Raw genomic sequence first — 55,676 nt, 5'->3', positions numbered from 1 at the left:
CAAGAAAATCTGTCACGGACGGTGTACCAGCGGTCAAACTGCCGGTTTTATCGAAGGCGACTGCTTTTACTTGTCCAAGTGATTCCAGATGGACCCCGCCTTTGACTAGAATCCCATTTCGCGCGCCTTTGGAAATAGCGGATAAGGTCGCCGGCATGACTGATGCTACAAGAGCGCATGGGGAGGCGACAACAAGCAGAATCATTGCTCGGTAAAATGATTCGGTGAAAGACCAGGTCGTAAAGATTGGAGGAACTAGGAATAAAAGCAATACTAGCAACAGGACGATTTTGACATAAGGACCTTCGAATCGCTCGATGAAATGCTGAGCGGGTGATTTTTGTGCTTGGGCAGTTTGGACCATTGTGATGATCCGCTGGAACAATGTATCTTCTGAAGGTTTCGTGACACGAATTTCCAAGACAGCGCTGCTGTTTACGGTGCCGGCGAATACCTCATGACCTTCTGATTTTGTTACCGGTATACCTTCCCCCGTGATGGCACTTTCATCGATGCTCGTTGTTCCTTTTATGATGACGCCATCGGCTGGGATGCGATCCCCAGGCAGTACCAGTACTTGATCATTCACGCGGAGTTGATCTACAGGGACAGTTTCTTTTCCGGCAGCAGTCAATCTCGTCGCTTCATCAGGCTGAAGTGACAGTAATGCGTGTAATTCCCGGCTGCTTCTGTTTTCTGTGTAAGTTTCCAAAGCCCCGGAAAGGGCAAAGATGAAAATGAGCAAAGCGCCTTCCAGCCAATGACCGATGATGGCAGCTCCAATTGCAGCGAAAATCATCAGCATCTCCACATTCAGCTTCCGCTCCAGAATTGTTTCGGTAATTCCTTCTTTTGCCTTGTAGTAACCACCAATCAGATATGCGGCAATATAAAGCAAAGGGGCTGCTTCTGTGTCATGAAATAGTAAATAGGTGACGATGATGATTGCACCGCTGAATAATGCGGCAAGCAGTTCGAAATGTTTCTTCATTCGGTTAAATCCTCCAATTCATATGTAGCTTGTTTATAATTATTATAATGTAATAGTTATTTCACTATATTATAAAGCTAGTTTAAAATCAATATAAAAAAGAAATAATTTTTATTTATATGTGTAACAGTTGAAAGTGAAAAATGAAACAGTTCAGAAAAATATTGAAATAGAAGTGATTACCTGTTATCTTTTAGGATATATGAAAATATAACAAGGGGAGAGTGTGTAGTTTCATGGGGAAGAGATTAGGTATTATATGTAGTTTATTTATGATTGTGCTACTTCTGGGAGCTTGTGGAAACAGTGGGAAGGAAGATTCTGAAAGCGCTGGCAATGATAAAACATGGGAGAAGATTCAGGAGTCCGGCAAGCTTGTAGTCGGTACATCCGGTACCCTTTTTGCTGCGTCATACTATCCAGATGGCTCCGATGAACTTACAGGATATGATGTGGAAGTAATCAAGGAGATTGCAAAGCGGCTGGATTTGGAAGTGGAATTCAAGACATCTGACTTTAATAATATGCTCGCTTCCGTACAGAATGGCAGAATAGATGTAGCAGCGAATGATATCGAGATTACCGATGAAAGAAAAGAGCAATTCTCTTTCACAGAGCCATATAAGTATTCCTATACTTCCATGATCGTCCGGAAAGATGATTTGTCTGGTATTCACAGCTTGGCGGATCTAAAAGGAAAACGTGCCGGCGGGGAAGCTTCGACAAACCATAGCAAGGTTGCGGAGCAGCTCGGGGCAGAGGTGGTCACATATAGCAATGCAACTAATGATGTGTATTTGCGGGATGTCGATAATGGACGGACAGATCTTATCATTAATGACTACTATTTACAATCATTGGCTTTGCAGGCTTTTCCTGATTTCAATATCATGATCCATCCTGATTTCAAGTTCGATCAGATTGAACAAGGTGCCATTATTTCCAAAGATGCACCGGAACTTAAAAAACAAATGGACAAGGCCCTTGATGAGATGAAAGAAGACGGTACATTGTCGAAGCTTTCAGAGGAGTTCTATGGAGGTGCGGATGTTTCCCAAAAACCAGATGAAGAATTACCGACAGTGGATGAACTATTGGAACAAGAAAGCAATAAGTGAATCGATAAAGGAGAAACATCATCATGAAGAAACGATTACTGTTATTAAGCAGTTTACTGGTCGTCCTTATTTTAAGTGCTTGCGGTTCTTCTGATAATGATAGTGCCGAACAAGCGTCAGAAGATAAAGTATGGGAGGAAATTCAAGATTCCGGGAAGGTCACCGTCGGAACTTCCGGCACATTGTATCCGGCAAGTTACTATCCAGAAGGATCGGATGAAATAACTGGATACGATGTAGAAGTAGTCAAAGAAATCGCCAAACGTCTCGATTTGGACGTAGAGTTTAAGACCTCTGATTTTAATAACATGCTTGCGTCTGTTCAGAATGGACGTGTCGATATGGCTGCAAATGATATTGGTGTGACTGATGAGCGTAAGGATAAGTTTGCTTATACCAATCCGTATAAATATTCGTATACCACGATGATCGTGCGTAAAGATGACCTTTCTGGCATTCATTCTTTAAAAGATTTCAAAGGGAAAAAAGCAGGGGGTGAGGCAACAACCGGCTACAGCAAGATTGCCGAAGAACTTGGTGCCGAGGTGGTGGCATATGGCAATACGACCAATGACGTCTATTTGCGTGATGTGGACAACGGCCGTACCGATCTGATCATCAATGATTATTATCTGCAGTCGTTGGCCCTGCAAGCTTTTCCGGATTTTAATATCACAATCCACCCGGATTTCAAATTCGATGCAACAGCCAATGCTGCCATCATGCCGAAAGATGCAACGGAATTGAAGAAACAAGTCGACAAGGTTCTTGATGAGATGCAGGAAGATGGTACACTGACGAAATTGTCCGAGGAGTTCTTCGGTGGTGCGGACGTTTCCAAACAGCCGGATGAGGATATACCGACTATCGATGAAGTATTGAAACAGCAGCAGGAAGAAGAAAAATGATACCATTCGAGGCTGTGAATATCGGGAAATTCTTTGATGCAGAATTGGCATGGGAGAACCTGCCATTCATATTGGAAGGATTACCAATGACGATAGCAGTTGCTTTCGCCGGTATGGGGATAGGTCTGCTACTAGGTTTTTTCCTGGCAATCGGCCGCAGTTCCCGATTCTTTTTCCTGCGATGGCCCGCGCGTTTCTATATTTCCTTTATGCGCGGAACACCGATACTCGTGTTTTTGTTCATCCTTTATCAAGGGTTGCCGGTTGTACAAATCAGGCTGGATGCATTTACATGCGCCGTCCTGGCTTTCGGATTGAATAGTGCAGCTTATATTGCCGAGGTCAACAGAGGGGCGCTGAACAGTATTTCATATGGTCAATGGGAATCTTCCTATGCGCTCGGTCTCAATTATTGGCAAACACTGACAAGAGTAATCGTCCCGCAAGCAGCGCGGGTAGCGATGCCACCTCTGACAAATGTGTTCCTTGACTTGGTGAAGGCGACAAGTCTGGCGGCAGTTATCACTGTTCCGGAAATGTTCCAGAAAGCACAGATTGTAGCTGGCCGGACATTCGATTCGATGACGATGTATATTACAGTGGCGCTTGTATATTGGCCGCTTTGTATCATCATTTCTTATTTCCAGGAACGTCTGGAGAAGCGATTCTCCCGTTATATCAATTAAAAGAAGGGATGTGCCCGCTCGGGCGCATCCCTTTACTGCTGTTCTGCAACCACCGTACGCTTAGTGAAAACTGCATGGACGAGCAAGGTTATGAAAATACCAGCGAAAATGACTGTCATGATGAGAAAGAAACTGACATCAGGCATCTTTTCGATAAACACACCGCTAAGATAAGGTCCGCCAAGACTGCCGATACTGAAGGTGATACTGCAAAGCAGATTTCCTGTCGGCAGTAAATGCCGCGGTGTCAAATCAGTCATATAGCTTATGCCGAGCGAGAAGGTTGAACCGAGCAGCATCCCGGCGGCGAATAAACAAACGAATAAGGCGATATAATGCTGTTCTGTAAATACGGCTGCCGCAAAACACATCGTACCGAGAAGCATAACGGTCAGGAGTGTATACTTACGGCCGAATTTATCGCTGAGCATACCTAGTGGAATCTGGAACACAATACCTCCGATGGCAAAGCCGGTCAGCAATATGGACACTTCTGATACACCGATGTCCTGACGCAGCCCATATATAGGAAAACTTCCATTCAAGGAGGATTCCAAAAAGCCGTATCCAAGTGGCGGCAAAAAGGCAACCCAAGCATATTTCAGTGTCGAGCCGAAACGCTGCAGCAATCCTTGCTGCTGTACAGCTTGGTTATTCTCTTCTTCTGGGAATTCATTGCGCAGCTGAAAAAGAGTGAACCAAGCGATCAAGCAAAGTCCGCCTGATAAGATGAATGGCAGAGATTCTGAAATCTTGACAAGCGATGTCATGAGCGGACCGACAGCAAACCCAATCCCGAAGAAAAGCCCATAAATGGAGATGTTCCGTCCGCGTACTGTTTCAGGAGAAGAGGATGTAATCCAAGTCTGCGTACCGAAATGAAGCGCATTATCTCCGATTCCGATCAATAGCCGCAGGACAAACCAGAACCAAAAGGACTTCCATAGCGGGAAGGCAAGCAATGCCACAACAACGATCAGTCCGCCGGCCATGATGACCGGACGGTATCCGAATTTACGCAAGGGGGCTTCCATGAATGGAGATACAAGTAAAATTCCGATATAAATGGCAACAGCATTCAATCCATTCATCGATGAAGAAAGACCGTCCTGCTCAAATATAATGGCGATGAGCGGAAGCAGCAGCCCCTGACTGAAACCGGAAACTGCCACAATACTGACAAGAATCCAAAAACTGTATGCATTTCTCATAATGTCATTACCCCTGTATGTAAGATGATTTCCCCATCCTACTGTATAGTTTTTCCTGGAATTGGTCAATCAAGGTGGAGGGTTAAAAGCTGATCTCCTTGGGAATATAAGCTATAAAGATATAGCAAGGAGAGGTGAAGGAATTGAAGCTGACAATGAAACAGCATGGATTCCGTATCGAACTGCCCCATCAAACATTGGATATTGACGGGAATGAGCTATTTGGTATCCGACCTTATGAGCTGATGGTTTCTTCGATAGCAGGATGCAGTGCAGCTGTTTTTCGAAAAATCATCGAAAAGCAGCGGCTTGAGATAGATGATTTGGAAGTGGCAGCTGAAGTGGAACGAGATGAATTGGCTGCTAATCGCATTTCCAAAATCACATTGACGTTCATTGTACGTGGCTATCATTTGGATAGAGGGCAGCTGGAAAAGGACTTGGAGCTTGCACAAAAAAACTGTTCCATGGTGCAAACGGTGAAGGATTGCATTGAAATCGAAGAGCGATTGGACCTTGTCCATCTGAATCATTTGAATCATTATTGAGATGTATAGGATGGCTCCTGACTTCAGATACTAGAAAAAAATCTAAAAAGGCAGGGGCTTTTCTTTATGAAATTCGCTAGAATCCTCATAACAATCATGGCACTGGCTTTGCTGACTCTTCCTTTTTCCCTGGCAGGGAAAGCAGAGAAAGTGCAGAAGAAGGATACCGAAATCCCGAATCATGTTTTGAATATATCCAAAGAAAATACTTACCCGAACTCAAATAAGGATCAGATTGTTCTGGAACCAAGTGAACTTGTCAGGGAACTGACGGAGGACAGTGACATTGTCATTCAAAACCCAGAGCTGATCCGCATTCTCAATGAATCGACGCTGAAACCATCACCGCTTGCAATTGGATACCGCGGAATGATTTACATGGGGCATTGGCCGCTGGAATACCAGTCTGCCGAAACGAATATCAATTGGCAATATCAAAAAGTGAATACGAACCAACTGAGCAATGCAGGAGGCGAATCAGCAACGCAGATGAATTACGAACAGCAGGAAGAACGCTATGTAAAAGGCGGACTGACAGCTGAAATCGAAAACCCGAAAGACATCAAGCTGATGATGCTGCAGCAGGCACAGAAGAACACAAAGCTTCCGCTATCCTTCCAGACTGTCATCGGTAAAGGGACGAACAAGGAAAATGCTTATGGCGTTCCGTTGAATAAGTCCGGAATCCTGACGGCTTATGCGCCAGCAGTCAATGAAAAGGGTACGATCACTTTCGGGGAAGTCTATCTGGAACTGAAAGGCTCAAGAAAACAAATTGTAGTCAAGAATGTGACCAAGCAAGGCATTGGCGCATGGATTCCGATTCAAGACCACTTGTCCTTCACCTTCAACGTTCAATGACGAACGCCGCTGTGATATACTAAGAGCCAGATGAAGCAGTAAAGGGGTTTTATATTTGGCAGTAAGTAAAGTGGATGATTTGAAGCAGCGTCTGGCTGCATTCATGGATTATTTGGATAGTATCGAACCAGAAGAGGCTTCCTTGGATGAAATCGATGAAATGCTCCGGATGCTTGATGAAATGGAAAATAAACTGAAGTGAGATCGTGCCTGGGCACGGTCTTTTCTATTTTTTCGTCGCATAGAGGGGCGGGATTTGGCACATTCTATCGGTAAGGAGAGTGTGTCATATGCGATGGAAATCAATCATAGCCCTGTTTGTTTTGCTGTTTGTCACACCATCATTCGGAGCCGCTGAAAGTTCCGTCAGCTATGGATGGGGATTTGTAAAAAGCAAGGATGGCAGCATACCGGAAATTGGCAAATACCAGCAGCTATTGGATAAATACAACAGCTATTATCTGGATGATTCCGGAGAAAAAACAGTCTATATCACTTTTGATAACGGATATGAGCAAGGGTATACAGGAGACATCCTGGATGTATTGAAAAAGCACGATGTTCCGGCTGCGTTCTTCATCACAGGTCATTATGTTTCATCGGCGCCTGACTTGGTGAAAAGGATGGTGGAAGAAGGACATATCGTGGGCAATCATTCTTATCATCACCCGGACCTGACGAAAGTCTCCAAAGATAAGATGCAGCAGGAGCTGGAGATGCTGGAGGATGCGGTGGCAGATCTGACAGATCAGGATGAGATGCATTATTTGCGAGCCCCGCGTGGTACCTTCAGTGCCCGCTCGTTAAAATGGTCCGCAGATCTTGGTTATACGAATGTATTCTGGTCACTCGCTTATGCTGATTGGAGAACGGGTGAACAAAAAGGCTGGCAGTATGCGTATGATCAAGTGATGGCTCAGATGCATCCGGGAGCAGTAGTGCTGCTGCATTCCGTATCTGAAGATAATGCTGTGGCACTGGAGAAACTGATCGTGGAATTGAAGAAACAAGGATATTCTTTCCGTACACTGGATGACTTGGTCAAACAAGATATCCTGCCGAAGGCGATTACGCAGTTTTAAGCTGATCCGAATGAGGATCAGCTTTTTCATTTTGTTTGGATGACAGCTTTGACAATTTCCATGAAGTAGTCCCGCCACGTTTTTTCAGTTGTGTTCTTCATGCGTGTTCTCTTTCTGCAAATATTTGCGCAGCCAAGCTATTTCGGCCAGGGCTCTACTGTCGGATCTTACATCTCCCGGTTTATTGCCCTCAGCCAATACATAATGATCAAAGGGAATATCGATAAAGTCGAATATCTGCTGGAATTGCAATATCATCGGCAAACCTTTTACTCGCGGTCGATCCCCACCGACTGCAAGTACGATGGCTTCCTTTGGCTTCTTGTTCTCGAATGCCGGTTGTCTGAAAACATAGCTGAGCCGATCAAGAAGAACTTTCAGCTTGCCGGGTATGCCATACCAGTAAATCGGTGCGGAAATAACGACGATATCATGTTTTAACAGGAAATCCAAAAAGATCTGGGTGCTTTCATCGAGGGGTGCATGTACTGATTCATGGCGGAAGTCTTCAAAATCCGTCAAGGATAATTCGCTGATATCAAGTGTTTCATGCTCCATATTTTCTGTAAGGGCTTCAGCCAGTATGTTACTGTTGCTCTTGCTCTTCGTACGGCTGCTGCCAAGAATCAATCCGATAGACAAGCTATCACGCCTTTCCAATATTTATATAAAAAGTGTATACTGCACTCATGCATAGGAAAAGCTGAATTATTTGATTATTACCATCGGAAAAAGCGATTTAGGAGTGAGTGCAAATGCACATCAATCATTTAAAGACATTCACTGTAGCAGCAGACACACTTAATTTTACGAAGACAGCTCAACGGCTTGATTACGCTCAATCCAGTGTCACTGCTCAAATAAAAGCATTGGAGAAAGAATATGGCGTCGAGCTGTTTCAGCGCCTGGGAAAAAGGATTTATTTGACTGAAGCGGGAATGAAAATGCAGAGCTACGCTGAAAGGATTTTGGCTTTGCATGATGAAATGAGACAGGAATTCGATGAGGGGGTGGAGGAAAAAGGCACCATTCTGATAGGCGCCTGTGAGAGTCAATGCATTTATCGTCTGCCTGCATTGCTTCGCTTCATCCGTTCCCGATATCCACAAGTACAGGTCATCCTGAAACCTGTGCCATCCAGTAAAACTTCGGAACAGATGCTGCAAAAGGGTGAATTGGATCTAGCTTTTATCATGGAGCGGGATCGGCAGTATGACTTCCTGGAATCCGTTTCTCTATTTCTGGAGGATATCGTCCTGATAGGATCTTCGAATCATCCATTATCAGTTCAATCATCCGCTGCCTTGTCTGAAGTGATGCAGCATCCTTTAATACTGACTGAAAAAGGCTGTTCTTACAGGATGGAGTTGGAACAAGTACTGCAGGAACAGAATTTATATTTAGAAAACATCATTGAATTCGGCAGTATCGAAGCGATTAAACAATGTGTGAAGGCTGGGCTGGGTTTTTCCTATTTGCCGCTTATGACTGTACGAAATGAATTGGAATCAGGAGAATTAAGCTCAATCCGGATTGATGTCCCGATCAACCAGCCTACAACGAAACTGCTTTGGCATAAAGATAAACGTATGACGAAAGTGGTACAGGATGTCATTGACTTTTCAATAAAACATATGGGATAGGAGAGACTAATCATGTGGGAAAAACAGCTTACAGGAACACATACATACAATTATCACTATTTGATGAAAAGATGGAGTATGGATCAGTTGAATGTGGTTGATACGGAAAGTCATGTAATAAAGCTTCCGGTTGTTTTAGAGGATGGGTCCCGGCATATTGTCTTATTACGGTTCAGCGGACCTATCACAGCTCCTGCTGTAACCGTTTCTTCAGCGGACTCTTTGAGTCAAGCAGATATACTTTCCTGGGTGGAGAGCTGGCTCCAGTGGGATATCGATCTTGCAGGAGTGGCTGCGCATTTCATCGGTTCGGATCTGGAACAGCTGTTTTACGCCCATGCAGGAACCCCGATCGTAAGAGATACGGACTTGTATTACTGCTTGATGAAGACAATCATTCACCAGCAATTGAATCTGAAGTTTGCCTACACGCTGACGAATCGATTCGTGGAGGCGTTCGGAACAAAAGAGGATGACATATGGTTCTATCCGTCGCCGGAGGGCATTGCTTCCTTGGCGTATGAGGACTTGCGTAAGATGCAATTCTCACAACGTAAGGCAGAGTACGTAATTGATACAAGCCGTCTGATTGCAGAAGGGAAATTAGATCTGATGCAGCTTGTTTCTTTCTCTGATGAAGAAATCGCCGAAGAGTTGACGAAGATCCGGGGGCTTGGAAGCTGGTCGGCTCAAAACTGGATGTTGTTCGGTTTGGGGCGAGCTGATTTATTACCAGCTGCTGATATCGGGGTGCAAAATGCCTTGAAATGCTATGACAACCTCGCTGAAAAGCCGACACCAGCAGCAATTCATGAACGTGGAGAAAGGTGGTCTCCTTACCGCAGTTATGCGACTGTGACTCTTTGGAGAAGTATTGAGACCTGATACTAATATCAAGTTTTATAATTTGATAACAATTATTGCTGGGAAGTCGTGCTTCGGTCTGCTATAATAAGTCCATTAGTTAAATCAGGCAGCCATTTAGGAGGCGTTAGTATGGAAAGAAAAGATTTGATTGCACCAGAGCAATACAACATCGTTGATGAAATGGAGCGATATGTTACAGACGAAGATCGTAAAGCGCTCATTTGGATGGACGAGGCGGGTAATACGAAGGAAGTGACGTATAAGACGTTATTCCAGGACGTCAACCGCACAGGTAATGTTCTGAAACAACTGGGCTTGGTAAAAGGCGATTCCATTCTCGTGATGGTACCGCGTATCGTGGAGGCGTATCATATTTATGCGGCAGCTTTGAAGCTCGGTCTTGTAATCATCCCTAGCTCCGAAATGCTGAAGACGAAGGACTTGCAATACCGAATCGATCACGGAAGAGTGAAGAGCATCATCAGCTATCATGCCTTCACTGGACAATTCGAAGATATTGAGAATCAAGATGGCTTGATCAAACTTGCAGTCGGCGGAGCTGTCGATGGCTGGGAGGATCTCGGAGAGCTCAAAGCGACAGCCTCAGCAGAACTGGAAACAGTAGAAACCTCCAGAGAAGATATTGCATTGATGTCCTACACAAGTGGTACGACAGGCAATCCAAAAGGAGTCGTGCATACACATGGCTGGGGATATGCGCATTTACGCACAGCAGCTGAAAACTGGCTGTCTGCTTCTGAAGGTGATATCGTATGGGCGACAGCTGCACCTGGCTGGCAGAAATGGGTATGGAGTCCGTTCCTTTCTGTATTGGGAACAGGTGCTACTGGCTTCGTTTACATGGGGCGTTTCGACGCCAAAACTTACCTTTCCTTATTAGAGGATTACAAAGTAAACGTACTATGCTGTACGCCGACAGAGTATCGTCTCATGGCGAAAGTGACGGATCTTGGCAGTTATAACCTAAGTGCATTGCACAGTGCGGTATCCGCTGGTGAACCATTGAACCGGGAAGTAATCGATGTCTTCCAAAAGCATTTCAACATCATTGTACGAGACGGCTATGGACAGACGGAAAGCACGCTGCTGCTTGGTATCATGAAAGGTATGGAGCCTAGACCAGGTTCCATGGGTAAACCAACACCTGGTAACGAAGTAGTCGTAATCGATGAAGAAGGTAAGCAGGTCAAAACAGGTGAAGTCGGTGATATCGCACTGAAACTTGACAGTCCTGCCTTGTTCAAAACTTATTTCCGTGAACCTGAGCGCCGTGAACAAGCGGAAAGAAACGGATACTTTGTTACTGGCGACCAGGCTTCTGTCGATGAAGACGGCTACTTCTGGTTTGAAGGCCGCAGTGATGACATCATCATTAGTTCCGGTTATACGATCGGACCATTCGAAGTAGAGGACGCTTTGGTCAAACATCCAGCTGTAGCAGAATGCGCAGTTGTCGCAAGTCCGGATGAGATCCGCGGCAATGTCGTCAAAGCATTTGTCATCCTGCGCGAAGGTGTGGATGAAAATGATCCAAACCTTGTGAAGGAATTGCAGACACATGTGAAAAATACAACTGCACCTTACAAGTACCCGCGTAAGATTGAGTTCGTCAAAGATTTGCCGAAGACTTCCTCTGGTAAAATCAGACGGGTAGAACTGCGTAATCAAGAAAAACAAAAAGCGAAATAAAACGGAAGCATCGCCTGATAGAGGCGGTGCTTTTTTGTTCCTTCTTATTTCTATGGAGAGTAAGGATCTATTAAAAAAATTATAAAAAAGAAAACAAAACACTTGAAAGTCAAAGAAGGTCAGACTATAATGAAATCACAAGGTCAAAGATAGTCAAAGTCAAAACAAGACACTTGACCAACTAAACTAAACTAAACAAACCTATTAGGGAGGTAATTGTATTATGAAATGCCAACATTGTGGTGAACGAGAAGCTAACGTGAACTTGTTAATGCAATTCAATAACCAAAAACAACAATTACAGCTCTGCCATACTTGCTATAACGAAATGAAAAATACATCTAAGAATCCTGCAGGTTTCGCGAACAATGGCGGAACAATGGATGATTTCTTTAAGAATATCTTCGGTGGAGCGCAATCCGGCTTCCAAGCTGGTGCGAATCATCAAGCCCAAGCTGGCGGTAATGGCCGTGGACGCGGCGGATTGCTGGACTCACTTGGTAAGAACTTGACAGATGGTGCCCGTGCTGGTCTGATCGATCCAGTAATCGGCCGTGAGCAAGAAGTAAAACGTGTCATCGAGACGCTGAACCGACGCAATAAAAACAACCCTGTCTTGATCGGGGAACCTGGGGTAGGTAAAACGGCGATTGCAGAAGGACTTGCTTTGCAGATTGTCGAAGGCAATGTGCCAGTAAAACTGCAAAATAAAGAAATTTACTTGCTTGATGTCGCTTCACTAGTTGCAAATACAGGTGTTCGCGGTCAATTCGAAGAAAAGATGAAACAGCTTATCTCCGAATTGCAGCAGCGTAAGAATGTCATCTTGTTTGTGGATGAAATCCACCTGTTAGTCGGAGCAGGGACTGCAGAAGGTTCTCAAATGGATGCAGGGAATATTCTGAAACCAGCACTTGCACGCGGTGAGTTACAGCTGATAGGTGCCACTACTTTGAAAGAGTACCGTCAGATTGAAAAAGATGCTGCGCTTGAACGTCGTTTCCAGCCAGTCATGGTGAAAGAGCCGACAACAGAGCAAGCAATCGAAATCCTGAAAGGTTTGCAGGAAAAATACGAAGCATACCATCAAGTTTCCTATGCGGAGGATGCAATCAAAGCAAGCGTGAACTTGTCGCAGCGTTATATTCAAGATCGCTTCTTGCCGGATAAAGCCATCGATTTGCTCGATGAAGCTGGATCCCGTATCAATCTGCTGACAGTGACAACTGATGAAGACGCCATCCAATCTCGTCTTGCGCAGATTGCCAGTGAGAAGGAAGAAGCTGCCGGTCGTGAAGATTACGAACGAGCTGCATACCTTCGCCAAGAGGAAATCCAGCTTGAACAGAAGCTTGAAGAACCGAAGAATGAAGAAAAGGGCGAAGTGACTGTGGAAGTGATTCAGCAGATTGTCGAAGAGAAAACGGGCATTCCTGTAACGAAGATCCAATCTGAAGAGCAGAATAAGATGAAGAACTTGGCTGCCAACCTTTCCAGCAAGGTCATCGGGCAAAAGCAGGCAGTAGACCGGGTTGCCAAAGCAATCCGCCGCAGTCGAGCTGGCTTGAAATCCAAACAGCGCCCAATTGGTTCCTTCCTCTTTGTCGGCCCGACTGGGGTAGGTAAGACGGAATTGACAAAAGCGCTGGCAGAGGAAATGTTCGGCACACGTGAATCATTCATCCGTCTGGATATGAGTGAGTACATGGAACGTCATTCTGTTGCGAAACTGATCGGTTCCCCTCCAGGATATGTCGGACATGAAGAAGCTGGACAGCTTACAGAGCGTGTGCGTCGTAACCCGTATACTATCATCCTATTGGATGAGATCGAGAAAGCACACCCTGATGTACAGCATATGTTCCTGCAAATCATGGAAGATGGTCATTTGACAGACAGCCAAGGACGTAAGGTGAGCTTCAAAGATACAGTGATCATCATGACAAGTAATGCCGGTACAGGAGATAAACAAATCTCTGTCGGCTTTACAAATTCCAGCAATGAAGCTGTATCCGTCATGGAAAAGCTTGGCGCATACTTCAAACCGGAATTCCTGAACCGTTTCGATTCCATCATCAGCTTCGAGGCATTGAAAGAGGAAGACTTGGTACAAATCGTCGAGCTTATGCTGACCGATTTGACGAAGAACATGGACGAAGAAGGCTACCAGCTTGAAGTGACAGACGCAGCGAAACACTTCTTGGCTAAAAAAGGCTATGATCCTCGCTTCGGTGCCCGCCCATTGCGCCGCGTCATCCAGGATCAAGTAGAAGATAAAATCACTGATTTTATTCTTGAAGAAGAAGATGTAAGCAATATGGTAGTGGATTTGGTTGATGAACAAATTACAGTAGTAAGTAAATAAGCAGGAAAGAGACTCATGCCTTTGGCGTGAGTCTCTTTTTTTTTATGCAGTATGCTGGGTACTGCTGGTGCGGATGAAAATCCAGCTTATTATATAGCAAAGAATGGCGATTGCACATATTAATCCGAATGCTGGCAGTATAGCTAATTCCTGTATCCATGTAAGCAAATCGATCAGACGCTCGCGGCTGGCCAAAGTAACTGTTATTCCGATCAAGACGATGCCTCCCAGTATTGCTCCGCCAAGAAAACCAAACTTATAGACGACGATACCTAGTAAGAGTCCGGCAGCAAAGAAAGAAAGCAAGAGAGCAAAATCAATCGGTAAGCTATACAGGATACTTTTCAGCTCGGTGCTTGCGCCAACAGGACGTATGATGTTGATATTCGTTACATTGGCGGCCTGAAAAATAGTATTGAATAGTAATTGTACTGCAGTAAGAAAAGTGATCATGACAAAACTGATGAGCAGAATGAAAATTCCCACCGCTGTATGATAGCTTTTTCTGGTGACTCCTCTTTTAATGGCGAACGGGAGGCTTTCTTGGATTGTCCTGAAGCCAAAGATGATCATGAAGATATAGGCTGGCGCTGAAATCGTGATGTACATGACATCTGTAACAGCAGCTAGAACAGATAATATAGTGATGCTGAATAGCAGGATGGAACAGAAAATGGTAACTGTCCGTTTGCTATCGACAGTAAAGAAATAAAGCAATGCTTGTATTTGTTTCATTATGCTCGAACTCCTCTTTTTTCTGTTAAATGAACCATCATATCCTGCAGCGGTACCCCTGAAACCGTTAGATCACCGGTTAGCTGAGGTTCTTCCGTGGAAAGAAGGAATGCTTCTGCCGTTCCGGCAAAGCTTTTTTCTTTGATGACATGTTTACCGTCCGTATAGGCTTTGACCTGGGCCGCCGGACCTGAGATGCAAAAGCTCTCGGCTCTTAATTCCTCAGCACTTTTTTGGAGGAGGATGCTGCCTTTATTGAATATGATCACTTCTTCGAACAAATTGCTGACTTCATCAATCAAGTGGGTGGATAAGATGATGATTCGAGGATTGTTTTGATATTCTTCCAGCAGCACTTCATAGAAATAAACGCGGGAAGCAGCATCCAGTCCGATATAAGGTTCATCCAGCATTGTAAGAGGTGCTTTGCTTGCCAAACCGACAATGATGCCAAGGGCAGATTCCATCCCCTTGGAGAGATTTTTCACGCGGCGTCTCTTGTCTAAGTCGAATCCTTCCAAAAGGTCTGTGGCCAACTCATTATCCCAATTGGAATAGAGCATGGAAGCGATTTTGAGCACTTGCTGAACAGTAAGGTCCTTTTTGAAGTTATCTGCTTCCTTGATTAAGCAGACATTTTCTGTAACGGCTCGATTATCGAAGGGCTGCATGCCATTGACCAGCAAATTGCCGCCTGAAGGTCTGTCATAGCCAGCCAATAGCTGCATGAATGTCGTCTTACCAGCGCCGTTACGACCCAGCAGACCGTAAATTTTAGGTTCGGTAATACGAATATCAATGCCCTTCAGAGCTTTGGTTGATTTATATTCTTTCGTTAGAGCATCCGCAACAATAGTCATTTTCGTTCATCCTCTCTTAGCATACGAATTATCTCTTCTGGAGAAATACTTAGCTTATCCGCTTCTTGTTTCAGCGGAATGATATACGAATCATAAAACTGCTGCTTGCGTTTTCCTAGAAGAATTTCAGGTGCTGTTTCTGTTACAAACATACCTACGCCTCTTTTCTTGAATAATATACCTTCATCTACAAGCTGGTTGATGCCCTTTCCTGCAGTGGCGGGGTTTATTTTATAATGCTGGGCAAATTCGTTTGTAGAGGGTACTCTTTCGCCGATTTGGATGGAGCCGTTCAGAATGGCATCTTCCAGCTGTTCTTTTATCTGGATGAAAATTGGTTTTGATTCATCAAGCATAGAATTGCTCCTTTATAAGATTGGGGTAATTGGTTCATTACTCATGTAACTAACTATATAACTAACGAAGGAGGAAGTCAACCAGAATTTGGAGAAAATAAAAAAACAGTGCAATAGCCTGCACTGTTCGTCACTAATAATTATTCAGTTAGTCAATCCGAATTGGGGGATTGGATAATAGCGGAACTTTACTTCCCCGATGACGGAGTCTTGTGGGATCAAGCCAAACATCCTGCTGTCTTTACTATTTCTGCGATTATCTCCCATGACGAACAGGTAACCATCGGGAATTGTATTTTCCCCAATGACATCACGAAGCTTGAAGTTATTCGTAAATAACGCATCTCCCTGCATAGCTGCCTTCATTTCTTTCAGATAAGGCTCTTTATGCTTTTTGCCATTTACATAGAGTACATCATTTTTGTATTCAATCGTGTCTCCTGGCACACCGATCACACGTTTTACGTAGCTTGCATCCTGGTCTGGGGCATGGAAAACGATTTCGTCAAAACGGTTGATTTCCCCAATCCGGCTGATGATGATCTTGTTTTGGTCTTCCAAAGTCGGGGCCATCGATTCGCCATATACGGTACTGGGAAAATAGAAAAAAGAGCGGAAAATGAATAAAGCGACAATGACGATGCCAACCGACAGCAGCACAGTATATAGTGTGCGTCTAGCTTTCAGGGAAAGCACCTCCTTTAGTACCAGTGTAACATAGAAGGAGGGATCATAGAAAAAACCGGAGTTTTTTTAACTCCGGTTTAACAAACAATTTATACAGATAAGGAATTTCTAGATGTGGCGTTTTGCTGTCTGCCAAACGGGGTTTTGGCCAGATATTCATAGTAACCATCTGTGTATGGGTGGATGGATCCTTCCTGCCAAGGTTTCTCTTCCCCGCAGAAGTGGACGATTGATGGTGTTTCCCTTACTGTGCGCAATACCCGCTCTTCCTTGAGTGATTTCGCTTTGTATTCTTTAAGGATAACGTGCGTCTGTGCATTCCATTTTGGATGGAGCATGAGCCAGTCATTCCAAAGAATGGCATTCAGTGCATCTTGGTCATGCCAAGCCAGTTTATCCGGATTTTCGTTGATGAATGTTAGCACTTTCTCCGTAATATCATTGTCACGCCATGCTTTCATGTCGATCAGGAGCAGACCAGAGTTGAAATAGCGGTCTTTTTTAGTGATTCCCATCTTTTCAAGTCGGTGGTGCTCGCCGTAATCTCCAACAGCTGCAATGATATTGCCATTCATATCAGCATCGAAAAGTTTTTTGACATCATCCAAAATCAGCATATCGCAATCAACATACAGCGTCCGTTCAATAGCTGGATCCATCATCTCAGGGATGGATATACGATAGTAAGCCGCCTTTGAAATGTGTCGGCTGGCAATAGCGCCTCCATATGCATCCAAATCCACATCGAGGAAATGCAATGGTGTCCGATAGGCAGCCGCCGTTTCTTTCAGCAGCAGTTTCTTTTGCTGACTGATCCCTCCATCGATGATTGAAATGACAATATCCTTAGGGTTTGAAGTGTTTTCAAGTAAAGAACTCAATGTCATACCCAAATGCTGTGCGTAGTTGTCGTCTGTCGATGATACAATATGCATTTTCTTCTTCATTGTTCTTCTCATCTCCTTGGTGTTTATATAACCTTTGGAAAATGAGACTAAACGTATGAGATGGAATTGTAATAATTTGAAATGTAATGATTATCCTTGTGCTTCATCATCTTCGGTCTTGCTGTTCTCTTTTGCTTCCCATTCCTCCAGTAGCATGCCATAGACATTATGATTCACAAAACCATAGACGAGTCTTTCCGCTTGGCGGATTGTACCTTCATGCGTGAAGCCAAGTTTTTCCGGGATTTTCCTGCTTCGTACATTCCCGATTGCACAACGGATTTCGACCCGGTTCAGCCGAAGTTCAAGGAAGGCATAATCAAGGGATTTGCTGACAGCCTTCTGCATCAAGCCAAGACCAGTATAATCTTCCCCCAGCCAATAGCCTAAGCTGGTAGAACGATTCTCCCAATCGATTTTATGGAAACCAATCACTCCGGCTAAAGCGCCTTGATACCATATTCCTGCAGTAAATCCGTTATTAGCCGCGAATTGCTCCAGCGTACGCTGGATGAATTGTCTGCTGTGCTCGACAGCCGTATTCTGATCTACCCACGGAAGCCATTGACGCAAATGCTCCCGGGAGCTGTCGATCAGCTGGAACAGCTTCTCGCTGTCCTGCTGTTCCAAAAGTTTCATATAAGTGGCTGAGTCAATCCGATGTGTAAACATGATTCGTCGCTCCTTTCGATTGCTTTTAGTATAGCATGTCCAATCGATTGTTAAAATTAGGAGCAAAACCTTCGTGCATATGATCGCATTGCGGACTGCATCCTATGGAAAAGGGGGCGGATTGCAATGAAGAAATGGATAAGTATGACTTGTATCTGCTTGATACTTAGTTTCCCAATGAGTACAGCTGCCGAGAGCGGGAATGGCATTTGGGACTATATATTTTCGCAAACTGAAGAAGCAGGTAACCTGCAAGTTCATTTTCTCGATGTTGGTCAAGGGGACAGCATGCTGATACAAACGCCTTCACATTATAATATTCTAGTGGATGGAGGCGACAGGGAAGCGGGGGAGAAGGTGGTATCAGAGCTTTCTGCCAAAGGAGTGGAAAAAATAGATCTCCTTGTTGCCACTCACCCGGACATCGACCATATCGGCGGACTCCTTCCAGTGCTGGAAAAACTAGAAGTAAAGCAAGTGCTGGATAGCGGAAAATTGTACACGACCAGAACGTATCAACGCTACACAGAACTCCTGTCAGAAAAGGAAATACCAGTGGCGATTGCCAAAGAAGGTCATTATTTATCAATTGATCCGCTTATTTCCCTCCAAGTATTGAACGCCAATCACCCGAAAGCGACGAATAATCAAGCTTCCATCGTTTTGCGGCTTACGTACCGCACAGTCGATTTCCTGTTGATGAGTGATGCCGAATCAGAACAGGAATATAAGATGAAAAATAATTTTGAAGTGGAATCGGAAGTTTATAAAGTGGCGCACCATGGCTCCCGTACAAGTAATACACTCGCTTTCCTGAAAAAAGTAAAACCTGATTATGCGGTGGTTTCCTATGGGAAAGACAATCAATTGGGACATCCGACAAAAGAAGTCGTGCGTAATTTGCAAAAAGCTGGAGCTGTGCTGTATGCAACGGCCAAAGGCGGAACAATCAGTATTGAAACGAATGGGCTGACTTGTCAGATCAGCAGTGAGAAGCCCGATCCGATTTATCGGGGCAAATGAAAAAGCGGATCCTCGGATCCGCTTTTTTCGTTAATTCGTTTGATCCGCCAGCTTCACAAGTGTATTCGCAAGCGGCTTCTTATTTTCCTCATCAGCAACCAGCCACAGTTGTTTGAGTAAATACTCCTCACGGTTGCGAGGTTCCTCTTTATCTGCCAGATAATCAGCGACGCGTTGAGCGGCTTTTGTCAATGCTTCTTCACTCAACCCAAGTCGTTCCCCTTGTTTCACTTTGTTTCCTAAATAATCTTGGAAGTTCTGGAAATTGTTCAGAATCTCGTTCTTATCTTCTTGAGAGAGATTTTTCGCAGCATGTTGTGCGCGATCTTCATGTGCCATTCTCATTACCTCCTCTAGTTGAGTTAGTAATGTATTCCCAGTGTACAAACCGGCAAACAACAAATGGTAAATATATATCATATGTCCTAGATAAACGAAGAGTTACTCTGCATATGTCTTGCGGAACCCATAAAAAGGTCGGAAATGTTTCTGCTCATAGTACGTTTTCGATGTACTTGTGGCAAGCAACTCCATACGTGTCAAAGGATAAAAATCGTGTGCTGCTTGAAGCAGCTTGCCGCCGATCCCTTGTCCGCGCAGCTTGTCATCTACAAGCAATTCGGCAACGAAAAGGGTGATGGCTTCATTAGTGATACAGCGGATATATCCGCAGATTGTACCACCATGCATTGCAACGAGAGCTGGCGTTGATCCCTGCATAGCCTGATCGAAGCGAACGGGGTCAGCAACAAGGGTAGTCCAGCCTTCTTCTTTTAACAATGTAATGATCCCGGTTAGGTCTCCTGTCTGATAGGGACGTATTGTCATCATTATTTTTTCTCCTTTTTTGTACCTTTTGGCATCGATCCGAAAATGATGGCCCAAATAGCTCCCATTGCTATACCAATAGCGACGCTTTGCAGAGCAATTCCGAATAGTATTGCCATCATAACACCTACTGTGATCGCCAATGGATAACGAAAGGTTTTTTTCTCCTTAGCTTGCTTCAATTCCTATCCCACCTTGTCTTTAATCCCAGTATATCACGGAAAACGCATCACGATGGAAGGAAAAAACATTGCGTATCATGTTAGATTTTGTTACATTGGTTAGGTGTATTTATAATGGGGAGAGAAAGAGATGGATATATTATTAAAAATAATAGAGTCTGCAAGTGATTTTATGTGGACTTATATCATGATGGGTTTATTGCTCCTAGTCGGTCTTTATTTTACCCTTAGGCTTAGGATGACGACATTCACGCAAATACCGCATATGTTTAAATTGATCGGTGAAAAGACAGCCGATGGGAAAGGGGTCAGCTCTTTTCAGGCTTTTTGTATCAGTGCTGCTGCACGTGTAGGTACCGGTAACTTAGCTGGTGTCGCGCTGGCTATTTCTGTCGGTGGTCCGGGGGCGGTATTCTGGATGTGGCTGATGGCTTTCCTTGGTGCAGCGTCTGGTTTCGTCGAAGCGACACTAGCACAAATCTATAAGACGCGAGACGGAGAAGCTTCTTTCCGCGGTGGTCCAGCTTACTATATGGAGAAAGCTTTAGGTAAGCGTTGGCTTGGTGTCACTTTTGCCGTAATCATCACTTTGACATTCGGTCTTGCTTTTAACTCCGTTCAAGCCAATACGATCGTAAGTGCATTCCATAGCTCCTTCGGTATCAGCAAAGGACTATTGGCGATTGTTATGACAGTCATCAGTGCACTTATCATCTTCGGCGGTACAAAGGTAATCGTCAAAGTATCTGAAATTATCGTGCCGGTCATGGCAGGAGGATATATCCTGCTGGCTATCGGTATCATCATCTTCCATATCACGGATATTCCGCATGCATTCATGATCATTTTCCAAGATGCATTCGGTATCAAAGAAATTGCTGGCGGAGCCGTTGGTGTTGCGATGATGCAAGGTATCAAACGAGGTATGTTTTCGAATGAAGCCGGTATGGGTAGTGCACCGCAAGCTGCGGCTACTGCCAATGTATCTCACCCGGTGAAACAAGGTTTCATCCAATCACTTGGTGTATATGTCGATACATTCGGTGTATGTACAGCTACAGCATTCATCGTCATCCTGTCCGGACTTTATACAAGTACGGAATCTGATGGAATCGTGCTGACACAAGATGCACTAAGTTCCCTTGTTGGATCTTGGGCAGGAATCTTTATTGCGTTGATCGTCTTATTGTTTGCCTTCTCATCTGTAGTCGGTAACTATTTTTATGGTGAGTCGAACATCAATTTCATCAAGCGTAGCAAAACATGGCTATTCATCTACCGAGTAGCGGTAGTTGCGATGGTTGCAGTTGGTTCCATGGCAAGCCTTGATTTCGTTTGGGGAATTGCCGATCTGTTCATGGCAATCATGGCGTTCATCAACTTGATTGCGATTGTGCTGCTTGGAAAAATCGCTTTCCGTGCTTTGAAAGACTATATGGGACAAAAACAGGCTGGAAAAAATCCACAATTCTATGCAGATAGCGTAGCGGGGATCCCGAACGTAGACGAAGATGTCTGGGCAAAGCAAGCTGACAAATCCAAGGTATCCTCTTCTTGAGAGGGTGCCTTTTTGTTTAGGATAAAATAATTTAGAAAAGTTAAGAAACAGGACAGTGGGGAATACTAGGGATACAATGGAAACAGAACTTAGAAGAAGGAGTTTTGATCCATGCAGAAAACAGCACTTGTATCGCTCGTATTCGGGGTCATCAGTTTGTTTCTTTCTTTATACGGTATCTTTTTCGGTATCATTGGTTTTGTCCTTGCCATACATACGATACGGAAAGCAGAGCATGTGGAAAAGGCAGGGAGGGGGATGGCAATCGGTGGTTTGGCAACAAGTGTCATTGGTGCAGGCTATCAAATAGTGGCCCTCCTAATTCTCGTCTTGACAGCATAAATGAAAAGAGTGCAGCGTAAATTGCTGGCACTCTTTTTTTTGGAACTTCTTAAAATGATTGGCGTATATTACTTATCTTGGTTTCAGGAGGGAGACGATGAACGCATTATTGGTATACGCACATCCTAATCATGCATCACTCAACTATAGCTTTTTACAGGCTGTGCAAGCAGGGATCAAAGTCAACCCTGTCATCAGCAAAACGGAAATGATCGATCTCTATGAGGAAGACTTTGAGCCTGCCTTGGTTTTTCATGAGAAAAAGCGGCGCCGGGATATGCACGCCGATCCGGATTTCGCATTATATCGTGAGAAAGTCAATCAGGCTGATTTGCTTGTATTCATTTATCCAATCTTTTGGGGACGGCCGCCAGCGATGCTGCTAGGATTCATCGATCAAGTCTTTGCGGCAAATTTTGCTTACCGGCACGAAGGACTTTTGCCAGAAGGACTTCTGAAAGGGAAGCAGGCAGTATGTGTTTCAACGATGAAAGGTCCCTCTCTATACAGCCGCTTCTATTTGCGAAATGCACATAAAATCCTGATGAAACGAGCGTTGTTTCAATTTGTCGGCATTCGCAAAGTGAAAATATTCGAGTTCGGCGGCATGGAAAGAAAGGATGGGAAACAGAAAAAATATCTGAATCGAACCAAAGCATTCTTTAGTGAATTAGCTAAATAGCCAGCTGTTCCAATTCGTAATATTTGTTACGGACATCCTGGATATCATTTTCGGCTAAACTGCGGCTGATTTGTTCCAGCAAGGAAGCCAATGTGTCATCTTCAATGCGTTCTGCCTGCTGGGCAATCCTGGCAGATCCTGCTTCCAAAACTGCTTCTGAGACGTTGCCTATTTCATAAATTCGGAAGTATTTCTGAATCTCCCGGATGGCGGTCTCTTTATAGGTCACTTGCCATTCGTCATAAGTCGGCATATTACATACCCCTTTCTATTCAATAAGGAGCTTCGTCCTGTTATACTGTCTATGACTCATCATGCCCCTTGGAAAGGAAGAATGCAAATGTTACGAAAAATAAATGCTCTGCTCGCCGTCATTGTCATTGCAATCGGCGTCTATCGATACATCGATCAAGACTATGAAGTGAATCCCCAATTGATGCTGCCGCTATTATCACTCATGTTTTTATTGTTTTCCATTGAGGCGATTTTGAACAAAAGAAAGCTGATCGCCAGTTTATATGTGGTCATCTTCGTGATTGTTGCTGGTGCAACTGTCATGATTTTCACACAGACGTAAGTCTCCTTCATCATAGAGGAGGCTTTTTTGTTTATCCTTGACATTATGGAGTTAACTTGCATATAATTCAATTAACATTTAACATATTGTTAATTGAAAGGAGTTTACATGATTGAAGTCGAATAAAGAAGTGAAACACTATGATGTCAGCCGCTATCGTACACCTGATGGTTATACATCGGATATCGCCGTTTTCACCATCACCTCAGAAAGGGCAAAAGCCTATGCCCCGCCCAAAATGGAGCTCAAGCTGATGCTAATCAAGCGCGCGGATTATGATACTGAAGGGAATCCGAATATTGAAGCAGGGAAATGGGCGTTGCCGGGCGGATTCGTGACACCGGAAGAAACCGCCCAAGAAGCTGCCAGTCGTGAGTTGAGCGAAGAAACAGGTATTGATGGTATTCATGTGAAGCATTTTGGTGTTTATGATCAGCCTGAGAGGGATCCGCGCGGATGGATCATCTCGAATGCGCATTATGCAATTGTACCTGAACATCAATTATTTGCCAGAAAAGCGAGTGATGATGCTGCGGATGTGGAATTATTTTCGGTAGAGGAACTTGAGTGGAACCAATTGGCCTTCGATCATCCGGCTATCATTCGCGATGCTATCGCTCATATCTCGCGGGATTTATTGCAAACTACAGTTGCAAAGCAATTCTTGCCCGAGTCATTCACCTACTCAGAACTGCAGGCTGTCCTGCTTACCATCACAGATGACAAGGCAATCAGGAATGAGCAGGCGTTTGCGCGCAAAATCAAATCACTGCCCTTTATCGAAGCAGTTGAAGGGCAGAAGACGCAGCGGACCTCCAAGCTTCCGACACAGCTCTATCGTTTCATTGAAACAGACATAAAGCAATCGATTTATACAGCTCGTCATTAATCCAAAGGAGGATGCAGGATGAAAGCATTGATCAATATCGATTATACCAATGATTTTGTAGCGGAATATGGAGCGCTCACTTGTGGGGAGCCGGGACGTGAAATCGAGGAGCGGCTGGTAGCGATCACCTCTGAATTTATCAATAGTGGAGACTACGTTGTTTTCGCCATCGATAAGCATGAGGAGGGGGATGTGTTCCACCCAGAAACAAAGCTGTATCCACCGCACAATATCGAAGGGACACAAGGACGGCAATTGTTCGGAAAGCTTGCCGATGTGTATAAAGCGGCTGAACAAGAATCGAATGTCTACTTTATGGATAAAACAAGGTACAGCGCATTTGCTGGTACTGACCTGCTGCAGCGGTTGAATGAGCGCAGAATAGAGGAGATCCATGTGGTTGGTGTAGCGACGGATATTTGTGTGTTCCACACGCTTGTCGATGCTTATAACTGTGGCTTTAGAATCATCGTCCATGCGGATGCTGTGGCAAGCTTCCATCAGGAAGGGCATGCCTATGCGCTGCATCATTTTAAAAACGTATTAGGTGCTGAAGTTGTGGAAGGAGGAAAGGAACGATGACATATTATCAGGATGATAGCACGGCATTGCACACCGACCTTTATCAAATCAATATGGCCCAGACGTATTGGAAGGATGGAAAACACAATCGTAAAGCGGTATTCGAATTGTTTTTCCGTAAGCAGCCATTTGGCAATGGTTTTGCCGTCTTTGCCGGATTGGAACGCGTCATCGATTACCTGAAGGATTTCCGCTTCTCGAACTCGGATCTGGATTATCTGGAGCAGGAGCTTGGCTATGATGAAGCGTTTATTGCCTACTTACGCGAGCTGCGTTTTACCGGGGATTTATATAGCATGCAGGAGGGAGAGCTTGTTTTCGGGACCGAACCGATCATCCGGGTGGAAGCGCCTTTGGCCCAGGCGCAGCTCATCGAAACAGCGTTACTGAATATCGTGAACTATCAAACGCTGATTGCTACGAAAGCAGCACGTATCATGCAGGTCTTGGATGAGGGAGATACTGCAATGGAATTCGGTTCCCGGCGTGCCCAAGAGATGGATGCAGCCATTTGGGGGACCAGGGCCGCCTACATCGGTGGATTCCATGCTACTTCCAATGTGAGAGCGGGTAAGAAATTCGGGATACCGGTTGCCGGTACGCATGCCCATGCACTTGTGCAGGCATATATTGACGAGTATGAGGCCTTTTGCAAGTATGCAGAAAGCCATGTGGACTGCACTTTCCTGGTGGATACGTATGATACATTGAAGTCGGGTGTGCCTAATGCCATCAAAGTGGCAAAAGAAATGGGAGATAACATTCGCTTCAACGCCATTCGTCTTGATAGCGGAGATCTTGCTTATTTATCAAAACAAGCACGCAAGATGCTGGATGAAGCAGGTTTCACGGAAACCAAAATCACGGCATCCAATGATTTAGATGAAGAGACAATTGGGGCACTGAAGGCACAAGGAGCAAAAATTGACAACTGGGGCATTGGTACGAAGCTGATAACTGCGTATGATCAGCCAGCATTGGGAGCGGTATATAAAATTGTCTCCATCGAGGATGACAATGGAAGCATGGTTGATACAATCAAAATCAGCGCCAATCCCGAAAAGGTCTCGACACCTGGATTGAAACGCGTCTACCGGATAATAAATCGAGCGAACCAAAAATCGGAAGGGGATTATATTGCACTCAAGGATGAGGTTCCAGAAGACGAAGAGAGGCTCAAGATGTTTCACCCGACTTACCCGTACATCAGTAAGTTCGTGACGGATTTTGAAGCAAAGGAACTTCAGCAGCCAATTTTCCAAAACGGTGAGCTCGTCTACAAGCTTCCATCCCTGAAAGAGACGCGTGAATATGTGAAACACAGCCTCACTTACCTATGGGACGAATATAAACGGACACATAACCCCGAGGCATATCCTGTCGACTTGAGCACAGCTTGCTGGAACAATAAGATGGAATTGATCGAACGCATCAAGTCCCAGCTGGAGGAGAAGTAGCATGGGGAAAATCGGCATTTATGGTTCTTCCTTCGATCCGATAACGAATGTCCATTTGTGGACTGCCAGTACGGTAGCCCATCGCTGCAAATTGGATAAGGTGATTTTCCTGCCTTGCTCCAGTAAGCGGAAGGATAAAAAACTCAACACGACGGACGAACATCGTTGGCAAATGATCCAGATGGCTATCCAGGATAATGACTGTTATATTGCCGATGATTACGAAATGAAGCAGGAAGCCTGGAATGTGTATACCGAGCAGACACTGAAGCATTTCAAGGAAATCTATCCAGATGATGAGATATACTTCATCATGGGTGCAGATTTGCTCGAGGATATTGGAGCGGGAAAATGGGGGAACAGTGAAGCCTTGGTACGTGACAATCGATTCATTGTCATGGCCCGTAACGGCATCGATATGCTGAAGGTGATCAGTCATTCTCCGCTGCTGCGCAACCATGATGATGGGCATACCTTTCATTTGATTGATAAGGGGCTGGCAATGGAAATCAGCTCTACTTATATCCGCGAGGAGTTTGCTGTCGGCGGGGAGCCTAGGTACTTGCTGCCGGAGAGCTGTTATCGGTATATTAAGGAGCATCAAATATATAAATAATCTAACTGGAACAAAAGTGATATAGCTAGAACAAAAACCGAACTATGACGTGAATCCTTTAACTAGGTCACGTAAATTCGGTTTTTGTTCTTATAATTTACTCTTTTCGTTCGATGTAAGCCCTGAAACTTTCCTTGCCCAACGGAAACAGCACAAGTCTGATCGTGTCCATGGAAAGCGGAGTGTTCAGCCGGGGTAAGGCTTAAAAACATTTAGGTATAGCCATCTAATTATGTCCTCGTCTTTTAAGATTGGAAGACGCAAGCTGTCGGATAATTGATGATCATGTTGATTGTATGTTCTTTTACTGTAATGGATGTAATGCATTCTTAAAATCCGCCGCCTATTTAATTTTGAATTTATTAAGCTGTTCATTTAATTGGATTGCTAATCCATCTAAATCTTTAGCGGAATTTGCGGTAATCTCAGTTGAAGCCAATTGTTCTTGTCCTGCAGCAGATAATTCTTCCGTACTTGCAGCAAAGTCTTCCACTTGTGATGTTAGGTCTTGAATTTGGTCAGATATCGTTTTTGAGTTTACGTTCACATCTCGAATAGCTTCTGCTGTTTGGTTAAAGCGGTTTACAATACCTTCATACATACTCTTGATATTTTCAAATGCGTCTTTGGTAACTTTTAATGCATCTCTTTGCTCATTCACTAATTTATTTGATTTGCTGATATTTGTAACAGCTAAATCTGTTTTGTTTGAAGTCTTTTCGATGATGGTTGTTATTTCGCCAGCTGAATTAGAAGTTTCTTCGGCCAGTTTTCTTATTTCATCTGCTACTACGGCGAATCCTTTACCCGCATCGCCAGCTTTTGCTGCTTCTATGGATGCATTCAGTGCTAATAAATTTGTCTGTTCGGTGATGGATTTAATAATGCCGACAAAACCCGATACTTGATTTATCATTTCTTTTAATTCATTTACTGAATGATTGACTTCATGTGAAACATGGAGGGTTTCATCCATCTTCTTCGTTTGCATATCGACACTTTTTTGACCTTCATTGATTGATTCTATCGATTTAGATGCTTGTTCGGCACTTTTGGACGTATTAGTAGCTATATCGTCCATAAGCGAGACCACATCCGAGAATGTCCTGCTTATACCGTTCATTGTCTCTGCTTCTTCTGCGTTTCCTGCAGCAAGTTGGTCCAAAGTAGTGACTACCTGTGTAATGGAGTTCACATTTTCATATGTATTCTTGGTAAGTTTATCTGAGTGGTTCGTAACAGTTGTTGAAAACATCTGAAGTTTGGAAATCATATCTTTGAGTGCTTTTCTTGTATCAAATAAAGCTTTTGCCATATCACCGGTTTGATCTTTTACTTTCAACAATCTATCTAAATCTTCGTCTGTATCCACCAAGTCTAAATCAGCTGTTTTCCCGGCAATCTCCGTTACTTTCTCAATGGGTTTTTCAATTGCTTTTCCTAATATATAAGATAAAATGACCCCAACGATCAGGGAAATAACCAAGCCCCATAATACAGGTGTCGGAATCATGAATCCTGATTGCATGTGCTGTACAGCTTCACCATTTGCGGTAGAAGCGGCTGAATCCTCACTGCCGTTATGCATGATCAGCGATGCACTTACGTTTATCACGGCAACTAGAACTGCATTTAATAAAGATAAGAGAATGATCTTTGTTGATATTTTTTTCATTTTCAATGGTCACCTACTAGTTATATTTGATTTACTCTACTAGTATAGCGTTGGTTTTTGTCGAAAATTGGATAATATGATGGAGAAAGTTAGGAAAAAAGAAGTATTTTTCGGGACTTTTTCAGGAGGGTAGATAGGTAAAAGGTCGCTCGCGTGGATTCATATATTATCTGAGGTATCACGGACAAAATGGGTGGAATGAATACAAAAAAGAGGCATAAATAAATTATGCCTCCGATTTGCTATCGTTTTCAACTATTTTAGTGGAGCATAGCGGGCTCGAACCGCTGACCTCTTCGCTGCCAGCGAAGCGCTCTCCCAGCTGAGCTAATGCCCCGTATAACTATATTGTTTCGTCACAAAAAATATTATAACGCTTCGCTCTCCTGCTGGCAATATCTTTTTCACAAGCACGATTGACGGACTCTATCGGCGGCTATGATATAATCTATATCATAAAAAGTCGATTTGGAGGACGATGCAGTGCGGTTTGTAAGTATAGATTTCGAGACGGCGAATCGGTATTGGTCCAGTGCTTGTTCGGTTGGTGTTGCTGTGGCGGATGAGACTGGTGTGATTGAAGAGTGGTACACCCTGATCAATCCGCTGATGGATTTTGAAGACCAGAATATCCAAGTTCATGGAATCCTTCCGCGTGATGTGGAGGATGCACCGACGTTCAAGGAAATCTGGCCGAAGCTTGGCAGCTATTTGGCAGGTAATGTCGTCATTGCGCATAATGCGAGCTTTGATATGGGTGTCATCCGTAAGGCGGTGGCACGTTTTGGTTTGGAGATGCCGGATTTTGATTATCTTTGTACGCGGATCATCGGTAAGAAGGTTTGGCCGGATATGGAGAACCATCGGCTTAATACATTGGCTGCCAGCAAGGAGATCAGCTTCGAGCATCATGATGCCATGGAAGATGCACGAGTGGCAGCGAATATCTTCCTTCATGCGATGGCTGATTCCGGAGTACAGAGTATCGAGGAGTTGACCAAAGTATTGAAGGTGAAGCAAAAAAGCATCCATGATACAAGCTCGTCTGGCAGCAGATCTCGTTACGGCAACATTAAGCCGCAAACGGATCAATTCGACCCGGCACATCCGTTCTACCGGAAGCAGGTGATGTTTACCGGAACGATGAAAGGTCTGAAACGGAAAGATGCCATCCAGAAGCTGGTTAACGTAGGCGGCGTGCATACAGACAAGATGGATGCGTCTACGCGCTATCTCGTCGTCGGGGCGAAGGATTATGAGAAGTTCGCTGCTGGCAAGAAAACGAGCAAGCTTGTGCAAGCGGAGCGAATGATCGAGAACGGGCGGCCATTGCGAATCATATCAGAAGAAAAATTCCTATCATTGGTGTAAGGAGTTCTCCTTCAAGGGGACTCCTGTTTTTATTGGAGGGATAATATGTTTGAAATAATGGAAACCGATACGTCGGCAAAGGAGTATAAACCATTGATGGAAAGATTATGCGATGCCTGCGACACATTCACTTTTGCTGTGCTGCCGAAAAAGATGATGGGTCAAAAGCAATCGCTCCATAAACTGCTGGATAGTCTTGAGCCGCATCTTCAAAAGATAGAATATACGAACGGTACACGGGCAAATCTATTCCATGCACATATATCTGTTGCGAATTATTATTATCTTATTAACAAAGAATCGGCGCACTTGATTACGAAGGCAGCTGATAGCCTTTTTCATTGGCAGCAGCCGAAGCTTCCGGAAGATCTGTCCTTTTTAAAGAAGGAGAAGGAGTATCTCGTGACAAACGGGCATGAAGGATATGCGATGCTTTTTGCAGAAGATATACATGTATTAGGACTTGGGGGTACAAAATGGAGCAGAAGCAATTAGAAAAGAAAACATTCGATTGGCGGTTATTCCTGGCATTGGTTAAGGAGACAAATCCGCCGCGGGGTATCGTCATTACGGCATTAATAATGAGTCTGTTGACGACAGGTGTCGGGTTCACTGTGCCGTTGTTCACAAAGAATCTGGTGGATGGATTCAGCGGTGAATCGTTTACTGGCGGTCAAATTGCCATCCTGGTAGTAGCATTCGTTCTGCAGGCGATTGCGAGTGGTTTGTCCATTTACCTGCTTGCTAGAGTCGGTCATCATGTGGTGGCGAAGCTGCGTGAGCGTTTATGGAAGAAGCTATTGCATCTGCCGATTCGTTTCCATCATAACAATGAAACAGGCGAGACGCTTAGCCGGGTGACAAATGACACGGCGATTGTAAAAGAGCTGATTACGGATCATCTGACCAGTTTTGTGACAGGTATCATATCGATTGTCGGCTCGATTATCATTTTGCTTATCCTCGACTGGAAGATGACGGTCGTCATGCTGCTGGCTGTTCCGATCGCCATCTTTATTATCATGGTGCTCGGACGCCAGATGTATCGGGTATCAAAAACGATGCAGGAAGAGACGGCTAAATTTACAGCGGTATTGAATCAAGTGCTCCCGGAAATGAAACTTGTCAAAGCTTCAAATGCAGAGCATGTCGAGCTGGAACGCGGTAACAAAGGTATCCGGACATTATTTACGTATGGATTGAAAGAAGCAAGAATCCAGGCGCTGCTTTCACCGCTCATGCTGTTCATCATGATGCTTCTGCTTGTGACGATCATCGGTTATGGCGGTGTCCGTGTTGCATCCGGTGCATTGTCAGCGGGCGACATGGTTGCTTTCATCTTGTATCTGTTCCAAATCATCATGCCGATGACCCAGTTATCCATGTTCTTCACTCACCTGCAAAAAGCGATGGGTGCGACTGAACGTATTTATGATGTTCTTGGGGAAGAGACAGAGGATGCAGATAAAGGGAAATCCATCCAGCGTGTGGATGGGGATTTGCATATCGAGCACGTGAGCTTCGCTTATCAGTCTGAACAAGTCTTGCATGATCTTAGTTTTACAGCTCCTGCTGGCAAGGTGACGGCCATTGCCGGACCGAGTGGCGGGGGGAAATCGACACTATTTGGCTTGCTGGAGCGGTATTACGAACCGACAGATGGGACAATTCGGCTTGATGATACACCTATCCAGGATTATAAGCTCCATGACTGGAGACGACAGATTGGCTACGTAGCCCAAGAAACAGCGCTGCTTTCCGGTACAATCCGTGAGAACATCTGTTATGGATTGGAGCGGGAGGTGTCGGATGAAGAACTCGAACGCGTATCGCAGATGGCTTATGCAAAGCAGTTCATCGAAGAGCTGCCTGATGGTTATGAAACGAAGGTAGGTGAACGGGGAGTCAAACTCTCTGGCGGACAGCGTCAACGCATAGCTATCGCCAGGGCGCTCTTACGTGATCCGCAGATACTGATGTTGGATGAAGCGACATCGAGTCTGGATAGCAGCTCGGAAATCTATGTCCAGCAAGCACTGCAAAATCTGATGCAGAATCGGACTACCTTTGTGATAGCGCACCGATTGTCGACAATTGTGGATGCCGACCAAATCGTGTTCATTGAAAAAGGAAGAATAACGGGTATCGGAACCCATGAAGCATTATTCAAGCAGCATGATCTGTATCGTGAGTTCGCATCACAGCAGCAGCTCTTGGCGGGTAAAATGGAATAAATGGAATGCTCTTTTCGCATAATAGACGAAAAGGGGGTTCTGTCATGCCGAAGAAAAAGCCCAATAATGATCACCAATTCAAAGAAAATAAGAACCATGGCGAAAAGCGGAACGGTCGATTGAGTCAGTTCAAGAATAACGTCAATGGGTCAGGCGATGCGGAAAACGAATATATTTCCGCCAAAGAAGACTAAAAAGCAGCTGCCTCCAATGAGAGGCAGCTGCTTTTTTCATTTCATCCAATTAACGAGCATAAACAAAATCGGCAAGACAAAAATCAACGAAGATGTCGTAACGATCCAATTGGAGTTGGCCAGCTCCATATCCAGATTATACAGCCTCGGCGGCACGAGTGAAGCGACTGCAGGCGGCATGGCGGACATGATGAGGAGTACTTGCAAAAGAATGCCGTCATACAGGTTGCCAAGACCAATCAAGTAGGCGCTGCCTGTGATGACAAGCGGAACAGCCAGGAACTTAACCGGGATCAGCCAAACGCTGAGATTCCAGTATTTTTTAACTGAAGCAATACGCATGCTGAAGCCGATCGGAACCAATAGCAGGATGGAAGCCAATGCAACAAGTGCTGAATTGCTTGCCCCCAGCCATTCAAATCTATCGATTGGAGATAAGTTCAGTACAGCTCCGATGATAATCGAACAGAAAGTGATCATGATGAATGGATCTTTCACAATCCGCATCACACGTGAACCCGATGTATTCTCCTCGATTGATCCGTATGATTTTGCAATCGGATAAATGATCGTATAATACGTGAATTCCTCGAGTAATCGGAACATGGCTGCATAGGCGACCGCTTCTTCGCCAATGAAGAGTACACAAAAGAGCACACCGAAGCTACCTAGGTTCAGAAATGCACCAGATACAAACATGGAACCAATCTGGTCTTTTGGAAGCTGTCTCCATTTAGAATATAGCAATGCCAAACCAGCACCAAGAAAAATGGTTACGATCCCGAAAACCGGTAAGTAAATCAGCCTGACATTGGTCAGGTCAGCTGACCAAAAGGCACTGATTAAGATGATGGGATTCAGGACGAGCAAAACGACCCGAATCAATGTGTTCATAAAATAATTGAGCGAGAACCACTCCGGCAAACGATATTTCTTGGCGATGATCCGGATGGTCCTGCCGATGATGAGTCCGATAAGAATGATGGATATGGCGTAAATGAAGCTTCCGATAAAAATCATACCTCCTTTCAGCTAAAAATGCTACGTGATGTATTCCCTAATTTCTATTATATACAGCATTCTTAATTGTATCGATATTGCTTTGTATTGTCTAAAGAAATTAGTAAATTGGACTTGTATAAAAAAACACCTGTCATGACAGACAGGTGTTTCAAATTATTTATCCTCTTTCTCTGAGCGGTTATTATAATCATAATCGCTCGGATTTACAGGCGTCCATCCTTCTGGATCGTAGAAGCGGAGCAGGTCGCCATAGAGGATTTTGTCATTGAGACTTAATTTCTCGGCTAATTTATCTTTTTCGGACTCGATTTCTTTGATCTTATCTTCGTCTTCGATTACTTCACCGGTTTTTGTATCATAATAATCATCACCAAGTACTGTGTAATCTTTACTGATGAAGTCACCGTTTCGGAGGCCGACTACACCGTTATGCTCTTCGGATAATAAATCTGTACCGAACTGGATATATTTCGAAGAGTCGATGCCAAGCAAATGTTCAAGTGTCGGAAGAACATCAAGTTCACCGCCGTACGTGTGGTTCACGCCGCCTTCAAGTCCTGGTGCCTTGATCATAAGCGGAACACGCTGCAATTGTGCATTCTCATAATCGGTAATTTCTTTACCTGTGATTTGCTCCATTGCTTTATTATGGTTCGTTGAGATACCGTAATGGTCCCCGTAAAGCAGGATGACGGAATTGTCATACAAGCCGGATTCCTTCAAGTCATTGAAGAATTGCTCAAGTGCTTCATCCAGGTAACGTGCTGTCTGGAAGTAGTTATCAACAGTGGAATCACCTGTTGTGGCTTTATCGATCGTTGCATCCTCTGGATCAAGCGTGAACGGATAATGGTTCGTCAGCGTGATCATATGGGCATAGAACGGCTGCTCGAGTGATTCAAGCAACGGCATGGATTCCTCGAAGAAAGGCTTGTCCTTCAGACCGTAGTTAACGGAGTTCTCCATGTTGTAATACGTGGAATCGAAGAAATGATCGACTCCGAACTGTTTGTAAATTTCATCACGATTCCAGAATGTTTTCTCGTCACCGTGGAACACTGCACTTGTATAGCCTTGCTCCTGATTAAGGATGGCAGGCGCTGCTTGGTATGTGTTCGTTCCTTTTACAGAAAAGGCTGACCCTTGCGGAAGTCCGTAAAGGGAGTTATCCATCAATAGCTCCGCGTCGGCTGTCTTCCCTTGTTCTGTCTGGTGGAAGAAGTTGTCGAAATAAGTGATTTCTTGATCATTTACAAGTGAATTCAAGAATGGCGTTACTTCTTCGCCATTCAATTTGTAATTGATCAAGAAGCTTTGGAAACTTTCCAAATGAATCTTGATGACGTTCATGCCTTCTGCTTTTCCGAAATACTCTGGATTCGGTTCTGCATAATTTTTGTCGACGAATTCCTTCACTTCCGTTACATCATTGGGACTTGCCATTACTCGCTGAGTGGAAGTTTTTGCATTTTGCACAGCATCATAGATTGTATAGTTATATGGTCCAAGGTATTTCACCAAGTACGTACGGTCAAATGTACGCTGCAAAAGCTGCGGACGATCGATCTCAGCCAATCCAAGATTGACTGCGAAAAGAGCGACACCGGAAATGATGACCATAGCTGTCTTCCGGAAAGCGAGACGCTCGGTAGTCCAGTTCTTCCTTGTGTAAACATACAATACAATCAACAGGATGATGTCCAGGAAGTAGATGAAATCAAAGCCTTCCATCAGCCCGAAGATGCTGCCGCCCATACCGGAACTTAAGTTATCTGTCTGCTTTAAAGTTGGCAGCGTAATGAAATCATTAAAGAATCGGTAGTACAGGACATTGGCATAAAGCAGGAAGCTCATGAAGAAATCGATGACTAGCAGCCAGATTCCCATCCGCTTGCCCTTTGCCAGGAATGCGAGTCCGAGGAACACGATGCTCGCACTGAATGGGTTGATTACGAGCAGGAATTCCTGCATGGCATTCGTTATATCTAAATTAAATTCCGTTTGGTAGGTTAAATACGTCTTGGCCCATAAGAAAATAACGGCCAGCGCAAAAAATCCTTTCCTTGAAGCCAGAAGCTTCTTCATTATCTTTCACCTCTTCATTTTCTTATCAGGCGTCTATTGAATTAAACAACGACATTGATTCTATCAAATTTACAAACTTAAATACAACTAAAACCCAGAAACAATATTGGGGCTCATAATCTATAAATATAACAGATTCCTCTGAAAAAGCAAAATGGGATATTTAACCATAAAAAAAGAGTGCGTCTGCACTCTTTTTTTACAAAGCACCTATCCGGGTGTCAATTGGCTGCTGGTGTTTCCATTGCTTGTAAGCTGCTACATCTTGCTGTATTTGCTTAAAAGTGAAAGCGATAAGCGCAACATCATCAAGCAGTCCGCCTGGAATGAAATCAGGGACAAAATCAATCGGGCTCAGGAAGTAAAGGAAAGTTGCAGCTATCATAAGCAATGACTTTTTCGGCAGCTGGCTGTAAGCACCTTTGCGCCAGTCACGGAGCATGTCCACCATCAACTGCAAGTCCGACCATATTTCTGCAAGTTTTCCTTTGTTATCTGTCGCTTTCGTCGATACATTTGCAAGGAGCTCCTTCGATTTTTCCTTATCCTGCAGCAATGCTTTTGCCTTCGGTGTGTAAGCATGCCGTTTCTCCAGGAGCTGTGTTAGGTTCCATTTCATAAGGTGTGCCTCCTTGTTACCTTCTCCATTCTATTATGAGGAACAATTCCCCATCATGCAAGGAAGGGGCATTCAATCTATTTTCTTGACTAACACCCGATACCGTTCCGGCAGCGTGTCTTTTGCCTTTACTTCCTGCATGAAGGATTCCGCCGCTTCATATGTGTCAAAAGTGAACACTTCTCCGTCCTTTCCGACGAATTCAAGCTTCACTTGGTTCGAGTCAACTGCAATGACTTTGAACATATTGTTCTCCTTTCGAATGTGCCCAGCACCATTCGGCACTGGCAGAAAGAGCTGAGTTAACAGGGATTTCCAGCTCGAATAAAATAATTACAATGGAAAATTGGAGTGAATAATAGTTCACTTATATATTATAAATAAAGTGGGCAAAGAGAGAAAGCGCGAATATCATAAACGGGGAAAAGCAGGCAGCGGGGGGCTGCCTGCTTTTCTGTTGTTGTTAGAAATAGATGTGGCGAGACGAATAAAATATGTGGGAGGTAAAGTTGTTAGAAAACATATTTTTTCGTTCTCAACTATATAGACGTAAGTAAGCAGCCGATGGTTTCATTTTTTAAAGAATTTTTTTAAGTTCCAGTTAGTTCAACAATTACATAAAAAAGAGATTGGTTCCATGCAAATGAGTGGAGGGAATATCGAGGTGGAATCAGTGTTAGCCCCATCTATCGAGAGTCCGACCGCTATGGCTTACATATAACTGCGTTTGGTATTCGTGTTGGTTCCGAGCTCGAATGTGTAGCATGGAGGAATCACAACGAAAAAAGACTATATCATCGTCATGAACCAATGGAAATCTTATGAAACTGGTTCTGATGAAGAACTCGAAGAAGGTGATCAAGTTGTCATTCCATTCAACATGGCTGCCGTTTCAAGACGGAGGGATATCATCGAAAGGAGCATACAAGCTAGTTGATGAAATCAAAGTACCATTGAATCCATAAAGAAAGGAGCTGCCAAGGGCAGCTCCATATTAGTTAGTATTGGTTGGTTCCTCATATAAATGTGATCTCTTCTTGAACCAATGGAAGGTGTGGGTAACGATTACCTTCAGAATTGCATATCCAGGTACAGCGAGGATGACGCCGACTACACCGAATAGATTTCCGGCTGTCAGGATAACGAAAATGATGGTAATCGGGTGAACCCGTATGTTCCGACCCATAATCTGAGGTGTAATCAGCTTTCCTTCCACTAACTGAACAATCGTCCATACAACAATCAGCTTCAAAAGCATGAACGGCGAAGTGACAATCGCGATGATGATTGCGGGTGTAATGGCGATTGCAGGACCAAGATAAGGAACGACACTTGTGAATGCTGCAATGACAGCAAGTACCGGGGCGTAATCAAGTCCAATGATCAAATAACCAATATACAGCAAAACACCAATGACGAAGCTTACGATGATCTGACCTCGTATGTAGGAACTGATCTGATGATTCATCTCGGACATCACTTCATAAGTTTGACTGCGGAATCGTACCGGAAGCAATTTCAAGATATAGACCGGCAGTTTCTTGCCATCTTTCAATAAATAGAAGAGGATGAAAGGCACTGTCACGATGGAGATGATTACTTCCGTAACTGCACCGACGAAGCTAGTCAAATTAGAGAACAGATTATTCAGCATGCTTGTTCCGCGAGTCTGTAATTCATTCAGTATCTGGTTGAAATCGAAATTGCCTGATTGCTGAATCTGATTGACGATATTGCTCCCTGTTATGGATTGGACCATGTCAATGCCTTGTTCAAAGTATTCCGTGCTATTGTCGATCAGACTCAATGTCTGTTCTTTCAAAACCGGAATCACAGAGCTGATGAGAATGGTCAGCAATCCGATGATGACAAGGTAGAGGACAATGATGGAATATACGCGCTTTATACGCCTTTTCTCCAAGTAATTGACGATCGGCACTGTCAAATAATAGACAATACCAGTTAATATGATGGGCAATATCACTGTTTTCACGACAACGACAATTGGTGTGAAAATGAATGATACACGCGAATAAACTAGTATATTCAGCCCGATGATGAAAAGAATCAGCATCGCGATGACAAATTTATTATTCAGGAAGAACTTACTGAACTTCCCCTGTTTGTTACGCTGTAAGTCTTGCATGGCAATCCTCTCCTCTTTGGCCCGCTGTTCCTTAATTCTAGTGTTCTATCATTATAGCCCAATATGAAGGCAAATAACCGTCATATTTATTTTAATCCTATGGAACAAATTAATCTACTCACGTACTCTAATGTAAGCGGGAAACAGGCAGATATTTTTATCGGCTTAATTATCAACAATGTTATAAACAATATCTTAATTATAAAATAAACGAAAAATTGACTTATGCATATTATCCACACGTCTTGAAATGGTAATTGTGCACAAGTCAAATAATAATCTGTTTGGCTTCTTTGCTTCCATATCAGGGAATATTATAAAGCTTGTTCCAATGCTTCGGATAAGCTGGCGAAACGGAAGTGGTATCCATTGTCGATTGCTTTTTTCGGATAGACACATTGTCCTTCCAGAACCAAAATGCTCATCTCACCTAATGCTTTTTCGACAACCAGTGCCGGTGTTGTCGTCCAATAAGGGCGGCGCAGCGTCATTGCTAGTGTTTTGCTGAAATCTTTGTTCCGGCGCGGAGAAGGTGCAGTGACATTCAATGGTCCTTCGATCGACTCATTATCAATTGCATATGCAATCAAACCTGCAGCGTCCTGTACATGAATCCAGGACAGCCATTGCTCTCCGCTGCCGATCTTTCCGCCTGCGAAATAACGGAAAGGCAGCTGCATAAGCGGCAAGGCTCCCTTGTCACCCAACACGATTCCAAGACGTGCAAACACGGTGCGGACCCCAAAATCTTTTGCTTGCTTAGCAGACTCTTCCCAATCGTAAGTCACGTCTGCCAAAAAATCTTGACCTCGTTTCTGTGTATCCTCTGTGAAGGCATCCTGTTCGCTCGTCCCGTAATAGCCCACTGCAGACCCGCTAACAAAAACTTTTGGCTTTATTGACATTTTTCCCATCATATCGACCAGTGTTTCGGTGGCTTCCAAACGACTGCTCCGTATCTGCGCTTTTTTCTCCGTCGTCCACTTGCCAAAAAGGCTGGTTCCAGCTAAATTGACAACCGCATCAATTTGGGGAAGCTGGGATAGAGGATCAAATCCTTTCTTGAGCCACCCAACATAAGTGACTTGCTTTGTGTCGAGCTTTTGCTCAGGTGAACGAGTAAGGATATATACATGATGCCCTTTCTCGATCAGAGTCTCTGCCAGTTGTTTCCCGACGAATCCTGTTCCGCCGCTGATGACGATATTCATATCTGCATCCTCCTTCTATATGGTTAAGCTTACAATTTTGCATGACGCCATTTCGTGGTAGAATAAAGACACAAGAGGTGTCGAAAATGGTGAAAATCACGAGAATCACGACCCAAAAAAATACAATCGGACGTTATAATGTCTTTATCGATGAAGGTGAAGGCGAGAAGTTCGGCTTTGGCCTTGATGAGGATATCCTGATTTCAAGCGGTATCACCAAAGGACAGGAAATATCCGAAGAATCGCTGCAGACCATCATCGAAAAAGATACGGCGCATAAATGTTTTACCCTGGCTTTACAATATTTAAGCTACCGGATGCGTTCAAAAAAAGAAATAAGAAGTTATCTGCTCAAAAAAGAACAGAATCCGACACATATCGAAGAAGCCTTGAACAGACTTGACGAACAAGGTTATATAGACGATGCTGCCTTTGCTGGTGCTTTTGTCCGGACGAAAGTGAACACGACGAGCAAAGGACCGCTTGTCATCCGGAAAGAATTGCAGGAAAAAGGGGTTACGGGTGCAGCTGCAGACCAAGCGATGGCGTATTATACGTTTGACAAAGAACTTCAAAAAGCCACCAAGCTAGCCGGCAGCAAACTGCATACCAAAGCGAAGAAATCGCATCAGGAGAAAATCCAGCTTGCCCAGCAGCAATTGCTTTCAAAGGGTTTCTCCAGTGCTGCTGCCAAGGAAGCTGTATCACTGGCATTGGAAGATACCGATCAGGATACAGATGCTGAGCTTGAGGCTGTCAGATTTCAAGGCGATAAGCTTTGGCGCAAGTATTCGCAAAAAGCAGAAGGCTACGAACTCGATCAAAAGATCAAGATGGCGCTTTACCGAAAAGGCTTCCCGATGGACTTGATCCAAAAATATATCGAGGAAGCGAAAGAAAAAGACCTTTATTAGCGGAAAGCAGGTGTGAAGATGCAATTACGTTATAGTGATTTGACAGTGGAACAGCTGAAAGAAGAAATGAAACAGCTGAAAATCCAGCAGCAGAAGGCGGAACAGATGGGCAACTTCAGTGAATATCAGATTCTGGAACGCAAGCGGCAAATGGCCAAGGCTTATACGATGAATCCGGATGACTTCAAGCCGGGTGCTACGTATCAGATAAAAGGTGACCGGTCACATGTGTTCACGATCGATTATTTGAATGGCGTCTTTGCTTGGGGCTACCGCCGTCAGGGCGCAGAAACAGGACAAGAGCTGGAAGCTTTGCCGATCAGTGTGCTTGGCAGGGCGACTATGTAATTGCCTCGGCTGAAAAGCCGAGGTATATTTTATCTGCGGTTTTTCTTGACTGCTTGAGTACGGATGATGATATCAGTCTGTGTTTGCTGTGTTTCCCCATTCACCTGGTTATTCGCATGTTTCGCAGTGGTGCGGGGTGACTGAATAACGGAATTGATGGTGCCAGTTTTGGAAAAACGATCAAACTTGGACATGTATCTGCCTCCTCAAGATTTAATGCGCCGCAGTACTTCTAGCTTGTGCTTATTTTTTTGAGATTATGTTGGGTTTCTGATGGAAAGGAAGAAGAATGAATGGAAAATAAATTCCGTGAACTTGCTGCGCTTTTGCAGCAGCAGAACGAACGGCTGACAATAGATGAGGCTCGGACATGGGTCGAGATTCTTTGGGAGGATTTCGAGGCAACACGTGCAAAGGCCGGGCGCAAGTATCAAGGGCAGGACATGACAGAAGCAATTGTCCGTCAGTGGATACAGCATTATGGTCCAAAACTGGATGAATTTCTCGACCGCAATCCTAAGTACCATCATCTATTCATGGAAAGAAGACAACAATAAAAAACCTGGAGAATCAAATCTCCAGGTTTTATAATGCAGATGGATTGTCGTCTGTAACAAGTTTTCGCTGCAGTTTCTGTTCGGAAAAGATCCATCCGGTATAGGAGCTCATCACTTGATGATTATCATCAATTTGAACGACTGCCTTGAATGGATAATGCTGTGCGCTGTTATGATAGCGCAGGTCGATCAGCCGCAGCTCGGTGAAATCATCATACAAATTCACTTCCCATGTGAAAACGGGGGAGAAGCTAAGGAAGGCTGCGATATTCTTGTCTTCCCTGGCAACTTCCATCAGCTTGCTATCGGGTAATGGTTTCCTTACGAATTCATCGATGATACGGAGCTGCCAATTCTCGACTTTGCCGACGTAAAAATGATCGGGTGCTGTAATGGCAACACGCCAGTATGCTTGCTTCATTGTTGGTGAAGTGGCAATGATCTGGGCATCGGGAATTCTATCCTTCACTTGTTTGATGATCCGTCGTTTATCCAAGTAACGCTTCACATAATACAGGACAAGGATCGCGTATATGACTGCAAAGGTCTGACCAGGTTCCAAACCGATCAGCCAGAGACCGATACCGATCACATGCATCGCAAAGATGAAAGGATCGAAGGTATTGATGAAGCCATAAGCGACCCATCGTCTGGAGAACGGCCGGTAAGCCTGAGTGCCGTAAGCATTGAATACATCGACAAATACATGCAGTACAACTGCACCGAAAGTCCAAAGCCATAGATGCAGAAAGTCGATATCCGGCACTAACACGTACAGCAGCAGGGAAATCGCCAATCCCCACAATATGACAGCGGGGATGGAATGCGTGATTCCCCGGTGGTTTCGTAAATAAGAAGCATTGTTGCGTAATTTCAGTACTGTATCAAAGTCGGGTGCCTGTGAACCAAGAATCGTGCCAGCAAGTACTGCATTGAACAATACAGGGTCTTGGTGAACAGCAGGATCGAGTGTGGCAAGCCCACCTAGGGCTATTCCCATGACAATATGGGTACCAGTGTCCATCTTAATGTCCTCCTTCTGATGAAACCAAACCACCTAATACTTTAATTATTGTAACACGGAGCGTGAGTGAATTTGCAATTAGACGATCTACATGTTAAGTTTCAACATTTTTCGATAGATTTATTTCAAAATGATTTGATTAATTGGTTCCAGCAGGAAAAACGTTCACTGCCGTGGCGTGAAAACCGGGATCCGTATCGGATTTGGGTTTCGGAAATCATGCTCCAGCAGACGAAGGTGGATACCGTCATTCCTTACTTTCATCGTTTCATGGAACGCTTTCCGACAATCAAGGCATTGGCCGAAGCAGATGAACAGGACGTCCTGAAGGCGTGGGAAGGCTTAGGTTACTATTCCCGAGCGCGAAATCTTCAAACAGCCGTGCGTGAGGTGGACCAGACCTATGGCGGCAAGGTACCGGACAATGTGGACGAGTTGGGTAAACTAAAAGGTATTGGGCCTTACACAAAGGGTGCTATCCTCAGTATCGCTTACGGTATTCCGCAGCCAGCAGTCGATGGGAATGTCATGAGGGTATTATCCCGAATCCTGTTGATTACGGAAGATATTGCGAAGCCTAAAGCAAGGAAGATCTTTGAGGCGGCAGTCGAAGAATTGATTTCGAGGGAGGATCCATCTTCTTTCAATCAAGGATTGATGGAACTTGGAGCGCTAGTTTGTACACCAAAAAAACCCGCTTGTATGTTATGTCCGGTACAGGAGCATTGTGCCGCATTTCAGCAAGGGCTCCAGGAAGAGCTGCCAATCAAGTCCAAGGGCAAGAAACAAAAGACGATGCCATATCTTTCCGTTATCGTGGAGAACGCACAAGGCGAAGTACTTATTGAAAAAAGACCGGAGGAAGGACTGCTTGCGAATTTGTGGCAATTTCCAATGGCTGATGCAACAGAGGTTTCTGTGGAACAGCTGGCGTATTGGTTCAAGCTGGAGTATGGCATTCAAATCGAGCTTGGCGAAACGCTGCAGCCTGTCCGTCATGTTTTTTCCCATATCATATGGGAAATCATCGTCCTGCATGCGAAAACAGCGGATGCAGCAACGGAACAGGGCCGATTCGTCAGCTTATCGGATATAAATGACTACCCCTTACCTGTGCCGCATCAGAAAATACTGCAGCAAATCCATGTACCAGAATAAACCAGCAGCTTTTTGAACTTTTTTGGATAACAACGCCGCATTCAGGAGAAAGTAATGTGGCGGAGGTGATAACAATGAACAAAAAGACACAATCTGGTACTGATGCACAGAACGTTAAACAACAAAACCAGAAGTCACGTCAAGGCGGTTCCAGCCAAGCGTTTGGAACTGAATTTGCTTCTGAAACAGACGTACAGCAGGTTCAACAGCAGAACCAGCAGTCTCGTCAGAAAGCAAAAGGCGGTTCCAGCCAAGCATTTGGAACTGAATTTGCTTCTGAGACAGATGTACAGCAAGTTCAGCAGCAAAATCAACAATCCCGCAAGTAAGACGGACATCGTCTGAATTGTTACTTTCGTATCAACGGAGCCCTTCAGCACACGCTGGGGGGCTCTTTTGTCGATGCAAGGGCGGCGATCAGCGTTTTTCATTTCCATTGTGTCTGAAATATCTTTATAATATAAAGAAACGATCTTACATATAGGACAATACAAAGGAAGGAAGATTCGCATGGCTGGCCCAGAGGCAGGAACGAAAATTCAGATACACAGCTATAAACATAACGGCCAGCTCCATCGGGTATGGGAAAGCAGCACAGTATTGAAGAGTACGGCAGAAATCCTGATCGGTGCCAATGACCGGACGATGGTCACGGAAAGCGATGGGAGGACGTGGATTACACGTGAACCTGCCATTGTTTATTTCCATGCGAAGCACTGGTTCAACATTATCGGTATGCTGCGTACGGATGGGATTTATTATTATTGCAATATCAGTTCTCCGTATGTATACGATGGAGAGGCATTGAAGTATATCGATTATGATCTGGATATCAAGATATATCCGGATATGACGTTTAAGCTCTTGGATGAAGATGAATTCGATGTACACAAGCGACAGATGAATTATCCTCCTGAAATTGAGAAAATCCTATGGAATCAGGTCGATGTTCTGATCAGCTGGATCAGACAAGGAAAAGGGCCGTTCTCACCTGATTTCATCGATACATGGTATGAGCTGTTCCTAACCTACAGATAAATAACATAAGCTATGAATCCTTGCCGGTACCGGCAGGGATTTATCGTTGTGCACAACAGAGAGGTGATTGTGTTGAGCAGTACGAGACGGTATTTACGTTTTGTAAAGCCGTACAAATGGAAAATTATCTTGACGATTATAATCGGTATAGTAAAATTCGCCATACCTTTACTGATTCCGTTGATTTTAGGGTATGTAGTCGATCATGTCGTCAATGCGGATTCATCGACAGCGGACAAGGTGCAGCGCTTGTTCTGGTTGCTTGGCGGTTCCTTGATTGTCTTTCTCATATTGAGACCGCCAGTGGAGTATTATCGGCAATACTTGGCGCAATGGACGGGTAACCGGGTGCTATATGACATCCGGAACCAGTTGTTCGATCATATCCAGCGTCTGAGCCTTCGGTATTATTCCCAGACGAAAACCGGGGAAATCATCTCCCGTGTGATCAATGATGTTGAGCAGACAAAGAACTTCATCATGACTGGTTTGATGAATGTATGGCTTGACTTGGCCACGATCATCATTGCCGTTGGTATCATGTTTACGATGGATGTGTCGCTGACGCTGGTGGCAATCGTGCTGTTTCCCGTATATGGTGTGGCAATCAAGTATTTCTATGAGCGACTCCGCAGTTTGACGAGGAAGCGGTCACAAGCTTTGGCTGAAGTACAGGGGCATTTGCATGAACGCGTGCAAGGCATCCCCGTCACACGAAGTTTTGCTTTGGAGGATTATGAACAAAAGCAGTTTGATATACAAAACCGTAATTTTCTCGATAGTGCAATCGAGCATACGACCTGGAATGCCAAGACCTTTGCCGTAACGAATACGATCACGGACTTGGCACCCTTGATTGTCATTGCGTATGCAGCGTATGAAGTTATCCAAGGGAATCTTACATTAGGTACGATGGTGGCTTTCGCCGGCTTCATGGACCGCGTATACAGTCCGCTCCGCCGACTGGTGAACTCCTCCACCACACTGACACAAGCGGTTGCTTCCATGGACAGGGTATTCGAATTCATCGATGAGAAATATGATATCGAAGATAAACCCGAAGCTGCGAAACTCACAAAAGTCGATGGCCATGTATCCTTCGAGAATGTTTCGTTTCGTTACGGCGAAGATGAAGGGCTTGTGCTCAAGGATATCTCGCTCGATGTAAAACAAGGGGAGACCATCGCTTTTGTCGGGATGAGCGGCGGTGGAAAATCGACGATTGTCAGCCTCATTCCGCGGTTCTATGATGTGACAGGCGGCCGGATCATGATTGATGGTACCGATATCCGGGATGTTCAATCACGCTCTTTGCGGGATAAAATCGGAATGGTGCTGCAGGATAATATCCTGTTCAGTGAATCAGTCGAGATGAACATCAAACTTGGAAGGCCAGAGGCTACGCATGAAGAAGTAGTGGCGGCTGCAAAAGCAGCCAACGCACACGACTTCATCGAGCATCTACCGGAAGGCTACAGAACATTGGTTGGAGAACGCGGCGTCAAGCTGTCCGGTGGCCAGAAGCAACGGATTGCCATCGCCCGTATCTTCCTCAAGAATCCGCCGATCCTTATTTTGGATGAAGCGACATCGGCACTCGATTTGGAAAGCGAACATCTCATTCAGGAGGCGCTCGAGAAGCTGGCATCAGATCGGACGACATTCATTGTTGCCCACAGGCTGGCAACAATCACACATGCAGACAGAATCGTCGTCGTACAGGACGGACAGATAGTAGAGCAAGGATCACATGTTGATTTGATGGCGCTCCAAGGCAATTACTTCAATCTATATCAGATACAGCATCTGGATGAGGATGCTGGCACATTGAGTACTACGGGAAAAGGATAGATGGACAGGGAAACCTGCTCATCTATCTTTTTTTGTTGATGTGATGTACAAGCGAAATTTTATTATAATCGTAAAGGGGAGTAAGCATCGGAGAAGAAAGGGGGATCCATTTTGAGGAAGGTTGAAGTGTTTTCCGACTATAAAAAGTGGAAGCTTCTGTTCGAAGAAGAAGCAAAAAAGCTAAAATCTATCTTTGGAAATGAGATTGTAGATGTCAACCATATTGGCAGTACGTCCGTTCCGGAGTTAAAAGCCAAACCAATCATCGACATCCTACCCGTTGTTAAGGATATTCGTATTGTTGATGATTTTAATGATGAAATGAAGAACGCTGGATATGATCCAAAAGGGGAGAATGGCATACCAGGGAGAAGATACTTTCAAAAAGGCGGGGATAATCGTACTCATCACATCCATATTTATCAGCTTGGAAGTCATGAAATAGAGCGGCATGTAGCTTTTCGGGATTATTTACGATGTCATCCCGTTGCAAAGCAATGTTATGGAGAGTTAAAGGAGAAATTGGCAGAAAGATATCCATATGATATTGCATCATATATTCTTGGAAAGGAACAGCTTGTTAAAACAATAGAAGCGAAAGCAATGGAATGGTATAAATGGGACAAATGAATGGCTTAGAGGAAGGGAGGAAACCCGAAGTAATGGGTTTCCTGAACCGTGGTCCCTTATTAAAAAATTGCCGCTGCATCAGCGGGTAATTCTTTTACAGTATGAAGGAAGAGAAGCATGGCTTTTTCTTCCTCATCTGCATAAGGAAAAGAAAAATGTGATGCTACATCCAATGCGAGCAGGCGGAATAATGTACAAGCTGTAAAAATGCTTCTCCAAAATGCTTCCTGATCACTATCAGAATACGTCGATTTGTATAACTGCCAATAATCAGCTGGCAGATAATTTTTGAAATACTTACCCATTTTTCCTGGACTCACTTGAAATTGATGCTTGCAGCCAATCCACCAATTCGCCATTTGGTCCAAGCAAGGGCGAATGACTAGCTCGAACATTTGTTTTGCATATGGAAGTTCCCTTCGCCAAATACCTTTAGCGACATTTTGCAAACACCACCAGAAATTATTGGTACAGGCATAATAATCAGCTTCTGACGGCTGGCGGACGTGATAGTCTTTATCGGAAGCAGGAGGGATCAGTGGGAGAATCCCGTCTTTATCTAAAATCGGAACAGTAAGGCTGTCTGCTTCATATGTATTTTGCATTTCTTCAATCGTCTGCAAACGCAGATCAAGTCGATTTCCATCCTGGAAAAGCATAAGGTATCCATAACTATTCGTATCGACATTTAGGCCTCTTAGTTTATCCAGTTTATCTGGTTCCTGCATCATCAGCCGTTCTCCAAACACATCGATCCATTGCGGGTTATCGAGATAGGAAGTCAGATCAGTTACTACATAGACAATGTCATAATCCTGAAAGATATCTTTTGGTACTAGTGGATTGGTCTTGGAACCATTCATATATACCGCGCGTATTTGTTCGTCTTTTCGTGCTACGTTTTTTATTAAATCCATCATTTCGTGATTTGTCCTCAGTCTGAAAACCCCCATAAATTTTGTGTTTCCATTTTACCATTTCCGTTAAATGGATATAAAAAAAGTACATCACTCGATAAAAGTGACGTACTTTATTCCTTTGGCATAACCACTGTAGAGTCTTCGTTGTGGTATCTGAGGTAACTGTTCAATAGACGCTTCAGCCTATCCTGTTCCCTGTGATATTCCATCAGGCGGGAAGCGAGCGGAAGGAAGAGCATCTTCTCTTCGTTTTCCTTGTTTTCGAATACATGGATCAGCAAGTCGACAAGTGCCGGGATATCGGGATCCAGTGTTTCGCGGATATTGCTTTCTTCCTGCTGATGCTTGATACGTCCCATTGCGCTCAGAATAAGTTTCTCATGCGACATGATTGCTTTATCGAGTTCTTCAACGAATTTATCGCTTGAACATGTCGGAAGCTCTGACATCTTTTCTCCAAGATCATACACTTCTTCAAGGATTCCATGGGACTGTTTCAAGGTCGTAATGAGCTGACGGATGACAACGAGTTTTCGGGCTTTCACGAGCCTTTGTTTTTTTGTATAAGTTCGTTCTTCTGTGAATCGGGTATAGATATCGTCTATTTTCTGGATTTCTGATTCGATCCTGGCAATCTCATCCTTCAGAGCTGGCTGGTCGGACCAGTTACGCGTAGCGACACGCAGCCACTGTAGGATTTCAGTGCTGAATTGATCGATTTTCTGCAATAATACAACCTCATATTTTGGTGGAAGAAAAACCAGGTTCACAAAGAAGGCAGATAAAATACCTAATGTCAATGTCGAGAACCGCAGCAGGGCGAATGGTAGAAAATCCATACCGCTTGTATTCTCCATGACAGAAACTAGGGATACGATTGCAATGACACTCTCCCGTATTTTCAGGCTTACACAAAGACCAATGGTCAAGATGGCGGAAACCCCGATGATGATTGGTTCTGTCCCGAATGTATAGTACATCGTAACGGCAACGACCAGACCGACAATATTCCCTTTCACTTGATCCATGAGTCCGATATAGGATTGATAGACGGACTGCCGCATCGAGAAGGCAGCTCCGATGGCAGCGAACACCGGCGTCAGGTGAAGTAAGGTCGCTGCATATAAGGCAAGAGTGATTGCCACGCCAGTTTTTAGCATTCTGGCACCAAGTTTCATTTCTTGGATCCTCCGTTCTTTCCTTGAAAAACTATTCTATATGATGTTACACGAATGCCCTGAGATAATAAAGTATTAACTGAAGAAATATTTCAGACCAAAAAAAGGCATCAGCGAAAGTGCTGATGCCTTCTAGCATACCCTTATTTCATTTGTTCGAAGCTTGTTTTTACCGCTTCGAGTGTACGGTCGATATCTTCTCCTGTATGGGCAGTCGTAATGAACCATGCTTCGTATTTGGAAGGAGCCAAATTGATTCCTTGTGCCAGCATCAGCTGGAAGAACTGTGCGAATTTCTCACCGTCGGATGCGGAAGCTTGTGCGTAATTGGTAACTTTCTCATCGGTGAAGTAAACCGCAAGCGCGCCTTTCAAACGGTTGACAGTGATCGTCACACCTGCATCAGCTGCATGCTGTATGATGCCATTTTCCAATTTTGCACCAAGTTCTTCAAAGCGTTCATACACACCAGGCTGTTTCAGTACTTCCAGACAAGCGATACCCGCTGCCATGGAGGCTGGATTACCAGCCATCGTTCCAGCCTGATATGCAGGTCCGAGCGGAGCTACTTGATCCATGATCTCTTTTTTACCGCCGTATGCACCGATTGGCAGACCGCCGCCGATAATTTTACCCATTGCTGTCAAATCCGGTTCAACACCGAGAAGCTGCTGCGAGCTGCCGTATGTGAAGCGGAAGGCTGTGATGACCTCATCATAGATGACAAGGGCACCTTTCGCATGTGCGTACTCATTCACTTTTTCCAGGAATCCAGGCTCAGGAGTCACGATACCGAAGTTGCCGACAATCGGTTCGACTAGGATACCGGCGATCTGGTCGCCCCATTTTTCCAGAGCGTCGTGTAATGCTTCTGGATCATTGAATGGGACAGTGATCATATCTGCAGCAATCGAAGCAGGTACACCGGCAGAGTCAGGTGTCCCCAAAGTGGATGGACCTGATCCTGCTTCCACGAGCACTGGATCGGAATGACCATGATAGCAGCCGGCAAATTTGATCAGTTTATTGCGTCCGGTATAGGCGCGAGCGACCCGGATGGTTGTCATGACCGCTTCCGTACCAGAGTTTGTGAAGCGGACTTTATGCAAGGAAGGGATTGCTTCTTTCAGCATTTGCGCGAATTGGTTCTCCAGACGCGTCGGTGTTCCGTACAACACACCGTTTTGGGCGGCTTTGGTGATGGCTTCTGTAATATGCGGATGCGCATGACCAGTGATGATCGGGCCGTATGCAGCCAGATAGTCGATGTACTTATTGCCATCTACATCCCAGAAATAAGCTCCTTGTGCTTTTTCCATATAAATCGGAGAACCGCCGCCGACTGCTTTGAACGAACGGGATGGTGAATTCACACCACCGACGATATGCTCCTGTGCTTCTTTATGTAACTGTTCTGATTTAGTCTTATTCATATAGGTGAACCTCCGTATCATTCTCTTATACAGTATAGCATATGCGCCTTGGACCATCGAAAAAAGCGCCTTGGGGCACATAGTCGGGACATGCCGCTCGTAAACTAATTAGAAAAGCGGAGAAAGCAGTTTAGGAGCGTAAGGATAAGAAAGGGAGCCCGGAGTGGGTGTCTCCCATGGAGGGATTCATTGCTTATCCTATAGTTCCTGGCTTTTGCAGATGGACCGGAGGGATGGACATGGTGTTTGTATTGGTGATTGTGATATTCATTGCCTTGATCGGCTGTATGTATTCCTTTTTTAAACACGAGGTGAAATCCTCCTCGATATTTTCCGTCGATTTGTTTTTGTCTTTGTTATTTCTATATGTGAGTGTCATGCTCGCTTTTGGCCTGATTTATTTCATCCTGTCAATCGAGGGCATCGTACTGGCAGAAGGCGGTGACTTGATCGATTCTTCACTTGCAGGTTCCTTGCTGCACTCTATCTATTTCAGCGGCGTTACGTTACTCACTGTTGGCTACGGCGATATCCTGCCTGTAGGTGTCGGTCGTTTCCTTGCCTTGATCGAGGCCTTGATCGGATATTTGCTGCCATCAGGACTGGTTTTGAAAGTATGGCAGCACACAGTCGTAAGGCAGAAAATGAATGGTGAAGGAGATTAGTTGTGCTTCTAGCTTAAATCGGATACGCTAGGACATATCACAAACCCGAGGAGGCCTTTTTATGACAACAGAAATCGGCAAAGCAGCACCAAGTTTCACCTTGCCAGCGACAAACGGAGATATCGTTTCGCTGCATGACTTCAAAGGGAAAAACATCGTACTTTATTTCTATCCAAAAGATAATACACCAGGCTGTACGACAGAAGCGTGCAGCTTCCGGGATAATCATGATAAATTCACTGACTTGAATGCAGTCATCATCGGTGTCAGCCCAGACCCGATCGAAAGCCATGAAAAATTCATCAATAAATTCGATTTGCCTTTCCTTTTGCTTGCAGACGTAGATCATGCCGTAGCGGAAGACTACGAATGCTGGAAGCTGAAAAAGAATTTCGGCAAAGAGTATTATGGAATCGAACGCTCTACTTTTATCATCGATAAAGAAGGAAACCTCCAAAAAGAATTCCGTAAGGTGAAAGTGGACGGGCATACCGAAGAAGCACTGGAGTTCATCCGGGAAAACCTGCAATAATAAGATCAAAGAGCCGATGGTAAATATTCTGTATGATGAGAAAATCGCTGGGAGACTGCATTTTACGCCAGGGGATTCTTATATGAGACCTAAAATGGCAACAGCTCTTCCGTCCATTACTCATTCATTGCCCGGAATACGGCTGCGGAAGAGATTTATTTCGATGATGTACTTATCCGGATGGATGGAATATTTTTGCTGGATGAACTGAAAGGGCTCAATCCGTGACAAGCGCATATACAGGGGAGTAATTGCTGGCATATAGTACAGCATGAAACCTCCCCTACATGATATTGGCTCAGACATTCAGTGTCTGAGCCTTTTTTTATGGAGGATGTCGCTTTTCGTGCCCACTGCAAAAGGGGTATAGTAAAGAGAGAAAACAAATACATACACTTTTGGAGGGGAAGACAGATGCAAGTTCTTGTAGCGGTGAAATTAGATCAGCAAATGAAACAGCAGTTTGAAAGTTCTTATCCAGGTATTACTTTCCACTTCAGTTCCTCAAAGGAAGAGACGGAAGAACTCATCAAGGAAGCGGAAATTTTGGTGACTGGCGGAAGAGGAGCGGATGAGGCATCACTACAAAAAGCGGATAAGCTGAAATGGATCATGGTCATTTCTGCCGGTGTCGATAACCTGCCGCTTGATGTGATGGCGGAAAAAGGCATTATGCTGACAAACGCCAACGGTATCCATCGCATCCAAATGGCGGAATATGCGATTTCGTCCATCCTGGCTGTTGCCCGCAACGAGCGTGCTTTCCTGAAGAAACAGGAGGAACATGTATGGGATAAGAATCTGATGATAGATGAAATCACAGCGAAAAAACTTGTGGTCGTCGGTGCTGGTGCCATCGGTCAAGAAGTGGCTCGTCTAGGAAAAGCCTTCCGCATGCATACAATCGGCGTGAGTCGCAGTGGGTCACCGAAAGACCATTTTGATGAAGTATATAAGCAAAAAGATATCGAAACAGTACTTCCGCATGCAGATTATTTGATTTCCATTCTGCCAAGTACGAATGAAACGAAGTATTTTTATAAAGAAAATCACTTCGACCTTATGCCAAAGCATGCGGTCTTCCTTAATATGGGGCGTGGAGATGCGGTAGCGACGGATGTACTGCTGGATGCATTGAACAAAGAGAAGATAAAGGCTGCTGTGCTGGATGTTTTCGAAGAAGAGCCGCTTCCGGAGGATCATCCGTTCTGGGATCATGAACGTGTTGTGCTGACCCCGCATATGGCAGGTAAATCCCCTCATTATAATGAACGGGCAATGGATATTTTCGAAAAGAATCTAGCGGTATATACAGATGAAGCAGCTGATAAGCAGTATATAAATAAAATTGATTTGGACAGAGGATACTAATGAAGATTTACACAAAAACAGGCGATAAAGGAGAAACTTCACTTATCTATGGAACGCGGGTACCGAAAAATCATCCCCGTGTCGATGCTTATGGTACGTTGGATGAAGCAAATGCGGCCATTGGGACGGCAATCAGTTTATTGACTGTCGAAAACGATTCCTTACGTGAATCACTGCAGCGTGTCCAGACGCTGCTCTTTCATGCAGGGGCTGAACTTGCAACGCCACCTGATAAAAGAGTTCAATGGAAGCTGGAATCGAAGCACACATCCAGTTTGGAGGCGGATATCGATCGTTGGTCAGGGAATCTGCCTCCGCTGAAACAATTCATTTTGCCTGGAGGCTGCCCGAGCTCTGCTGCCTTGCATCAAGCACGTACCATTGTGCGGCGTGCGGAAAGATTGATTGTCGCGTTGTCAGAGGTCGATAGAAGCGGAGAGACACTCCCTTTTATCAATCGTTTGTCGGATTATCTTTTCGTGGCTGCAAGATACGCCAATCACCTTCAAGGGACAGAAGAGACTCCCCTTGTCCCGGATATTTAAAGGAAACCAGGGTTTTTTATTGACAAGATCAAGGAAAGCCCTTTACAATTTAGAAGAAGTATAATGTAATAATAGTCATCGTTTAGACAAATGTTTTATTTACAAGTGAAAGCGAGGTGCATGACGGTGTCTGAACAGAGATTACAAGCAGCAGTGGAGCGATTGAAAGAATCCGGCGTCAGAATTACACCACAGCGTCATGCGGTGCTTGAGTTCTTGCTGAATTCCAAGATCCATCCTACCGCTGATGATATATATCGAGCGCTAGAGGATAAGTTTCCTAATATGAGCGTAGCAACGGTCTACAACAACCTTCGTGTGTTCCGTGAGAACGGGTTGGTACGGGAGTTGACTTATGGAGATTCCTCCAGCCGATTCGATTGTGATACAGATGAACACTACCATTTGATTTGTGATTCATGTGGGAAGATTGTCGATTTCCATTATCCAAGTCTTTATGAAGTAGAGAAGCTCGCTGCCCAGGTAACTAATTTCGATGTAACTCACCATCGGATGGAATTGTATGGTACGTGCCCGGAATGTCAGCAAACAACCAAGCATTAACCTCGAGCGGAGTTCTTCTATAGATAGAAATTGCCTTTGTCACCTTCGTGATGAAGGCTTTTCTTTTGTCAGGTAAAAAAGGATTTTGGAGAAATGTGTTGAATAACTACTAAAATATATAGAATTACATAGCGGAGGGATTGCCTTGGAGAACATTCTTCGTCCGATTTATCAAGAACGTGCTAGTATGCCGAATACATTGGGGATCATCTTAGTGGAAAAGACAAGACCAGTGAGCCCGACCACGGATAATTTCGATATGATTCTGTTGGTGATCGTCAAACAGGCAGCCGAGCCGTGGTTTACGAAGCATTATAGTTATGAAGGAAAAATAGCAGCGATGCATATCGTAGAGGAGTCGCTGCTTCATTATTGGATTGATACTAGTACGTATCGGCGGGCGGTTGAATGGATCTTCGAAGGAAAAGTTGTTTTTGATCGTAATGAATATATCGACAAACTTAAAAAAGAACTGGCTGGTTTTCCATATGAAAAGCGGAAGCTGAAAATGACGATTGAATTTGCGAAATTAATCAGTGCTTATGCCGAGACAAAGGATCTTCATGACAGCGGGCAGTATCTTGATGCATATACGCGAATGGTTCGATGCCTGCACTATCTGGCTCGACTGTCCATTATCGAAAAAGGACACCACCCGGAAGTCACCGTTTGGAATCAGGTGCGTAGAATAGATTCGGAAGTATATAAGCTTTGTGAAGAATTCATCCAGAGTAAGGAAGAAACAGATCAGCGGGTGCAACTCATGCTACTTGCCGTCAATGTCGCCATCAATGCCAGGTCCCACTCGGCCGCAGAGCATCTGCTGCGTGTCATGCGTGTGAAGAAAGAGGCATGGACCTTCGGGGAATTGAAGAATAGACCAGAAGTGGAAGCCTATGCAGCGCATCTGAGTGCTCTCCTCAATTACTTAGAGGAAAAGGAGATCATTGAAGCGGTGCTGACGGAAACAAAAGGCAAAGCAATATACCATCGGGAATACCGAATCAAAGAATTATGATAAGATATACGGGGGCAGTTGCTGATGCGATATAAACTGTCCTCTTTCAAAAATATCGAGTTTGATACGGTATGGGAGGATTATATGTGCTAAGCTAGCTGTGAGCAGTATATTGTAATGGAATTGAATTTTTATAAAAAAACTGTTGACGGCGATTTGTTAGCGTGTTATATTTATATGCGTCGCCAACGAGGAACAACGGCTGACGATAAAGAAAGAAAAAACATGTTGACAACATAAGTTAAAACATGATATGATGTTCTAGTCGCCAAATGAGCGATGGAACGAAATTGATCTTTGAAAACTGAACAAAACAACCAATTACGAACTAAACGACATGATCATTAAGATCAACGTCAGCTCTAACGAGCACAAAGCATCAACACTTT

At 44.4% G+C, this 55,676-nt stretch carries 65 protein-coding genes and 1 tRNA gene (1 of these 66 running past the window's edge); 39 read left to right on the top strand and 27 right to left on the bottom strand.

The features are described 5' to 3' along the window. Positions 1 to 991, bottom strand: partial view of a heavy metal translocating P-type ATPase gene (locus AB1K91_RS16635; RefSeq protein WP_413091465.1) — the 5' portion only. The gene continues 845 nt to the left of window position 1, outside the view; the window shows 991 of its 1,836 coding nt (coding positions 1-991); the start codon lies at positions 989 to 991; its stop codon lies beyond the left edge, outside the window. Between the two features lie 272 nt (positions 992 to 1,263). On the opposite strand from AB1K91_RS16635, the gene AB1K91_RS16630 reads away from it, so the two are divergent. Genes AB1K91_RS16630 through AB1K91_RS16620 form a run of 3 tightly spaced genes read left to right on the top strand, consistent with a single transcriptional unit; the run spans position 1,264 to position 3,703 of the window. Then, positions 1,264 to 2,109 (top strand): transporter substrate-binding domain-containing protein, encoded by an 846-nt coding sequence (locus tag AB1K91_RS16630; protein ID WP_413091464.1) that lies wholly within the window; start codon positions 1,264 to 1,266, stop codon positions 2,107 to 2,109. Positions 2,110 to 2,132: 23 nt separating this feature from the next. Then, entirely contained in the window at positions 2,133 to 3,017 is an 885-nt protein-coding gene (locus AB1K91_RS16625; RefSeq protein ID WP_413091462.1) for a transporter substrate-binding domain-containing protein, read from the top strand. Further along, complete coding sequence (locus AB1K91_RS16620) at positions 3,014 to 3,703, top strand: amino acid ABC transporter permease (protein WP_413091460.1); 690 nt, start codon at positions 3,014 to 3,016, stop codon at positions 3,701 to 3,703. The genes AB1K91_RS16625 and AB1K91_RS16620 overlap by 4 nt, the downstream gene beginning before the upstream one ends. Before the next feature lie 32 nt (positions 3,704 to 3,735). Here the strand turns inward: AB1K91_RS16620 and AB1K91_RS16615 are convergent, their stop codons facing one another. Beyond that, a complete protein-coding gene (locus AB1K91_RS16615; protein WP_413091458.1) occupies positions 3,736 to 4,914 on the bottom strand; it encodes an MFS transporter in 1,179 nt (392 codons plus the stop codon). 143 nt (positions 4,915 to 5,057) lie between these two features. Here AB1K91_RS16615 and AB1K91_RS16610 point away from each other — a divergent pair, with 143 nt between their 5' ends. The 4 genes from AB1K91_RS16610 (at position 5,058) to pdaA (ending at position 7,405) form a co-directional block, all read left to right on the top strand. Continuing rightward, entirely contained in the window at positions 5,058 to 5,462 is a 405-nt protein-coding gene (locus tag AB1K91_RS16610; RefSeq protein WP_413091456.1) for an OsmC family protein, read from the top strand. Positions 5,463 to 5,528: 66 nt separating this feature from the next. After that, complete coding sequence (locus AB1K91_RS16605; RefSeq protein ID WP_413091454.1) at positions 5,529 to 6,323, top strand: YfkD famly protein; 795 nt, start codon at positions 5,529 to 5,531, stop codon at positions 6,321 to 6,323. Between the two features lie 55 nt (positions 6,324 to 6,378). Beyond that, entirely contained in the window at positions 6,379 to 6,525 is a 147-nt protein-coding gene (locus AB1K91_RS16600; RefSeq protein ID WP_413091452.1) for an SE1561 family protein, read from the top strand. A gap of 88 nt (positions 6,526 to 6,613) precedes the next feature. Further along, positions 6,614 to 7,405: a delta-lactam-biosynthetic de-N-acetylase gene (gene pdaA / locus AB1K91_RS16595; RefSeq protein WP_413091450.1), complete on the top strand. Its 792-nt coding sequence runs from the start codon at positions 6,614 to 6,616 to the stop codon at positions 7,403 to 7,405. 84 nt (positions 7,406 to 7,489) lie between these two features. Here the strand turns inward: pdaA and AB1K91_RS16590 are convergent, their stop codons facing one another. Next, complete coding sequence (locus AB1K91_RS16590) at positions 7,490 to 8,047, bottom strand: flavodoxin family protein (RefSeq protein ID WP_413091449.1); 558 nt, start codon at positions 8,045 to 8,047, stop codon at positions 7,490 to 7,492. Positions 8,048 to 8,160: 113 nt separating this feature from the next. On the opposite strand from AB1K91_RS16590, the gene AB1K91_RS16585 reads away from it, so the two are divergent. From AB1K91_RS16585 to AB1K91_RS16570, 4 genes are all read left to right on the top strand, one after another. Next, positions 8,161 to 9,048 carry a LysR family transcriptional regulator gene (locus AB1K91_RS16585; RefSeq protein WP_413091447.1) on the top strand — a complete coding sequence of 296 codons (888 nt, stop codon included), beginning with the start codon at positions 8,161 to 8,163 and terminating at the stop codon, positions 9,046 to 9,048. Between the two features lie 12 nt (positions 9,049 to 9,060). Then, complete coding sequence (locus AB1K91_RS16580) at positions 9,061 to 9,933, top strand: DNA-3-methyladenine glycosylase family protein (RefSeq protein WP_413091445.1); 873 nt, start codon at positions 9,061 to 9,063, stop codon at positions 9,931 to 9,933. Between the two features lie 111 nt (positions 9,934 to 10,044). Continuing rightward, positions 10,045 to 11,625 (top strand): acyl-CoA synthetase MbcS, encoded by a 1,581-nt coding sequence (gene mbcS, locus AB1K91_RS16575; RefSeq protein WP_413091443.1) that lies wholly within the window; start codon positions 10,045 to 10,047, stop codon positions 11,623 to 11,625. A 223-nt stretch (positions 11,626 to 11,848) separates the two neighbouring features. Beyond that, positions 11,849 to 13,990: an ATP-dependent Clp protease ATP-binding subunit gene (locus AB1K91_RS16570; RefSeq protein ID WP_413091441.1), complete on the top strand. Its 2,142-nt coding sequence runs from the start codon at positions 11,849 to 11,851 to the stop codon at positions 13,988 to 13,990. A 42-nt stretch (positions 13,991 to 14,032) separates the two neighbouring features. On the opposite strand, the gene AB1K91_RS16565 is transcribed toward AB1K91_RS16570, so the two are convergent. The 6 genes from AB1K91_RS16565 to AB1K91_RS16540 all read right to left on the bottom strand — a co-directional run bounded on the left by AB1K91_RS16565 (position 14,033) and on the right by AB1K91_RS16540 (position 18,247). After that, the gene (locus tag AB1K91_RS16565; protein ID WP_413091440.1) at positions 14,033 to 14,725 is read right to left on the bottom strand and encodes a hypothetical protein; all 693 of its coding nucleotides are present in this window, start codon (positions 14,723 to 14,725) and stop codon (positions 14,033 to 14,035) included. Then, positions 14,725 to 15,585, bottom strand: a complete 861-nt coding sequence (locus AB1K91_RS16560) for an ABC transporter ATP-binding protein (RefSeq protein WP_413091438.1) — start codon at positions 15,583 to 15,585, stop codon at positions 14,725 to 14,727. Before AB1K91_RS16560 ends, AB1K91_RS16565 begins: the two co-directional genes overlap by 1 nt. Beyond that, positions 15,582 to 15,941 carry a GntR family transcriptional regulator gene (locus AB1K91_RS16555; RefSeq protein WP_413091436.1) on the bottom strand — a complete coding sequence of 120 codons (360 nt, stop codon included), beginning with the start codon at positions 15,939 to 15,941 and terminating at the stop codon, positions 15,582 to 15,584. The genes AB1K91_RS16560 and AB1K91_RS16555 overlap by 4 nt, the downstream gene beginning before the upstream one ends. 144 nt (positions 15,942 to 16,085) lie before the next feature. Continuing rightward, positions 16,086 to 16,637 (bottom strand): signal peptidase I, encoded by a 552-nt coding sequence (gene lepB, locus AB1K91_RS16550; RefSeq protein ID WP_212733372.1) that lies wholly within the window; start codon positions 16,635 to 16,637, stop codon positions 16,086 to 16,088. 80 nt (positions 16,638 to 16,717) lie between these two features. Beyond that, positions 16,718 to 17,575 carry a glycosyltransferase family 8 protein gene (locus AB1K91_RS16545; protein ID WP_413091434.1) on the bottom strand — a complete coding sequence of 286 codons (858 nt, stop codon included), beginning with the start codon at positions 17,573 to 17,575 and terminating at the stop codon, positions 16,718 to 16,720. A 90-nt stretch (positions 17,576 to 17,665) separates the two neighbouring features. Continuing rightward, complete coding sequence (locus tag AB1K91_RS16540) at positions 17,666 to 18,247, bottom strand: GNAT family N-acetyltransferase (RefSeq protein WP_413091432.1); 582 nt, start codon at positions 18,245 to 18,247, stop codon at positions 17,666 to 17,668. Between the two features lie 126 nt (positions 18,248 to 18,373). Here AB1K91_RS16540 and AB1K91_RS16535 point away from each other — a divergent pair, with 126 nt between their 5' ends. Continuing rightward, entirely contained in the window at positions 18,374 to 19,270 is an 897-nt protein-coding gene (locus AB1K91_RS16535) for a ComEC/Rec2 family competence protein (protein ID WP_413091431.1), read from the top strand. 30 nt (positions 19,271 to 19,300) lie between these two features. On the opposite strand, the gene AB1K91_RS16530 is transcribed toward AB1K91_RS16535, so the two are convergent. From AB1K91_RS16530 to AB1K91_RS16520, 3 genes are all read right to left on the bottom strand, one after another. Continuing rightward, positions 19,301 to 19,609, bottom strand: a complete 309-nt coding sequence (locus AB1K91_RS16530; RefSeq protein ID WP_413091429.1) for a DUF3243 domain-containing protein — start codon at positions 19,607 to 19,609, stop codon at positions 19,301 to 19,303. A 102-nt stretch (positions 19,610 to 19,711) separates the two neighbouring features. Next, positions 19,712 to 20,101, bottom strand: coding sequence for a GNAT family N-acetyltransferase (locus tag AB1K91_RS16525; RefSeq protein WP_413091428.1), 390 nt, complete (start codon positions 20,099 to 20,101; stop codon positions 19,712 to 19,714). Beyond that, the gene (locus AB1K91_RS16520; RefSeq protein WP_413091427.1) at positions 20,101 to 20,280 is read right to left on the bottom strand and encodes a hypothetical protein; all 180 of its coding nucleotides are present in this window, start codon (positions 20,278 to 20,280) and stop codon (positions 20,101 to 20,103) included. Before AB1K91_RS16520 ends, AB1K91_RS16525 begins: the two co-directional genes overlap by 1 nt. A 130-nt stretch (positions 20,281 to 20,410) precedes the next feature. On the opposite strand from AB1K91_RS16520, the gene AB1K91_RS16515 reads away from it, so the two are divergent. The 3 genes from AB1K91_RS16515 (at position 20,411) to AB1K91_RS16505 (ending at position 22,862) form a co-directional block, all read left to right on the top strand. Beyond that, positions 20,411 to 21,838: an alanine/glycine:cation symporter family protein gene (locus AB1K91_RS16515; protein ID WP_093728053.1), complete on the top strand. Its 1,428-nt coding sequence runs from the start codon at positions 20,411 to 20,413 to the stop codon at positions 21,836 to 21,838. A 111-nt stretch (positions 21,839 to 21,949) separates the two neighbouring features. Then, positions 21,950 to 22,180, top strand: a complete 231-nt coding sequence (locus tag AB1K91_RS16510) for a DUF4190 domain-containing protein (RefSeq protein WP_413091426.1) — start codon at positions 21,950 to 21,952, stop codon at positions 22,178 to 22,180. Positions 22,181 to 22,277: 97 nt separating this feature from the next. Beyond that, positions 22,278 to 22,862, top strand: coding sequence for an NAD(P)H-dependent oxidoreductase (locus AB1K91_RS16505; protein ID WP_413091424.1), 585 nt, complete (start codon positions 22,278 to 22,280; stop codon positions 22,860 to 22,862). Here the strand turns inward: AB1K91_RS16505 and AB1K91_RS16500 are convergent. Beyond that, the gene (locus AB1K91_RS16500) at positions 22,855 to 23,115 is read right to left on the bottom strand and encodes a hypothetical protein (protein ID WP_413091423.1); all 261 of its coding nucleotides are present in this window, start codon (positions 23,113 to 23,115) and stop codon (positions 22,855 to 22,857) included. The genes AB1K91_RS16505 and AB1K91_RS16500 overlap by 8 nt on opposite strands. Positions 23,116 to 23,202: 87 nt before the next feature. Between AB1K91_RS16500 and AB1K91_RS16495 the strand changes: the two genes are divergently transcribed. The 5 genes from AB1K91_RS16495 (at position 23,203) to nadD (ending at position 26,983) form a co-directional block, all read left to right on the top strand. Continuing rightward, positions 23,203 to 23,439 carry a DUF3953 domain-containing protein gene (locus AB1K91_RS16495; protein WP_093728049.1) on the top strand — a complete coding sequence of 79 codons (237 nt, stop codon included), beginning with the start codon at positions 23,203 to 23,205 and terminating at the stop codon, positions 23,437 to 23,439. Positions 23,440 to 23,551: 112 nt separating this feature from the next. Continuing rightward, complete coding sequence (locus tag AB1K91_RS16490; protein ID WP_413091421.1) at positions 23,552 to 24,328, top strand: NUDIX hydrolase; 777 nt, start codon at positions 23,552 to 23,554, stop codon at positions 24,326 to 24,328. Positions 24,329 to 24,346: 18 nt separating this feature from the next. After that, positions 24,347 to 24,910 (top strand): cysteine hydrolase family protein, encoded by a 564-nt coding sequence (locus AB1K91_RS16485; protein WP_413091419.1) that lies wholly within the window; start codon positions 24,347 to 24,349, stop codon positions 24,908 to 24,910. Continuing rightward, positions 24,907 to 26,367: a nicotinate phosphoribosyltransferase gene (locus AB1K91_RS16480; protein WP_413091417.1), complete on the top strand. Its 1,461-nt coding sequence runs from the start codon at positions 24,907 to 24,909 to the stop codon at positions 26,365 to 26,367. Before AB1K91_RS16485 ends, AB1K91_RS16480 begins: the two co-directional genes overlap by 4 nt. A 1-nt stretch (position 26,368) precedes the next feature. Then, positions 26,369 to 26,983 carry a nicotinate (nicotinamide) nucleotide adenylyltransferase gene (nadD, locus tag AB1K91_RS16475; RefSeq protein WP_413091416.1) on the top strand — a complete coding sequence of 205 codons (615 nt, stop codon included), beginning with the start codon at positions 26,369 to 26,371 and terminating at the stop codon, positions 26,981 to 26,983. 343 nt (positions 26,984 to 27,326) lie between these two features. Here nadD and AB1K91_RS16470 read toward each other — a convergent pair whose 3' ends face one another. Together AB1K91_RS16470 and AB1K91_RS16465 are read right to left on the bottom strand one after the other, a co-directional pair. Continuing rightward, on the bottom strand, positions 27,327 to 28,658 hold the full coding sequence (locus tag AB1K91_RS16470; RefSeq protein ID WP_413091414.1) for a methyl-accepting chemotaxis protein: 1,332 nt from the start codon (positions 28,656 to 28,658) through the stop codon (positions 27,327 to 27,329). A 264-nt stretch (positions 28,659 to 28,922) separates the two neighbouring features. Continuing rightward, positions 28,923 to 28,995 (bottom strand) — tRNA-Ala (locus AB1K91_RS16465). Between the two features lie 146 nt (positions 28,996 to 29,141). Here AB1K91_RS16465 and AB1K91_RS16460 point away from each other — a divergent pair. The 4 genes from AB1K91_RS16460 to AB1K91_RS16445 are packed head-to-tail and all read left to right on the top strand — an operon-like array spanning position 29,142 to position 32,457. Continuing rightward, complete coding sequence (locus AB1K91_RS16460; RefSeq protein WP_413091412.1) at positions 29,142 to 30,029, top strand: exonuclease domain-containing protein; 888 nt, start codon at positions 29,142 to 29,144, stop codon at positions 30,027 to 30,029. A 45-nt stretch (positions 30,030 to 30,074) separates the two neighbouring features. Further along, on the top strand, positions 30,075 to 30,524 hold the full coding sequence (locus AB1K91_RS16455; RefSeq protein ID WP_413091410.1) for a hypothetical protein: 450 nt from the start codon (positions 30,075 to 30,077) through the stop codon (positions 30,522 to 30,524). Further along, a complete protein-coding gene (locus AB1K91_RS16450) occupies positions 30,506 to 32,263 on the top strand; it encodes an ABC transporter ATP-binding protein (RefSeq protein ID WP_413091408.1) in 1,758 nt (585 codons plus the stop codon). Before AB1K91_RS16455 ends, AB1K91_RS16450 begins: the two co-directional genes overlap by 19 nt. A 44-nt stretch (positions 32,264 to 32,307) precedes the next feature. Then, complete coding sequence (locus AB1K91_RS16445) at positions 32,308 to 32,457, top strand: hypothetical protein (protein ID WP_198946020.1); 150 nt, start codon at positions 32,308 to 32,310, stop codon at positions 32,455 to 32,457. A gap of 36 nt (positions 32,458 to 32,493) precedes the next feature. Here the strand turns inward: AB1K91_RS16445 and AB1K91_RS16440 are convergent, their stop codons facing one another. The 4 genes from AB1K91_RS16440 to AB1K91_RS16425 form a co-directional block, all read right to left on the bottom strand. Continuing rightward, positions 32,494 to 33,477 (bottom strand): AEC family transporter, encoded by a 984-nt coding sequence (locus AB1K91_RS16440; protein WP_413091406.1) that lies wholly within the window; start codon positions 33,475 to 33,477, stop codon positions 32,494 to 32,496. Between the two features lie 156 nt (positions 33,478 to 33,633). Beyond that, positions 33,634 to 35,565: a lipoteichoic acid synthase gene (gene ltaS, locus AB1K91_RS16435; RefSeq protein WP_413091404.1), complete on the bottom strand. Its 1,932-nt coding sequence runs from the start codon at positions 35,563 to 35,565 to the stop codon at positions 33,634 to 33,636. A gap of 199 nt (positions 35,566 to 35,764) precedes the next feature. Beyond that, positions 35,765 to 36,184: a YkvA family protein gene (locus AB1K91_RS16430; RefSeq protein WP_413091402.1), complete on the bottom strand. Its 420-nt coding sequence runs from the start codon at positions 36,182 to 36,184 to the stop codon at positions 35,765 to 35,767. Positions 36,185 to 36,256: 72 nt separating this feature from the next. Next, on the bottom strand, positions 36,257 to 36,430 hold the full coding sequence (locus AB1K91_RS16425) for a hypothetical protein (RefSeq protein ID WP_413091400.1): 174 nt from the start codon (positions 36,428 to 36,430) through the stop codon (positions 36,257 to 36,259). Positions 36,431 to 36,986: 556 nt separating this feature from the next. Here AB1K91_RS16425 and AB1K91_RS16420 point away from each other — a divergent pair. Next, complete coding sequence (locus AB1K91_RS16420) at positions 36,987 to 37,121, top strand: hypothetical protein (RefSeq protein ID WP_413091399.1); 135 nt, start codon at positions 36,987 to 36,989, stop codon at positions 37,119 to 37,121. 57 nt (positions 37,122 to 37,178) lie between these two features. Here the strand turns inward: AB1K91_RS16420 and AB1K91_RS16415 are convergent, their stop codons facing one another. After that, positions 37,179 to 38,330, bottom strand: coding sequence for an AI-2E family transporter (locus AB1K91_RS16415; protein WP_413091398.1), 1,152 nt, complete (start codon positions 38,328 to 38,330; stop codon positions 37,179 to 37,181). A 314-nt stretch (positions 38,331 to 38,644) separates the two neighbouring features. After that, the gene (locus tag AB1K91_RS16410; protein WP_413091396.1) at positions 38,645 to 39,541 is read right to left on the bottom strand and encodes a TIGR01777 family oxidoreductase; all 897 of its coding nucleotides are present in this window, start codon (positions 39,539 to 39,541) and stop codon (positions 38,645 to 38,647) included. 86 nt (positions 39,542 to 39,627) lie between these two features. Here AB1K91_RS16410 and recX point away from each other — a divergent pair, with 86 nt between their 5' ends. Together recX and AB1K91_RS16400 are read left to right on the top strand one after the other, a co-directional pair. Next, positions 39,628 to 40,455 (top strand): recombination regulator RecX, encoded by an 828-nt coding sequence (gene recX, locus AB1K91_RS16405; protein WP_413091394.1) that lies wholly within the window; start codon positions 39,628 to 39,630, stop codon positions 40,453 to 40,455. A gap of 18 nt (positions 40,456 to 40,473) precedes the next feature. Then, positions 40,474 to 40,803, top strand: coding sequence for a YfhH family protein (locus tag AB1K91_RS16400; protein WP_413091393.1), 330 nt, complete (start codon positions 40,474 to 40,476; stop codon positions 40,801 to 40,803). Positions 40,804 to 40,832: 29 nt separating this feature from the next. Here the strand turns inward: AB1K91_RS16400 and AB1K91_RS16395 are convergent, their stop codons facing one another. Beyond that, positions 40,833 to 40,997, bottom strand: a complete 165-nt coding sequence (locus AB1K91_RS16395; RefSeq protein WP_095230634.1) for a YpzG family protein — start codon at positions 40,995 to 40,997, stop codon at positions 40,833 to 40,835. Between the two features lie 99 nt (positions 40,998 to 41,096). Here AB1K91_RS16395 and AB1K91_RS16390 point away from each other — a divergent pair, with 99 nt between their 5' ends. After that, positions 41,097 to 41,360, top strand: coding sequence for a YfhJ family protein (locus tag AB1K91_RS16390; RefSeq protein WP_093728028.1), 264 nt, complete (start codon positions 41,097 to 41,099; stop codon positions 41,358 to 41,360). 28 nt (positions 41,361 to 41,388) lie between these two features. Here AB1K91_RS16390 and AB1K91_RS16385 read toward each other — a convergent pair whose 3' ends face one another. Next, the gene (locus tag AB1K91_RS16385; protein ID WP_413091391.1) at positions 41,389 to 42,384 is read right to left on the bottom strand and encodes a metal-dependent hydrolase; all 996 of its coding nucleotides are present in this window, start codon (positions 42,382 to 42,384) and stop codon (positions 41,389 to 41,391) included. A 72-nt stretch (positions 42,385 to 42,456) separates the two neighbouring features. On the opposite strand from AB1K91_RS16385, the gene mutY reads away from it, so the two are divergent. From mutY to AB1K91_RS16360, 5 genes are all read left to right on the top strand, one after another. Further along, on the top strand, positions 42,457 to 43,542 hold the full coding sequence (gene mutY / locus AB1K91_RS16380; RefSeq protein WP_413091389.1) for an A/G-specific adenine glycosylase: 1,086 nt from the start codon (positions 42,457 to 42,459) through the stop codon (positions 43,540 to 43,542). A 74-nt stretch (positions 43,543 to 43,616) separates the two neighbouring features. After that, on the top strand, positions 43,617 to 43,871 hold the full coding sequence (locus AB1K91_RS16375) for a gamma-type small acid-soluble spore protein (RefSeq protein ID WP_413091387.1): 255 nt from the start codon (positions 43,617 to 43,619) through the stop codon (positions 43,869 to 43,871). A gap of 181 nt (positions 43,872 to 44,052) precedes the next feature. Continuing rightward, positions 44,053 to 44,580 carry a nucleoside tri-diphosphate phosphatase gene (gene ntdP / locus AB1K91_RS16370; protein WP_093728025.1) on the top strand — a complete coding sequence of 176 codons (528 nt, stop codon included), beginning with the start codon at positions 44,053 to 44,055 and terminating at the stop codon, positions 44,578 to 44,580. A 72-nt stretch (positions 44,581 to 44,652) separates the two neighbouring features. Further along, complete coding sequence (locus AB1K91_RS16365) at positions 44,653 to 46,431, top strand: ABC transporter ATP-binding protein (RefSeq protein ID WP_413091385.1); 1,779 nt, start codon at positions 44,653 to 44,655, stop codon at positions 46,429 to 46,431. 111 nt (positions 46,432 to 46,542) lie between these two features. Continuing rightward, entirely contained in the window at positions 46,543 to 47,061 is a 519-nt protein-coding gene (locus AB1K91_RS16360; protein WP_413091383.1) for a GrpB family protein, read from the top strand. Between the two features lie 59 nt (positions 47,062 to 47,120). Here the strand turns inward: AB1K91_RS16360 and AB1K91_RS16355 are convergent, their stop codons facing one another. The 3 genes from AB1K91_RS16355 to AB1K91_RS16345 all read right to left on the bottom strand — a co-directional run bounded on the left by AB1K91_RS16355 (position 47,121) and on the right by AB1K91_RS16345 (position 50,592). After that, a complete protein-coding gene (locus AB1K91_RS16355) occupies positions 47,121 to 47,999 on the bottom strand; it encodes an aminoglycoside 6-adenylyltransferase (protein WP_413091491.1) in 879 nt (292 codons plus the stop codon). Positions 48,000 to 48,091: 92 nt separating this feature from the next. Further along, a complete protein-coding gene (locus AB1K91_RS16350; protein WP_413091381.1) occupies positions 48,092 to 49,159 on the bottom strand; it encodes an FUSC family protein in 1,068 nt (355 codons plus the stop codon). A 143-nt stretch (positions 49,160 to 49,302) separates the two neighbouring features. Beyond that, complete coding sequence (locus tag AB1K91_RS16345; protein ID WP_413091379.1) at positions 49,303 to 50,592, bottom strand: glutamate-1-semialdehyde 2,1-aminomutase; 1,290 nt, start codon at positions 50,590 to 50,592, stop codon at positions 49,303 to 49,305. Between the two features lie 239 nt (positions 50,593 to 50,831). Here AB1K91_RS16345 and AB1K91_RS16340 point away from each other — a divergent pair, with 239 nt between their 5' ends. Next, positions 50,832 to 51,257, top strand: a complete 426-nt coding sequence (locus tag AB1K91_RS16340) for an ion channel (protein WP_413091377.1) — start codon at positions 50,832 to 50,834, stop codon at positions 51,255 to 51,257. A gap of 61 nt (positions 51,258 to 51,318) precedes the next feature. Next, a complete protein-coding gene (gene bcp, locus AB1K91_RS16335) occupies positions 51,319 to 51,789 on the top strand; it encodes a thioredoxin-dependent thiol peroxidase (RefSeq protein ID WP_413091375.1) in 471 nt (156 codons plus the stop codon). Positions 51,790 to 51,909: 120 nt separating this feature from the next. On the opposite strand, the gene AB1K91_RS16330 is transcribed toward bcp, so the two are convergent. Beyond that, positions 51,910 to 52,062 (bottom strand): hypothetical protein, encoded by a 153-nt coding sequence (locus AB1K91_RS16330; protein ID WP_413091373.1) that lies wholly within the window; start codon positions 52,060 to 52,062, stop codon positions 51,910 to 51,912. 141 nt (positions 52,063 to 52,203) lie between these two features. On the opposite strand from AB1K91_RS16330, the gene AB1K91_RS16325 reads away from it, so the two are divergent. The 4 genes from AB1K91_RS16325 to AB1K91_RS16310 all read left to right on the top strand — a co-directional run bounded on the left by AB1K91_RS16325 (position 52,204) and on the right by AB1K91_RS16310 (position 55,287). Next, positions 52,204 to 53,160, top strand: coding sequence for a D-2-hydroxyacid dehydrogenase (locus AB1K91_RS16325; RefSeq protein WP_413091372.1), 957 nt, complete (start codon positions 52,204 to 52,206; stop codon positions 53,158 to 53,160). Beyond that, complete coding sequence (locus tag AB1K91_RS16320) at positions 53,160 to 53,705, top strand: cob(I)yrinic acid a,c-diamide adenosyltransferase (protein WP_413091370.1); 546 nt, start codon at positions 53,160 to 53,162, stop codon at positions 53,703 to 53,705. The genes AB1K91_RS16325 and AB1K91_RS16320 overlap by 1 nt, the downstream gene beginning before the upstream one ends. A 120-nt stretch (positions 53,706 to 53,825) precedes the next feature. Then, the gene (gene perR, locus AB1K91_RS16315) at positions 53,826 to 54,269 is read left to right on the top strand and encodes a peroxide-responsive transcriptional repressor PerR (protein ID WP_413091368.1); all 444 of its coding nucleotides are present in this window, start codon (positions 53,826 to 53,828) and stop codon (positions 54,267 to 54,269) included. A 145-nt stretch (positions 54,270 to 54,414) separates the two neighbouring features. Further along, positions 54,415 to 55,287 carry a nucleotidyltransferase-like protein gene (locus AB1K91_RS16310; RefSeq protein WP_413091366.1) on the top strand — a complete coding sequence of 291 codons (873 nt, stop codon included), beginning with the start codon at positions 54,415 to 54,417 and terminating at the stop codon, positions 55,285 to 55,287. Positions 55,288 to 55,676: the final 389 nt, after the last annotated feature.

The organism is Terribacillus jepli (genome assembly GCF_047228925.1).
Lineage (GTDB): Bacteria > Bacillota > Bacilli > Bacillales > Amphibacillaceae > Terribacillus.
Note: the sequence above shows the minus strand (reverse complement) of the source record. Positions and strands in the feature narration are given on the sequence as shown.

Coding starts and splice junctions, on each gene's coding strand:
- AB1K91_RS16630 (WP_413091464.1), top strand. CDS start 1,264: ATGATTGTGCTACTTCTGGGAGCTTGTGGAAACAGTGGGAAGGAAGAT.
- AB1K91_RS16625 (WP_413091462.1), top strand. CDS start 2,133: ATGAAGAAACGATTACTGTTATTAAGCAGTTTACTGGTCGTCCTTATT.
- AB1K91_RS16620 (WP_413091460.1), top strand. CDS start 3,014: ATGATACCATTCGAGGCTGTGAATATCGGGAAATTCTTTGATGCAGAA.
- AB1K91_RS16615 (WP_413091458.1), bottom strand. CDS start 4,914: ATGAGAAATGCATACAGTTTTTGGATTCTTGTCAGTATTGTGGCAGTT.
- AB1K91_RS16605 (WP_413091454.1), top strand. CDS start 5,529: ATGAAATTCGCTAGAATCCTCATAACAATCATGGCACTGGCTTTGCTG.
- pdaA (WP_413091450.1), top strand. CDS start 6,614: ATGCGATGGAAATCAATCATAGCCCTGTTTGTTTTGCTGTTTGTCACA.
- AB1K91_RS16585 (WP_413091447.1), top strand. CDS start 8,161: ATGCACATCAATCATTTAAAGACATTCACTGTAGCAGCAGACACACTT.
- AB1K91_RS16580 (WP_413091445.1), top strand. CDS start 9,061: ATGTGGGAAAAACAGCTTACAGGAACACATACATACAATTATCACTAT.
- mbcS (WP_413091443.1), top strand. CDS start 10,045: ATGGAAAGAAAAGATTTGATTGCACCAGAGCAATACAACATCGTTGAT.
- AB1K91_RS16570 (WP_413091441.1), top strand. CDS start 11,849: ATGAAATGCCAACATTGTGGTGAACGAGAAGCTAACGTGAACTTGTTA.
- AB1K91_RS16565 (WP_413091440.1), bottom strand. CDS start 14,725: ATGAAACAAATACAAGCATTGCTTTATTTCTTTACTGTCGATAGCAAA.
- AB1K91_RS16560 (WP_413091438.1), bottom strand. CDS start 15,585: ATGACTATTGTTGCGGATGCTCTAACGAAAGAATATAAATCAACCAAA.
- AB1K91_RS16555 (WP_413091436.1), bottom strand. CDS start 15,941: ATGCTTGATGAATCAAAACCAATTTTCATCCAGATAAAAGAACAGCTG.
- AB1K91_RS16545 (WP_413091434.1), bottom strand. CDS start 17,575: ATGAAGAAGAAAATGCATATTGTATCATCGACAGACGACAACTACGCA.
- AB1K91_RS16540 (WP_413091432.1), bottom strand. CDS start 18,247: ATGTTTACACATCGGATTGACTCAGCCACTTATATGAAACTTTTGGAA.
- AB1K91_RS16535 (WP_413091431.1), top strand. CDS start 18,374: ATGAAGAAATGGATAAGTATGACTTGTATCTGCTTGATACTTAGTTTC.
- AB1K91_RS16530 (WP_413091429.1), bottom strand. CDS start 19,609: ATGGCACATGAAGATCGCGCACAACATGCTGCGAAAAATCTCTCTCAA.
- AB1K91_RS16525 (WP_413091428.1), bottom strand. CDS start 20,101: ATGATGACAATACGTCCCTATCAGACAGGAGACCTAACCGGGATCATT.
- AB1K91_RS16515 (WP_093728053.1), top strand. CDS start 20,411: ATGGATATATTATTAAAAATAATAGAGTCTGCAAGTGATTTTATGTGG.
- AB1K91_RS16510 (WP_413091426.1), top strand. CDS start 21,950: ATGCAGAAAACAGCACTTGTATCGCTCGTATTCGGGGTCATCAGTTTG.
- AB1K91_RS16505 (WP_413091424.1), top strand. CDS start 22,278: ATGAACGCATTATTGGTATACGCACATCCTAATCATGCATCACTCAAC.
- AB1K91_RS16500 (WP_413091423.1), bottom strand. CDS start 23,115: ATGCCGACTTATGACGAATGGCAAGTGACCTATAAAGAGACCGCCATC.
- AB1K91_RS16495 (WP_093728049.1), top strand. CDS start 23,203: ATGTTACGAAAAATAAATGCTCTGCTCGCCGTCATTGTCATTGCAATC.
- AB1K91_RS16485 (WP_413091419.1), top strand. CDS start 24,347: ATGAAAGCATTGATCAATATCGATTATACCAATGATTTTGTAGCGGAA.
- AB1K91_RS16480 (WP_413091417.1), top strand. CDS start 24,907: ATGACATATTATCAGGATGATAGCACGGCATTGCACACCGACCTTTAT.
- nadD (WP_413091416.1), top strand. CDS start 26,369: ATGGGGAAAATCGGCATTTATGGTTCTTCCTTCGATCCGATAACGAAT.
- AB1K91_RS16470 (WP_413091414.1), bottom strand. CDS start 28,658: ATGAAAAAAATATCAACAAAGATCATTCTCTTATCTTTATTAAATGCA.
- AB1K91_RS16455 (WP_413091410.1), top strand. CDS start 30,075: ATGTTTGAAATAATGGAAACCGATACGTCGGCAAAGGAGTATAAACCA.
- AB1K91_RS16450 (WP_413091408.1), top strand. CDS start 30,506: ATGGAGCAGAAGCAATTAGAAAAGAAAACATTCGATTGGCGGTTATTC.
- AB1K91_RS16445 (WP_198946020.1), top strand. CDS start 32,308: ATGCCGAAGAAAAAGCCCAATAATGATCACCAATTCAAAGAAAATAAG.
- AB1K91_RS16440 (WP_413091406.1), bottom strand. CDS start 33,477: ATGATTTTTATCGGAAGCTTCATTTACGCCATATCCATCATTCTTATC.
- ltaS (WP_413091404.1), bottom strand. CDS start 35,565: ATGAAGAAGCTTCTGGCTTCAAGGAAAGGATTTTTTGCGCTGGCCGTT.
- AB1K91_RS16430 (WP_413091402.1), bottom strand. CDS start 36,184: ATGAAATGGAACCTAACACAGCTCCTGGAGAAACGGCATGCTTACACA.
- AB1K91_RS16425 (WP_413091400.1), bottom strand. CDS start 36,430: ATGTTCAAAGTCATTGCAGTTGACTCGAACCAAGTGAAGCTTGAATTC.
- AB1K91_RS16420 (WP_413091399.1), top strand. CDS start 36,987: ATGAACCAATGGAAATCTTATGAAACTGGTTCTGATGAAGAACTCGAA.
- AB1K91_RS16415 (WP_413091398.1), bottom strand. CDS start 38,330: ATGCAAGACTTACAGCGTAACAAACAGGGGAAGTTCAGTAAGTTCTTC.
- AB1K91_RS16410 (WP_413091396.1), bottom strand. CDS start 39,541: ATGAATATCGTCATCAGCGGCGGAACAGGATTCGTCGGGAAACAACTG.
- recX (WP_413091394.1), top strand. CDS start 39,628: ATGGTGAAAATCACGAGAATCACGACCCAAAAAAATACAATCGGACGT.
- AB1K91_RS16400 (WP_413091393.1), top strand. CDS start 40,474: ATGCAATTACGTTATAGTGATTTGACAGTGGAACAGCTGAAAGAAGAA.
- AB1K91_RS16395 (WP_095230634.1), bottom strand. CDS start 40,997: ATGTCCAAGTTTGATCGTTTTTCCAAAACTGGCACCATCAATTCCGTT.
- AB1K91_RS16390 (WP_093728028.1), top strand. CDS start 41,097: ATGGAAAATAAATTCCGTGAACTTGCTGCGCTTTTGCAGCAGCAGAAC.
- AB1K91_RS16385 (WP_413091391.1), bottom strand. CDS start 42,384: ATGGACACTGGTACCCATATTGTCATGGGAATAGCCCTAGGTGGGCTT.
- AB1K91_RS16375 (WP_413091387.1), top strand. CDS start 43,617: ATGAACAAAAAGACACAATCTGGTACTGATGCACAGAACGTTAAACAA.
- ntdP (WP_093728025.1), top strand. CDS start 44,053: ATGGCTGGCCCAGAGGCAGGAACGAAAATTCAGATACACAGCTATAAA.
- AB1K91_RS16350 (WP_413091381.1), bottom strand. CDS start 49,159: ATGAAACTTGGTGCCAGAATGCTAAAAACTGGCGTGGCAATCACTCTT.
- AB1K91_RS16345 (WP_413091379.1), bottom strand. CDS start 50,592: ATGAATAAGACTAAATCAGAACAGTTACATAAAGAAGCACAGGAGCAT.
- AB1K91_RS16340 (WP_413091377.1), top strand. CDS start 50,832: ATGGTGTTTGTATTGGTGATTGTGATATTCATTGCCTTGATCGGCTGT.
- bcp (WP_413091375.1), top strand. CDS start 51,319: ATGACAACAGAAATCGGCAAAGCAGCACCAAGTTTCACCTTGCCAGCG.
- AB1K91_RS16330 (WP_413091373.1), bottom strand. CDS start 52,062: ATGCTGTACTATATGCCAGCAATTACTCCCCTGTATATGCGCTTGTCA.
- AB1K91_RS16325 (WP_413091372.1), top strand. CDS start 52,204: ATGCAAGTTCTTGTAGCGGTGAAATTAGATCAGCAAATGAAACAGCAG.
- AB1K91_RS16320 (WP_413091370.1), top strand. CDS start 53,160: ATGAAGATTTACACAAAAACAGGCGATAAAGGAGAAACTTCACTTATC.
- perR (WP_413091368.1), top strand. CDS start 53,826: ATGACGGTGTCTGAACAGAGATTACAAGCAGCAGTGGAGCGATTGAAA.